Here is a 51,727-nt window from a genome sequence, read left to right as displayed (position 1 = left end):
CTGCCACGGTTTTTCTTGAGGGGGGTCGTCTTTGCGGGCGGCCCCTCTTTTTTTGTGTGTGGTGTGTGGGGGGTCCTGGCGGGCCCCCCTTTTTTGTTGTCTGGGGGCCGTTTGTTGCCCGGGACCGGCGGAGGGACGGGAGGCCTGTCTGCCCTTCCCGCGGTGGCGGGAGGAGCCTCGGCTCCGAGGATGTGGTGCGAGAGCGCCCCAGGCCCCACCCACTCCTCTCTCGGCTCGTCCTGCCTGGGAGAATCCTTCCATGACTACTCCCATCCCCGCCGAGCTTCTCGCCGCCGCGGAAGCCGCCAAGGGCTTCATGCCCACCGACGAGGGGCTCGCCCTCTACGAGGCCGCTCTCGACCATGCCTCCATCGGTCCCGTCGTCGAGATCGGTACCTACTGCGGCAAGTCCACCATCTTCCTCGGAGCCGCGGCCCGGGCCACCGGGGTCCCCGTGGTGACCGTCGACCATCACCGGGGCTCCGAGGAGCACCAGGTGGGTTGGGAGTACCACGACTCCTCCCTCGTCGACGAGGCCACCGGGAAGTTCGACACCCTTCCGCACTTCCGGCGCACCCTCACCGAGGCAGGACTCGACGACGAGGTCATCGCCGTCGTCGGACGGTCCGCCGATGTGGCCTCCGTGTGGGCGAAACCCATCGGACTGCTCTTCATCGACGGGGGACACAGTGAGGAGGCCGCGCAGGCCGACTACGCCGGCTGGAGCCCCCACGTCGCCCCCGGGGGCGCGCTGGTGATCCACGACGTCTTCCCCAACCCCGAGGACGGCGGACGGCCGCCGTACAACATCTACTGCAAGGCCCTCGAATCGGGGCTGTTCAAGGAGGTGCGGGCGGTCGGTTCCATGCGCTTCCTGGAGCGCGTCGCCTGACATCCGTGCGCGGAGGCGCCGGCTTCCGCGCCCCCTCCTTGTCCCATATGCCTCGAAGGTAAGCCCAGGGTAAGAAGTCACTCCCTGGTTATGGGTAAGGCCTTGACATGTTTATGTGCAGGTATCGTGTCGGGAGGGCGGAGCGATGGAGGTGTGGGTTCCCGGGATACCGCTTCAGCCCTGAACTCTACTGAACCCATCTGGGGTACTTGCGCGTCACATACGAGGACGGCAGGGTGCCGAACGTGATTTGCCAGGGAGCTTGGAGCTGAGCGAGAGCACACGCGGCGGAGACGGGGCGGATGGACAGCGCCCTGAGCAGGACACGCCGGAGACGAGAGAGACCTCTGCTGAAGAGCTGTCCAACACATCCACTCCCGAGGTGAACGAGCCCGAGTCGGGAGGGGATGGTGAGGCTTCCCCGAAGGCAGAGGCAGGGGAGCCCGAGTTCATCAGCCCGATCACTTTCAAGACCAGCGGCTCGTTCTTCCGCGAGCGGGTGGCACAGGCTCTCGCGGAGCAGGGCTTCGGAGACGGAGACGAGCCTGCCGACGCCGAGGGGAAGCAACCGGAGGCCGCTGAGACCGCGCGGGAGGAGGGCGGAGACGGCGACCGTACCGAGGCCCTGCCCGCGCAGGAGGACACCGCTGCCGGGACCGGTGGGGCTGCTGGGTCCGCTGCCACGGCTGTGACCGAAACTCCGGAGGAGAAGTCTTCCGAAACCGCCGGGGAAGACGCGTCCTCGGCTGCCGGGGCCTCCGCCGAGTCGGAAGCGGCCGCGGAGACCGAGACCATGTGGCCGCAGGCACGCAAGCTCTCCGAGTACGTGGCGGAGAAGGAGCGGACCACCGCTGTACCCGCGGCCGGCTCCACCGGGCCCCAGGGGCCCGCCGGTACCGGGCCCGGAGGGCCGAAGGGGCCCAAGGGCCCCGGCGGGGGGAAGGCCGAGAAGAAGGGCAAGCGGAAGAAGCCCCTCTGGTGGCGGATCACCAGGGTCTTCCTCGTCGTCACCGGCCTGTTCTTCATCCTCGGCGCGGCCGCCTTCGCCTACTTCTACACCACCGTCGAGGTCCCCGACGCGGCGAAGGCCGACGCCCTCGAACAGGGTTCCACCTTCTACTTCGCGGACGGGGAGACCGAGTTCGCCTACCGGGGCACCGACCGCGATCCCATCTCCTACGAGGAGATGGTGGCCGGCGGCGACCATGTCGTCGAGGCCGTCATCTCCGCTGAGGACCGCGGCTTCTGGACCGAACCGGGCGTCTCCGTCCGGGGCACCACCCGGGCCGTGTGGTCGACCCTGTCCGGCAACCAGGTGCAGGGCGGTTCCACCATCACCCAGCAGATGGTCCGCAACTACTACGAGGGCATCAGCACCGAGCAGACCATCACGCGCAAGGTCCGCGAGATCATCATCGCCCTCAAGGTCGACAAGAGCGAGTCCAAAGAATGGGTGATGGAGCAGTACCTCAACACCATCTACTTCGGGCGCCAGGCCTACGGCATCCAGGCCGCCTCCCAGGCCTACTACCACAAGGACGTGGAGGAGATCACCCCTGAGGAAGCGGCCTTCCTCGCCGCCGCCATCCAGCAGCCGACCCTGTTCGGCCAGGCGGACGTGGAGACGACCCCGGCAATGGAGGAGCGCTGGGAGTATGTCGTCGACGGCCTGGTGACCACGGGTGCGATCACCCGTTCCGAGGCCGACCAGATGGAGTTCCCCGCACCCGAGACGGAGCGGCCCCAGCAGGGCGCCGATCTCAGCGGCTACCGCGGCTACATGTACGAGGCCGCCGTGCGCGAGCTGATCGACCTGGGCTACACCGAGGACCAGATCAACCGGCAGGGCTTCACCATCGTCACGACCTTCGACAAGTCGATGATGGACGCCGCCTACGAGGCGGTGGAGGGCCGGATGGACCCGGACATCCTGCCCGAGGGGGTCAAGGTCGGCCTGACCACGGTCGACCCGGCCACCGGCGAGGTGCTGGCCTTCTACGGCGGCCACGACTACTACGAGAACCAGTACGACTCGGCCCTGCTGGGCGGCTCCCAGGCCGGTTCCGCCTTCAAGCCCTACGTCCTGGCGGCCGCGCTGGAGGAGGGCTACAGCCTCTACAGCTTCGTCGACGGCAGCGGTCCCCGCTACATCCAGGGGTCCCGTATCCAGAACGCGGGCAACGCACCGGGCGGACCGATGAACCTCATCGAGGCGACCCGGGTCTCCAACAACCTCGGCTACATCGACCTGTCGATGGAGGTCGGGTACGAGAACGTGCGTGACACCGCCTACAGCATGGGCCTGCCCGAGGGAAGCATCAAGGACGACCAGCTGGTGCCGACGATGGCGCTGGGCGTGTCCACCGTCAGCACGCTCGACCAGGCCAGCGGGTACGCCACCTTCGCCAACGGCGGTGAGCACGTCGAGGCGCACGTGATCAAGGAGATCGTCAACACCGAGGGGGAGAACGAGCGTCCGGAGGTCCGGCGCAACCAGGCGCTGAGCGAGAGCACCGCCGCCGACGCCACCTACGCACTCCAGCAGGTGGTCACGGGCGGTACCGGCGGCAACGCCAACATCTGGACGCACCCGGTGGCCGGCAAGACCGGTACCACCACGGGGAGCATCGCGAACTGGTTCGTCGGCTACACGCCGCAGCTGTCCACGGCGGTGAGCGTCTACAACGAGAACAACGAGTCCTTCTACATCCCCGGGTTCGGTGCCTCCGGCGGTGACCTGGCCGCACCTCTCTGGCGCGAGTACATGACCGTGGCGATGGAGGGGTACGAACGGAAGGAGTTCCCGCAGCCGGCGTTCGCGGGATCCACCCACTACTGGGCCCCGGATCCGTCGACGCAGGAGCCCGAGGTGCCCGAGGAGCCGGTGGAGGAGGCCCCCGAGACACCGGAGGTACCGGTGGAGCCCGAGGTGCCGGAGGTCCCCGAGACGCCGATGGAGCCGGAGCTCCCGAGGACACCGGGGATTCCCGAGTTCCCGGAGACGACCGAGCCCGGGACCGAGGAGGGGGCCGTGGGCTTCGGCAGCGGCTTCGCGACACCGGGCCGGGAAGAGGGCTGAGCCCGCCCGTGCGGAGGGGCCCCGCGATTTTTTCGCGGGGCCCCTCGCCGTCTTCCGGAGTGTCCCCGGTGTGCCGGTCAGGTGTCCCAGGAGTGCAGGAACACCTGTGAACCCGGTGTGGCGCCCGTGAGGGCGTCCACAGCCAGGATCACCGCGGCCGACGTCCAGGTGCTCCGCTCGACCGGCCAGCGCACCTGTTCGGCGAACTGATAGCCCGTCCAGTACATCCCGTCCTCCTCGTCGCGCAGGTGCTGCACGTCCCGCAGCACCTGCACGCCCGCCTCGATCTCGCCGAGGGAGGCCAGCGCCAGCACCAGCTCCGACGACTCGGCCGCGGTCACCCACGGCTGGTCGCTCACGCAGCGCACACCCAGACCCGGGACCACGAAGCGGTCCCAGCGCTCGGCCAGCCGCTCCTTGGCCGCGGTACCCCGTACGGCGCCCCCCAGGATCGGGTAGAACCAGTCCATCGAGAAGCGGCTGCGGTCGGCGAAGAGCTCCTCCCGCTCGCGGATGAGCACGGCCAGCCTCTCCGCGGCCGCCGTCCACTCCGGCTGCTCCCGGCCCAGCCGGGCCGCGAGGGCGGCGCCGCATCGCAGCGCGTGGTGCACGCTCGCGCACACCGTCAGCAGCGCGTGGTCGCCGGGAGAGCCGTCCTCGGAACGGGCCCACAGGATCTCGCCGTGCTCGCCGCGCAACCCCAGGACGAACTCGATGCCGCTCTCCACGCTCGGCCACATCAGCTCGGCGAACTCGGTGTCGCCGGTGACGAGCAGGTGGTGGAACAGCCCCACCGCCGGATAGGCGGCGTGATTGGCCTCCCGCAGCCGCGTGACGGGCCTGCCCTGCCGGAACTTGGCGGCCCAGCCGCCGTCGGGGTGGCGGCTGGAGTCCAGCCACAAGTAGGCGCGCCGGGCCGCCCGGGCGTGCTCGGGGTCGTGCACGCCCGTCACAGTCAGGGCCATCGCGCACTCCACGTGGTCCCACACGTCGGTGTGGCCGCCGGGGAACCACGGGACGGCGCCGTCCTCCTCCTGACTGCGCACCAGGTGGTCGGCGGCGCGGTGCAGCTGCTCGGCGCTCACCACACCGGGGAGTTCCAGGTCTCGGAAGGCCACGGCCGCGGCGGCTGCCGTACTCATACGGGCTTGCGGACGTACACGACCACGCTCTTGCCGATGAGCGGGTTGAGCAGGCGCTCGGCGACGCGGGTCACCTTGGGGGCCTGGAGCATGTCCCACACGAGCATGTCGTGGTAGGCCTTGGCCACCGGGTGGTCGTCGTTGCCGGTACCCACCGCGCACTTGATCCACCAGTACGGAGCATGCAGGGCGTGCGCGCGGTGGTGCGGGCCGATCTCGAAGCCGGTCGCCTTGAGCTTGGCCTCCAGCTCGGCGCGGGTGTAGATGCGGATGTGCCCGCCCTCGTTGGTGTGGTACTCCTCCGACAGCGCCCAGCACAGGCGCTCGGGGAGGAAGCTGGGCACCGTGACCGCGGCGATGCCGCCGGGCGCCAGGACCCGGTACAGCTCCTTCATGGCGGCGGTGTCGTGGGCGATGTGCTCGAAGATCTCTGCGGCGATCACCCGGTCGAAGCAGGCGTCGTCGAAGGGCATGTCGAGCGCGTCGCCCTTGACCGTCTCGGCGGAGGCCTCGGCGGGTGCCTCGCCCTCCTGGCGCATGGCGGCGAACATGGTCTCGACGGAGGCGAGGTCGTCGACGTTCTGGTCGAAGGCGACGACGTCGGCGCCACGGCGGTAGGCCTCGAAGGCGTGGCGGCCGCCGCCGCATCCCAGGTCGAGAACGCGGTTGCCCGCCCCGACGGGGAACAGGGTGAAGTCGACGGTGATCAGTGGAGGCTCCCTAGGATCTGCGGGTGGAGGTGTGCGCCTGCCGGGTCAGGCGTCGCCCGTCCGCACGGGCGCGGTCCGGGGTCCGCCGTCCGCGGGGCCGCTGCCCCTGACGGCGTCGATGGTGGAGGCGTACCTGCGTGCGGTCAGCTCGGCGACGGCCCGCCAGGTGAAGCGCTCCTGGACGCGCCGCCAGGCGGCCGCGCCCATGCGCTCGCGCTCGTCCGCGTCGTCCAGCAGGGCGGCGATCTCGGCGGCCAGGACCTCGGGATCGCCGGGTGGGACGAGGCGTCCGGCGTCGCCGTCGGTGCCCACGACCTCGGGCAGGGCGCCGGCGCGGCTGGCGACCAGGGGGGTGCCGCAGGCCATGGCCTCGACGGCGGGGAGGGAGAAGCCCTCGTAGAAGGAGGGGACGACCGCCACCTGGGCGCCGGCGATGATCTCGGCCAGGGCGGTGTCGTCGATGCCGCTGACGAACTCGACGCGGTCGCGCAGGCTCAGCTCGTCCACCAGCTGGTCGGTGGGCCCGCCGGGGCGGGGCTTGCTGACGATCGTCAACGTGACGTCGCGTTCGGTGGCGAGCTTGGCTGCGGCGCGCAGCAGGGTGGACACACCCTTGAGGGGGCTGTCGGCGCTGGCGGTGCACACGATGCGGCCGGGGACGCGCGGCGTCTCCGGCCGGGGGTGGAAGTAGCGGGTGTCGACGCCCAGGGGGGTGACCTCCATGGCGGAGGGGTCGACGCCGAACTCCCGGGAGATGTCGTCGGCGGAGGACCGGGAGGGTACGAGGATCGGGTCGAGTTTGCGCGCCACCCTCGCCTGCATCTTGACGAACCCGTACCAGCGGCGCTTGGAGAGCTTCTGCCAGCCCTGGGCCTCGTCGATCTCGATGCGGCGGTCGACGCTGATCGGGTGGTGGATGGTGGTGACCAGGGGGATGCCGGCGGCCTTGATGCGCAGCAGGCCCCAGCCGAGGGTCTGGTTGTCGTGGACGACGTCGAACTCGCCCAGGCGGCGGCGCAGTTCGCGGTCGGCGCGCAGGGAGAAGGTGAGGGGCTCGGGGAAGCCGGCCGTCCACATGGTGGCGACCTCGAGGACGTCGATCCAGTCGCGCCACTCGCGCACGGGCGGGGCGACGAAGGGGTTGGCGTCGTTGTAGAGGTCGAGGGAGGGGATCTTCTCCAGGGTGACGCCCTCGTCCAGGACGGGGTAGGGCTGGCCGGAGAAGACGGTGACCTCGTGGCCCAGGGCGGCGAGTTCGCGGGACAGGTGGCGCACGTACACGCCCTGCCCGCCGACGTGCTGCTTGCTGCGGTAGGACAGCAGGGCGACGCGCAGGGGGCGCTCCGGGTTCGGTCCCGTGCTTTTGCCCGTCTGGGTCAAGGGTCCACCTCTTCGTTGGTCGCGGGGCCGCGGTCGCCGCCGTGCACGGTCCGGCGGGGTGGCCACCGCCGACACGGGCGCGCGTATGTGCCGGTGACGGGCACGGGCGCCTCATATGTTACTCGGCAGTTGCGTCCGGAGGCGCTGCCGGGCCTTGTGGTAGGGGAATCCTATTCGTGCCCCTTCGCGATGCGGACAGCGCCCCAGCGCGGGAGTGTCTCGGGTCCGGTGCGGCGGATGCGGCCGCGCTCCTCCAGGAGCCTCAGGTGGGCTGCCGTCTCGGACGCGGCCATGTGCCGGGAGCGGGGCCGCATGGCGTCCCAGGGGCGGCGCCAGGTGAGCCGGGAGGAGGCCTCCCACAGGGTGAGCGGTCGCTCCGCGAGGAGGGCGAGCAGTTCCTCCAGGCGCTTCTCGTGGTGGTCGGTGATCTCCCGCGCGCGCTCGGTCAGGCCGGAGAAGCGGGTCTCGTGCGAGGGCAGGCACACCAGGGCGTCGGCGCCGGGCAGGTCGGCGATGCCCTTCTGCGAGGCCAGGAAGTCGCCCAGCGGGTCGCCCTCCGGCGAGGTCAGGGGGAACTGTCCCACGTGCGGGGTGATGCGGGGCAGGACGTGGTCGCCGGTGAAGAGGTGGCCGCTGTCGCCCAGGTGGAGGCACAGGTGGCCGGGGGTGTGGCCGGGGGTCCAGACGGCGCGCAGGTCGCGTCCGGGCAGGTCGACGCGGTCCCCGTCGGCCAGGGTGATGTCGGCCGCGGTCGAGGGGACGGGCAGGAGCGGGTCGGCGGAGAGCAGGCCCACCTCCTCCTCGGGAAAGCCGGCGCGGCGGAGCTGGAGGGCGATGTCCTCCCGCCGCCCTGCCGGGTTCCGGGCGGCGAGGGCCTCGACGGCGGCGGTGTCGGCGGGGTGCATGGCGATCCAGGCGCCGGAGGCCTCGCGCAGGCGGTCGGCCAGCCCGAGGTGGTCGGGGTGGAAGTGGGTGACGACGGCGCCGCGGACGTCCCCGACCGAATGGCCGGTGTGCTCGATGCCCTTGGCGAGTGCGTCCCACGCGTCGTCGTGGTTCCAGCCGGTGTCGACGAGGACGGGGCCGGAGGATCCGGCCACGAGGTAGACGAGGGTGGATCCGAGAGGGTTGTCGGGGATGGGCACCGGGAGGCTCCAGATCCCGTCGCCGAGGTTCTCGACCGGGGGAGTGTCGGGCATGGGGGGTGACCTCTCGCCAGAAACAGAACGGGATTCTATTCTAGGTGGGGGTCCTCCCCCGGGGAGTGTCCGGGGTGTGGGGCGAAGGGGCGAAAGTCCCGCTCGAGAGTAAAATAGAACTGATTCTCATCAGTCTGGAAGGATATGCCGGAAGGCTCCTGATTCTCCGTTCGCTGTTGTGCCACGTCAGCAAATGAGGTGAGGATCATGGGCCGATGCGCTGCGTCGCGGGAGGGCTGTTGGATAACGTGTTCTCGCAAAACCGGCGTTCGCTGTGAACTCCGGGCCCGATCCCTGACAATCCCCCAGAGCCGCGGCAGGTGGACGGTACGCGGCCCGACGACGAGTGGGAGAGATCCTGTGGCCGTGCAGGCGCCGACCGGAACGATGTCGCGATCCCAGACCCAGCGCCGCAGGCGCATCGTGCAGACGGCCGCCGCGCTGGCCGTGCGCGGAGGTGTCGAGGCCATGCAGATGCGCTCGGTCGCCGAGCGCGCCGGCGTGGCCCTGGGCACCCTCTACCGCTACTTCCCCTCGAAGATGGACCTGGTCGTGGCCGTGGTCACCGAGGAGCTGGATCTCCTCGAGAGCGGAATCGTCCGACGCCCGCCCACGGCCGACACCGCCGCGGGCCGTGCCGTCGACGTCCTGCTGCGCGCCACCCTGGGCCTCATGCGCGAGCCCGAGCTGGCCGACGCCCTGGTGCGGTCCCTGGTCATGGCGGAGGTCACGATCGAGCTGGACACCCGTATCACCGACCTGGTGTGGCGGGTGGCCACCGACTCCCTGGCCCAGGTCGGGGTCGAGGAGGCCGACGGGAGCGGCATCGACCGCGGGAGCACCGAGTACGTCCTGGCCGGAGCGCTCACCAGCGTGTGGATCTTCGAGCTCACCGAGGTCCTCCGGGGCCGGCGCGACATGGACGAGGTGGAGCGGCGCCTGAGGACGACCGCGGACCGCCTCCTCGCCTCCTTCTGACCGCCCCGCAGGTCTTTCCCCCGGGCGTCAGCCACCGCCCAGGAGCAGGCCCACGAGCCCGCTGAGCAACCCTTTCCTCTCGCCCCCGTCGTCGGACCCCTCGCCGGTTCCGTCCCCGGGGGCGCTGTCGTCCCCGGGGGCACTGCCGTCTCCGGGAACGCCACCGTCTCCGGGAACGCCACCGCCTCCGGGAACGCCACCGCCTCCGGGGGCGCTGCCGCTGCCGGGATCGCCGTCGTTCCCAGGCCGGGGGCCGGCGGGCGCGGGCGGCTCCTCCTCGGCGGGGGCACCCGCCTCCTGGTCCGGGATCTCCCCCGAGGGGGCGGGTTCCTCGGGGACGGGGGCGTCCTCCCGCGTGCCCTCTTCCGCCACCGCTCCCTCCCGGCCGGGGTCGGACTGCGGGGCGAACGGTGCGGCCTCGGCCTCGAGCTCGGGTCCGGAGGAGGAGGTCGGGGCCTCCGGCGCCGCCGTGACGGAGGGGCCTGTGCCGGAGGGGCCCGCACCGACCACGGCGGGAGGGGGCTCCGTGGCCGCAGCCCAGGACCACAGCGCGACCGCGACCGCCGCGGTGGCCAGGCCGGAGGCGGCGGGAAGCAACCTGCGCCTCCGGCCGTCCCGGTCCCGATCCCGGCCGGACCCCGCTCCCGGACCGGGCAGCGGCGCGCGGATCTCCCCCCGGTCGGGGACGTCGCGGGTGGTGACCCGGTCCCGGGGCAGGATCCGGGGCGGTGGCTCGGGACGCCTCTCCGCAGGTGCGGGCCCTTCCGCGCGGACCTGCCTGCCCGGCGCTTCCACACGGTGCTGCGGGTAGCCCTCGGGGGTGAGGGGCTGCATCCCCCGGACGATCCGCTCCCGCTCGGCGGCCGACTCCGGGGCGGTACAGGTGCGCACGACGCGCTCGCGCAGCCCCGGCGGGGGCCCGGGAGGCGTCAGCAGCTCCAGGGCGGCGGAGACCTCACGGGTGCGGACGCGCAGGCTCGGGCCCGCCGGGGGTTCCGTCCCCGGGGCCTCCTCCGCGCCGGAGGGAGCGCGCGGCGCCTCCTCCGCGCCGGGGAGGTTGTCGGCGGCGCGCCGCACGGCCGACCGGACCAGCTCACCGCAGACCCGGGTGTCCAGGCCGAGCACGCGGGAGACGGCGGAGACGGGCAGGGCGTGGCGCAGGCGGAGCTCGAGCAGTTCGCGGTGGCCGGCCGGGACCCGGGAGAGCATGAGTGCGGTCGGCTCCTCGGCGGGAACGACGGCCAGCCGGGTGTAGGGGCAGGAGCGTGCGAGGCCCAGCTGCCGGCACGCCGCGCGGACCATCGCGTACAGCCGGGGGCCCCGGTCCGCGGGATCGGCGGGGAAGCCGGCCAGGGCGACCCCGGCCACCAGCCCGTCGTGCACCGCGTCGGCGGCCCGGTCCCCTTCGTCGCCGAGAAGGGACCAGGCGTACCGGTACAGGGACGGGGCGAAGGCGTCGTAGAGCTCCGCCACGGCCTCCGCGCCGTCCGCCTCGCGTCTTTTGCTACCTCCGGTCATGAAATCTCCCCCCATGTCGTGCCGACGCTAGTGGGGGGAGATCCGGGGGCGCGGAAGATTCCGCCAGCTATGGCTTCAAGGTAAGACTTTTGTTACCCCGAGCTCGCCGGCCGGTCTCACTCACCGCCGCGCGAGGGAGAGCCGATCGCGATCATGCGCTCCACCGACCGGCGCGCGCGATCGGCGGTCTCCCCGGGAACGGTGATCTCGGTGGTGCCGTACCGCAGGGAGTTCAGCAGCTTGTCGGCGTCGATCATCTTCATGTAGTGGCACTCGGCGCGCGAGTTGACCGCCTCGAACACCGTGTCCGGGTTGGCGTTGCGCAGCTGGTGCAGCATGCCGGTCTCGGTCGCGATGAGGACCTTCTTGGCGGAGGTCTGCTCGGCGGCGGTGAGCATGCCGCCGGTGGAGAGGACCTTCACCCGCTCCTCGGGGACCGCGCCGCTGCCCACGAGGTAGAGGGCCGAGGTGGCGCAGCCGCACTCGGGGTGGACGTAGACCTCGGCGTCGGGCTCGGACTCCACCCTCTGGCGCAGGGTGTGGCCGTCGATGCCCGCGTGCACGTGGCACTCGCCCATCCAGACGTGGATGTTGTCGCGGCCGGTGACGCGTCTGACGTGGGCGCCCAGGAACTGGTCGGGGAGGAAGAGGATCTCCCGGTCCTCGGGGATGGAGCGGATGACGTCGGCGGCGTTGGAGGAGGTGCAGCAGATGTCGGTCTCGGCCTTGACCGCCGCGGTGGTGTTCACGTAGGCGACGACGACCGCGTCGGGGTGCTCGGCCTTCCAGGCGCGCAGCTGCTCGGCGGTGATGGTGTCGGCGAGGGAGCAGCCGGCCTCGGGGTCGGGCAGCAGGACGGTCTTCTCGGGGGCCAGGATCTTGGCGGTCTCGGCCATGAAGTGCACACCGCAGAAGACGATGGTGCTCGCGTCCACGTTGGCGGCCAGGCGGGACAGGGCGAGGGAGTCACCGGTGTGGTGCGCCACGTCCTGGATTTCCGGGCGCTGGTAGTTGTGCGCGAGGATGACAGCGTCGCGCTCCTTCGCCAGGCGGCGGACCTCCTCGGCCCATTCCTGCCTGGTCATGGTGTCTGCAGTGGCGGTGACCGGTGCCATGTCCAACTACTTCCTCGAGGCTGTGGGCGCGGCGTATGAGCCGGGCCTGGGTCGGTCGGTGCGGGCCAGCTAGTTTTTGTCTGACAGGCACAAACCTGGTGCAGCTTAACATGTCGGAGAACGGAAGGGACAGGGTGGATATTTCGGAAGCAAACGGACGAGCGGCGCGGGAAGCGGAGGACACCTCGGGCCGGGCGGCCCACGAGGCGCTCGCCGTCGTCCTCCAGATCCGCGACTCCGAACTGTGCGTCCTGCTGTGGAAACGTGCTCTCCCGCCCCACGAGGGGTGCTGGTCCCTGCCGGGCGGACGCCTGCGCGCGGACGAGAGCCTCGGCGCGTCCATCCGGCGCCAACTCGCCCAGAAGGTCGACGTGCGAGATCTGTCACACCTGGAGCAGCTGGAGACCCGCAGCGATCCCGGGCGTGACCCGCGGCGGCGCACCCTGGCCACCGCCTACCTCGGGCTCGTCCCCGCCCACGTCGACCCCGTCGTGCCCGACGACACCGGCTGGCACCCCGCCGCCGACCTGCCGCCGATGGCCTTCGACCACGCCGCCATCGTGCACTCGGGCCGGCAGCGGCTGCGCGCCAAGCTCAGCTACACCAACGTGGGCTTCGCCCTGGCACCGCCCGAGTTCACCATGTCGGAGCTGTCGGGCTACTACCGCGCCGCCCTGGGGCACGACGTCGCCGCCACCAACCTGCGCCGGGTGCTCCTGCGCCGCGGCCAGATCGAGGACACGGGGCGCTGCGTGCCCTCGGGGCGCTCGGGCGGGCGCCCCGCCGCACTTTTCAGCTTCCGCGAGCGCACCCTGCAGATCACCGACGCCTTCGCCGTCCTCCGGCCCCCGAGCACGTCCTTGTAGACTCCCACCCCGTGGCTATTCGTACTGTGGTGTTCGACGTCGGCGAGACGCTCGTCGACGAGACGCGGATCTTCGAGCGCTGGGCGGACCGCTTCGGGATTCCGCACATGGCGTTCTTCGGCACCATCGGCGGTGTCATCGCCTCCGGCGGAACCCTCACCGACGGCTTCCGGCTCCTGGTCCCGGGCTTCGACCTGGAGGCCGAGAGCGCGCGCTGGCTCGAGGAGGAGCCCGACGGCGAACGCGAGCACTTCGGCGAGGCGGACCTGTACCCCGACGTCAGGCCCGCCTTCCGGGCGATGCGCGAGAGTGGCCTGTCCCTGATCATCGCCGGGAACCAGCCGCCCGAGGCCGGGCCCGCCCTGGAGGCCATGGAACTGGGCGTCGACGGCATCGGCATCTCCGACGTCTGGGGCGTGCACAAGCCCCTGCCGGAGTTCTTCGACCGCGTGCTGGAGCTGGCGGGGGAGACCACCCCCGGTATCGGACCCGGCGAGATCCTCTACGTGGGCGACCGCGTCGACAACGACGTCCTGCCCGCGCGCGCCGCCGGGATGCGCGCGGTGCTGCTGCGCCGCGGCATCTACGGCTACCGCCACTCGGCCTCCCCCGAGGCGGCGCGGGCCGACGCGGTCCTGGACGACCTGCTCCAGGTCGCCGAGTGGGCCGCGGCGCGGGCCTGAACCCGGCGCGCGGGCGGGCGCGCCGGGAACCGCGTCAGGGCAGCGAGGAGTAGCGGCCGGCCCAGCGGACCAGGGGCGAGCCCTCGCCGCGCACCTCGGGAAAGCCGGTGACGTCGGCGAAGAACACCGCGTGGTCGCCCACGTCGACGCGCCTGCGCACCGAGCACTCCAGCGCGGCCAGGGCGTCGTCCAGGACGATGGCCCGCGTTCCCTCGCCCCGGTGGTGGGGCTGCCCCGACACCAGCAGGCGCGCGCTCGGCCGGCCCTCGGCGGAGAAGCGGCCCGCCAGGACGCGCTGGCCGCTCCCCAGCACGCTCACCGCGAACGCGCCGACCTCCTCGATCACCTCGGCCATGTAGCCGTCGATCCCCACGCTGACCGAGACGATCGGCGGGTCGGCCGACACCGAGCCGAACGCGCTGACGGTCGCCCCGACGTCGTCGCGGCCGTCGGCGACGGTCACCACGGTCACGCCGGTGGCCACCATCGACATCGCGTCCAGGTACTGCCCTGCCAGGGGGTCGGAGGTCATCGGACCTCCCACGCGCCCGGCATGGACAGCGGGCCGCCCAGGGGCAGGCCCAGGGCCAGTGCCGCACCCTCCAGCGGACCCCAGGCCGACAGCGAGCTCTGCGGCCCCGAGGCGGCCAGGTCCTCGCTCGACTCGTGCGCGCGCAGGCCGTCCAGCGCGCCCCGGCGCGGGAAGGACCGCAGCGGCAGGGCTCCGGCCCCGGCCTTGTCCCGGGCGATGCGCACCGCGGTCTCCAGCCCGCCGAGGGCGTCCACCAGGCCGCGTTCGTGCGCCTCCCGGCCGGTCCACACCCGGCCGCGGGCGACCTCGTGCACCTGCTCGGGGGTCATCGAGCGGGCCCGTGCGACCTTGGCGGTGAAGTCGCCGTAGACCTCGTCCAGCAGGGCGTTGACCCGCTCCCACTCCGACTCGCTGAAGGGGCGCTCGAGGTCGAACATGCCGGCGTGCGGGCCGGTGCTCACCGCGTCGCTGGTCACCCCGTACCGCTCCAGCAGCGGGCCGAGCACCGGCTTGCCCGTGATCACCCCGATGGAGCCGGTCAGCGTGCCCGGCTGGGCCACGATCGCGTCCGCGCCCAAGGTGACGTAGTAGCCGCCGGAGCCGGCGACGTCGCCCATCACCGCGACCACGGGCTTGCCCGCCCTGCTGGTCAGCTCCGCCTCGCGGCGGATGGCGTCGGAGGCGGTCGGGGAACCGCCCCGGCTGTCCACCCGGAACACCACCGCCTTGACGTCCGGGTCCCGCCGGGCGGCCCGGAAGGCGGCGCACACCGTGTCCGAGCCCATGACCGTGCCGCCGCCCAGCGGGGAGCGGCGGGTGCGGCCCGTGCTGATCGTCCCGGTGGCCGAGATCAGCGCGATGCAGCTCGCGCCGCTGCCCGGCAGCGGAAGCTGCGTCGGGGTGTGCCTGCGGTGGTAGCGGGTGACGAACAGCAGTTCCGGTTCGCGGCCGCGCTCGCCGCGGACCTCGGCCAGCAGGTCGGCGTAGATCTCGTCGCGGTAGGCCAACCGGTCCACCAGGCCGTGCTCCACGGCCTCCCCCGCCATGAAAGGCCCCTGCGACACCAGCTCCCGGACCCGCTCCTCGGACAGGCCGCGCGCCTGCGCGACGGCCTCGACCAGCTGGTCGCCCAGGGAGGAGACGATCGACTCGGAGACCTCGCGGTGGGCGTCGGTGAAGCCGGTCTCGGTGACGCCGTTGAGCGCGCTCTTGTACTCGTGGCGGCGGCCGACCTCGTAGCCCACGCCGAGCTTGTCCAGGGCCCCCTTGACGAAGGTCCCCTTGAGCTTCAGGCCCGTCAGGCCGAGCACCCCGGTGGGTGCCATCGCGATCCGGTCGAACGCGCACGCCAGGTAGTGGGAGAGGTTGCCCTCCCCGCTCTCACCGAAGGAGTCGGCCCAGGCCACCGCGGTCTTGCCGGCGGCGCGGAAGTCGGCGACGCAGTCGCGCAGCTCCTGCACCTTGGCGAAACCGAGCGTGCGGGTGTCCACCCGCACCAGGAGAGCGGCCACCCGCGGATCGCGGGCGCCCCGGCGGATGCCCTCCACGAGCTCGAGGTGGTGCTGCTTGCGGCGGTTGACGAGCTGGGCGATCGGGTCTCCCGGAGCCTCGTCGGCGACCCCCTCCGTGAGGTCCAGCTCCAGGACGACGGGCCCCCGGGAGCGTTGGCCGAGGCGGGCGAGGGACAAGGGCTGCGTGATCTTCGCGAGGTCCACCATGGGCCCAGGGTAGTCGCCGGGGCCGCGCCCCGCGGGCCGCCGGGTCCGGGCCCCGCCGCCGTGCGCGCACGGCGGTCAGGGGCGCTAAGGTCTTCTCAGTTCTGAGGCGCACGGTTGAGAGGACACCATGGCGGGCATCCACGGGCGAGGCGGACGGGCGCGCGGAGTGCGCGCCGCGGGGGCGGCGGCCGCGACCGCGTCCCTGTTGGCGCTTGCGGCCTGCTCGGGCGGCGGTTCCGAGGGCGCGGAGATCACACTGGAGCGCGGCGAGAGCGGTGTGATGCCCGGTATCGAGCCCCCCGACCCCGGGGAGTACGCCGCCCAGGAGATCGAGGGCGTGAGCATCGAGGTCCCCGAGGGGTGGCAGGTGCAGAACGAGGGCGGCACCCTGTGCGTCAGCCCGCCCGGTCAGGACGCCTGCGGCTACGGGTCGGTCCAGCTCACGCCCCAGGCCTCGACCCGCAACCCGGGGGAGTGGCCCAAGAAGGGCGACGCCTTCAACAAGGAGGACGGCTGGGGCGCCGACACCGGTAGCTGCCGCAGTCTCAACACCGCGGCCTCCGGCGGCATCGGCGTCTCGGGGGCGGACCTGAAGGTCGCCGACTTCACCCAGCACGCCGACGGCCTCAAGTCGCACCACTCGGTGTGGGAGGTGACGTGCGCCAACGACGACAGGTTCGAGGTGCGCATGTGGTTCCTGCCGATCAGCGACGTCCTGCTCTACGTGTGGTCGGTCGACTCCCAGTACAGCGCCGTCTACGACGAGATCGCCCTCTCCATGGACACCTCGGGTTACGAGAGGTAGGCCCCGCCCCCGCCCCCCGTCTGCCCGTTCGGGTGTACCCGCGGCGCCCTGAGGCCGTAGGGTCGTATCGTCACCGTCCCGAACGGTGACGAGGATCCATGTGACAGCGCGAAACGGGGTGCAGCACTTGACCGGCATCGGAGCGGCGGGGCAGTTGGTTCGGTACACGCTGGAGAACGGGTTGCGCGTGGTGACCGCGCCCGCCTCCACGGGCCAGGTCGCCGCCGTGAATCTGTGGTACGGAGTGGGGTCCCGCCACGAGGTGCCCGGCCGTACGGGCTTCGCGCACCTCTTCGAGCACCTGATGTTCCAGGGCAGCGGCAACGTGGCCAAGGGCGAGCACTTCGAGGAGATCGAGCGGCTGGGCGGCGACATCAACGCCTCCACCTCCACCGACCGCACGAACTACTACGAGACGGTCCCCGAGCACGCCCTGGACCGCGTCCTGTGGCTGGAGGCGGACCGCCTGGCCACCCTGCGCGACGGCATGACCCAGGAGGTGCTGGACAACCAGCGCGACGTGGTCAAGAACGAGCGCCGCCAGCGCTACGACAACCAGCCCTACGGCACGGCCCTGGAGCGCATCCTGCGCCTGGCCTACCCCGAGGGCCACCCCTACCACCACCCGACCATCGGCTCGATGGCCGATCTGGACGCCGCGGACCTGGACTACGTCAAGTCCTTCCACAAGGCCCACTACGGCCCAGACAACTGCGTCCTCACGGTCGTCAGCAACCTCGACCCCGAGGACGTCCGGGCCCGCGTCGACAAGTACTTCGGCCACATCCCGGCCCGCGAGGACGTCCCGGAGGTCCCCGACGCCGCGCTCCCCGAGCCGCTGGGCGGCCCGGTCCGCGACCAGGTCGCCGAGACCGTTCCGGCGCCGGGGGTGTTCATCGGTTTCCGCGTGCCGGCCTACGGCGAGCGCGGCTTCGACGTCATGCACCTGGCCTCGGCGGTTCTGGGCCAGGGCCAGGGCAGCCGCCTGTACCGCGCCCTGGTCGTGGACCGGCCCATCGCGGCCGACGACGGCGGATCGGCCGCCGACATCCTGCCGTTCCGCTACACCGACAGCCTGCTCCTGGTGAACATGCTCGCCCGGGAGGGCGTCGACGGCGACACCCTGGAGGCCGCCGTCCGCGAGGAGATCGCCAAGCTCGCCGACGGCATCGGTGAGGAGGAGCTGGAGCGGGCCCGCGCCGTCCTGGAGCGCGAGCACCTGCAGTCGATCGCCGGCCCGGCCGGCCTGGCCGACGCGATCAGCAGCTGCACGCAGCTGTTCGACGACCCGGAACTGGCCCTGACCTGGCCGCGCCGGTGGGAGGGCATCACCGCGGAGGAGGTGCGCGCCGCCGCCGAGCGCCTGCTCGTCGACGGCAACCTGCTCGTCGTGCGCTTCGACCCGGCCGCCGGGGACCAGGAGACGGCCGGCGCCTGACCCGGCCCGCGCACCGACCAGACTTCCACCGCAAGCCTCAGAAAGAGCCGAGCATGTCGCAGACCCGTCCGGAACTCGGTACCCCGACGTCCTACACCTTTCCCAAGCCCCGGCGGATCACCGTCGGCGGCGGCACCGTCGTCGCCGTCGACGTCCCCGGACAGCACCTCGTCTCCCTCCGCCTCGTGCACCCCTTCGGCGGTGCCGTCGAGCCGCTGGACGCCATGGGCGTCAGCGCGCTGACCAGTGAGGTCCTCGAGGACGGCCCCGGGGGCGGCAGCTCCCTGGCGCCCGCCCTGGAGCGATACGGGGCGGAGTGGGTGTCCCGTGTCAGCTGGGACGGCTTCATCACCGGTCTGGACGCCCCCGCCGGGCGTCTGGGCGAGGCCGTCGGCCTCTTCACCGACGCGGTGCGCCGCCCCGCCCTGAAGCCCGACGACATCGTCGGCCGCCGCAGCCAGCTCCTGGAGCGCTTCTGGCTCGAGGCGGCCTCGGCCGGCACCCTGGCCATGCGCAGTCTGGGCGGCCAGCTGTTCACCGGCCGCTACGCCACGCCGCTCGCGGGCGGACCGGTGCGTCTGGCCGACATCACCCCCGAGACCGTCGCGGCCTTCCACGCTGAGCGCATCGCCTCCGTCGCCGGAACCCTCGTGGTGGTGGGCGACCTGAGCCGCGTCGACCTGGTCGAGCTGGGCAAGACCGTGTTCGGCGACGCCGCGCCCGCGCCCGAGCGCGAGATCTCCGAGCCCGCCCCGCCGCCCGGGGAGCTGCCCCGCGTGCTCATCGTGGACCGGCCGGGATCGGTGCAGTCGGCCCTGGTCATCGCCCACCGCGCCCCCTCCCGCTCGCAGGTCGACCTGCCCCGGGCCGAGGGCATCAGCGAGGTGTTCGGCGGTATGTTCACCTCCCGCCTCAACCTGGAGCTGCGCGAGCGCCTGGGCTACACCTACGGGGCCGGCTCCCGCTTCGACCTGCGCCGGGACAGCGGGGTGTTCTTCATGTCCACCCAGGTCGAGGCGGACACCACGGCGCACTCGGTCACCTCGTCCCTGGAGCAGGCGGCCGAGCTGCGCGACTCCGGGGTGACGGAGGAGGAGCTGGCCGCGGTGCGCGAGGCCAACACGGTGGGCCTGCCGGTCAGCTACTCGACCGCGCGCTCCATCGCGGGGGCCCTGGTCGACATGGTCGTCCACGACCTGCCCGACGACCACGTCGACCGCGTCCGGGCCGGCTACGAGCGGCTCACCAAGGAGGCGCTCGACAGCGCCGCCGTCGAGTACCTGCACCCGGAGGAGGCGGTGGTGGTCGTGGTCGGCGACGCCGGGCGCCTGCGCGGCCCGCTCGCCGACACCGGGGTCGGCCCGGTCGAGGTGCGCACCCCCGACGAGCTCTGGTCGTGAACGAGGAGTGAACCGATGCGCGTGCAGATGCATCACATCTGCACGCGCGTCTCCTCGTCGGAGCTGATGGCAGGGGCGCGTCACCGAGGACACGGGTTCTGACGGACATAACAAAAACGGACCTATGTGTCGGTGTTGTGGCAACCATCAGCTGGAACTCGGCGTCATGCTGATATAACGAGTGATCCGTGCACCTACGTGGTGACAGCGACCGCAATGCTCCGCAGGAGGCCACCATGGCCGGTGAATGGAACCGTGGATAACCGTGTCCTCCCTAGAGAATCCCCATACACAGCGGCCCGAGGCCTCGAGCGCTTCCGCGTCTTCGGAGGTGACCGGTATGGCCGATCCCGCTCCTGAGGGCCGATTGCTGAAAGGGCGGTACCAGCTTGTCTCGGAGATCGCCCGGGGCGGTGTGGGCACCGTCTGGCGCGCCGTCGACCTGGTCATCGGCCGCGAGGTCGCGGTCAAGGAGCTCCGGCTGCCCGCCGATCTGAGCAGTTCCGAGCGTGAGGCCCTGCTGCAGCGCACCACGCGCGAGGCGCGCGTCGCCGGGCGCCTCACCCATCCCGGCCTGGTGGCCGTCCTGGACGTGGTCGACGAGGACGGCCGCCCCTGGATCGTGATGGAGCTGGTGGAGGCCTCCACCCTGGAGGAGATCATCAAGGTCGGCGGCCCGCTGCCCTACCAGCGGGTGGCCGAGATCGGGCTCCAGCTCATCGACGCGCTCAAGGTCGCGCACAACGAGGGCATCGTCCACCGCGACGTCAAGCCCGACAACGTGATGATCAGCCGCAACGGCCGCGTGGTCCTCACCGACTTCGGCCTGGCCGCCTGGAACGGTGAGTCCGCGCTGAGCGCCTCGGGGCGCATCATCGGCTCGCCCGCCTACATCCCGCCGGAGCGGGCCAAGGCCGGGCCGGTCGGGCCAGAGTCGGACCTGTGGTCCCTCGGCGCCACCCTGTACGCGGCGGTGGAGGGCCATCCGCCCTACGACCGCAAGGGCTACATCAAGATCCTGCGCCAGGAGCCGCTGGAGGAGCCGGCGGAGGCCGCCAAGGCCGGACCGCTGGCCCCCGTGCTGGCCGGCCTGCTGCGGGTGGAGCCCACGGAGCGGCTGAGCGCGGAGAACGCCACCAAGATGTTGAGGATCGCCGCGCTGGCCCCGTGGCCGGCGAGTGCCCTGCGGGGCGGGTCCGAGGCCGCGGAGGGGGCCGAGGAGGAATCGGCCGACCCCCTGGAGACGGCCCGCGAGCACTTCAAGGCGGGCGGGCGCGCGCTGGCGGAGAGCATCAGCGACCGGTTGCGCAACAGCCCCGAGGCGATGAACGCGTTCATGAGCTCGCTGCGCGAGTCCACCGACAACCTGGGTCTGACCAGCTCGGGAAAGCACGCGGAGGGGACCAGCACGGCCAAGGTCGCGGTGGCGGCGGCGGTCGCCCTCGGCGTCCTGGTGCTGCTGGCCCTCATGATGTGGGCGCTGCTGGGCAGGTAGCCGACCGGTCGGGGCGTGCCCGCGCCGTGTTCCCGCAGGCACGCGGAAGGCGCGCGGACCTCGGTCCGCGCGCCTTCCGACACGGGTCTCACTGGCCGAGTAGGGCCGGCGGGACTCGAACCCGCACTGTACAGCACCTAAAGCTGGCGTCTCCTGCCGATTGGACTACGGCCCCCGGTACCTCCCGTGGGGACCACTGTACCGGGGGCGCGGGCGGCCCCGCCTCCCCAGGGCGCCGGGCGCTGTCAGACGCCGAGCTCCCTCTTGATCCGGTCGACGTGCCCGGTGGCCTTCACGTTGTAGAAGGCCCGCCGGACCTTCCCGTCGGCGCCGACGATCACGGTGGAGCGGATGACGCCCTGCACGACGCGGCCGTAGTTCTTCTTCTCCCCGAAGGCGCCGTAGGCGCGCAGGGTCTCCTTGCCGGGGTCGCCGAGCAGGGTGAAGGTCAGGCCCTCCTTCTCCCGGAACCGGGCGAGCTTGGCCGGTTCGTCGGGGGAGATGCCGATGACGGTGAACCCGGCGGTGTCGAACTCGCGCAGGTTGTCGCGGAAGTCGCAGGCCTGGGTCGTGCACCCGGGGGTCATCGCGGCAGGGTAGAAGTACAGGACCACGCTCTTGCCGGTGTCGGCGAGGACCTTGCCCAGGGTGACGGGGTTGCCGTCGGCGTCCGCGAGGGTGAAGTCGGGAGCCGTGTCTCCGGGCTCCAGACGGACCGGGTCGCTCACGGGTGTTCCTCTCTGCTGGCGGTAGGGGGTGCGGGCACCCCCGATGGCTTCCTCGGACACACTAACGAGCCCGCGGGGACCGGGTGACGGAGGCGGGCCCCCGGTTGCGATTCCGGTTCGGTTCACCCTGCCGGGATCGACCAGCACTTGTATCACCTATTGTGGACCGCACTCATGACGGCCGGTTGGGAGTATTGGCGCCGATGCCTGGATTCACACTCGACGAGGTACGGACCCGCACACTGAAGGAGCGCGACTCCTGGTGGACGGTCTATCTCGTGGACCCACTCGCGGTCCGGCTCGTGCGCCTTCTGGCGAACCGGACCCGCGTCACGCCCAACCAGCTGACGGTGCTGGCCCTCTTCCTGGGGCTGGGCGCGGCGGTCTGCTTCGCGCTGGGCTACCGACATTTCCTCCTGCTGGGCGCACTGCTGTACTACCTGTGCTTCCTCGTGGACTGCACCGACGGCAAGCTGGCCAGGCTGACCGGTTCGGAGTCGCTGTTCGGCTCGTGGATGGACTACGTCTCCGACCGCTTCCGTGTGCTGGTGTGCGCGGTGACGCTCATGGGCGGCCAGTACGTGGTGGCGCGGGAGGCCGACTCCGGCGCCAACCCGGTGTGGTTCGTGTGGCTGGCCCTGGCCGTGGTGTTCCTGGACATGCTGCGCTACCTCAACGCGCTCCAGGTCTACAAGGTGCGTCGCGAGATGCGCTCGCACCTGGCGGCGGCCCTCGAACGGGCGCGGGCGACGCTGACCATGCTGGAGCCCGAGGAGGACGAGACGCGGGCGGCCACCGGCGGGGGTGGGCGCACGATGAGCGACGGCGGCGAGCAGGCGGTGCTGCGGCACGGCATCGCGGTGCTCGAGCAGATCCTGCGGAGCCAGACCGAGCGGGAGAACCGCAACCAGCGCACGGCCGGCAAGCAGCCGGACCTGACTCTGCCCAAGGTGGACCTGCACCAGGAGTTCCGGACGCGTTTCCCGTGGTACCAGCGGTTCTGGTCGGCGCTCAACGCGCGTCGGGTGCGCACCCACCTGATGAGCGGTATCGAGTTCCAGATGGTGGTGTTCGTGATCGCTCCGCTGGTCGCGGCGGCCCTGGGGGCACCGGCCCTCATTGTCTGGATCACCGCCGGGGCGGGCGTTTTGCTCCTCGCCTTCGAGATCGCCATCATCTATAAACTGTGGTTGTCCACGCGGGACTTCTTCCGTGTGGTCGACGGAATCGACGGCGCTTTGAGGTTCTCCGGTCCGTCCGACGGCGCGGAGGAGGAGAGCCGGGACACCGGCTCGGACACGGGGCCTCGGACAACCTTGCTCTAGTGAGAGAGGCAGCCCTGATGACGGGAAGCGACACCGGACCGCGCCAGACCCCGGCCGAGCTCGAGGCCGAGATCAACGAGGAGCAGCGGCGGCTGGCGGAGACCATCGACCGTCTGCTCGAGGAGGCCAGGCCCGCCAACATCGCCCGGCGCCGGCTGGAGCAGGCCCGCGACCACGGCACCCGTCTGGTCGAGGAGGCCAGGGCCCTGGTGATCGGCGGCAACGCGGTGCGTGTGGAGAGCCACCTGGTCGAGCCCGAGGAGGGCAGCGTCCTCCTCAAGGGCGACGAGGAGGTCGTCAGCACCTACCAGTCGCGCCGCCGCCTTCCCCCCGAGGTGATCGCCCTGGCGGTAGGTCTCGGCATGGCCGTCACCGTGGGCGTGGTGGCCTGGGCCGTACGCCGCAGGCGGAGCTGAGCCGCGAGGGCGGGCGGGGGTCGGGAGCAGCGGGGCCTGTGCGATGCGCACGGGCCCCTTCTCCTTGCGCGGGGCTCAGAGGAACGCCCGGCCCTCGCCGCGGTAGGTGGGGACGGCACCGGCGTACTCGCCGGTGTCGGAGTCGATCAGGTGCAGGGTGGTGAAGCGCTCGCACAGCTCGCCCGCCTTGGCGTGGCGCATCCACACGCGGTCGCCGACCGCCAGTCCGTCGGCGGCGGCGCCCAGGAGCGGGGTCTGCACCTCTCCTGCGCCCTCGTTGGTGCTGTAGGAGAGACCGGAGGGCAGGTGGGGCACGGGGAGGCGCAGGGGGTCGGCCGGACCCGAGGCGGGGTAGCCGCCGCCCAGGGCCGTGGCCACCCCGCGGGCAGGGCGGCGCACGACGGGCAGGGCGAACAGGGCCGCGGGCCGGCCCTCGAAGGCGCGGTAGTCGTCGAACAGGTGCGGGTGGTAGAGCCCCGAACCCGCGGCGAGCTCGGTCACGGCCCTCTCCCGGCCGGTGGTGTGCAGGCTCCCGGTGCCGCCTCCGTTGACGAAGCGCAGGTCGGCGACCTGGCGGACGGCGTCGACGACGGCGGCGCGGCGCCTGGCCAGCTCCAGGGCGGAGCGGTGCTGGACGGTGCGCAGCAGGCGGCCGTAGAGCGGGCGGCCCCGGGGGGCGTCGCCCACACCGGCGATCTGCCCCTCGTAGGCCATGACGCCCTCGAGCCGCAGCTCGGGGCGGGCGGTGACGGCGCGGGCCAGCTCGGCGGCCTGGCGCGGGGTGCGCACGGGGGAGCGGTAGCTGCCGATGCGCAGGCGCGGGCCCAGGGGCTGCCAGCTGGTGTCGATGTCCAGGCACACGCGTACGGGCCGGTCGTGGCCGGTCCCCGCGCGGCGGGCGGCGGCGACGGCCCCGCTGATCATGTCGAGGTGGGCGGTGTCGTCCACCACGAGGGTGACGGTGTCGGCGGCGTCGGGGTCGGAGGCCAGTCGCAGCAGGGCGTCGGTGTCGGCGGTGGGGTAGGCGACGAGGATGTCGTCGCTCAGGGGCCCGGAACCGTCGTCGGCGGCCAGCCACAGTGCCTCGGGCAGGGTGAAGGCCATGATCCCGGCATAGCCCGGCATGGCCAGGACGGTGCGCAGGAGCTCGCGGCAGCGCACGGACTTGCTGGCGACCCGGACGGGTTTGCCGTGCGCGCGCCGGACGAGGTCGGCGGCGTTGGCGCGGAAGGCGGCCAGGTCGACCATGGCGAAGGGGGCCTGGAGTCCGCGCGTGGCGGCCTCGTACGTCTCACGCAGGCGTGTCATGCCCCCGAGGATGCCAGAACATGAATCATTTTCATATTCTGCCGTGCGGCTCTGCTGTGGCGGAGAACGCGGCCGCGGAGGAGTGAAAGCGCCTGTGTCGCCTCTGAGGTGGCGATATCCTGATGGGTCACGGCCTGCACACCCGGGGAGCGGTTTCCTTCATGAGCGAGCGCGAGTACGTCCTGACCCTTTCGTGCCCCGACAGCCGGGGCATCGTCGCGGCGGTGGCCAACCTGCTGTCGGACCACGGTTGCAACATCACCGAGAGTCAGCAGTACGGCGACCACTACACCGGGCGCTTCTTCCTGCGCATGCAGTTCGTCGCCGAGCAGGGCGCCGGCGGCGCCGCCGGCGAGGAGGATCTGCGCGGGGCCTTCGCCGCCCTCGCGGCCGGTGTCGGCAGCGGGGACTCCTACGTGGAGTGGACCCTCAACCCGCGCGACGTGCGCCCGCGCATGCTAGTGATGGTGTCCAAGTTCGGACACTGCCTCAACGACCTGCTCTACCGCCAGCGCAGCGGCCTGCTGGACATCGACATCGCCGCCGTGGTCTCCAACCACCCCGACCTGGAGTTCCTGGCCGACTCCTACGGTGTCGACTTCCACCACCTGCCGGTCACCCCCGAGACGAAGACGGAGCAGGAGGCGCGGCTGCTGGAGCTGGTCGACTCCTACGACGTCGACCTGATCGTCCTGGCGCGCTACATGCAGGTGCTCTCCGAGCAGCTGTGCGCCAAGATGTCCGGGCGGATCATCAACATCCACCACTCCTTCCTGCCGAGCTTCAAGGGTGCGCGCCCCTACCACCAGGCGCACGCGCGCGGCGTCAAGCTCATCGGCGCCACCGCCCACTACGTCACGGCGGACCTCGACGAGGGACCCATCATCGAGCAGGAGGTGTCCCGGGTCGACCACACCCACAGCCCGGAGCAGCTCACCGCGATCGGCCGCGACCTGGAGTCGGTGGCGCTGGCCCGCGCGGTCAACTGGCACGCCCAGCGCCGGGTCCTGCTCAACGGGGGCAAGACGGTGGTCTTCGACTGACAGCCGGGTCCGCGACGGGGGCGCCTTCGGGCGCCCCCTCTGTTTTTGCCCGCCACGAGGGTTTCGGGATGAGACCCGGGGCAGAATCCGGGGTGCCGATACCTTTTTCGGCCTGCGAACAGTCACCTCAGGTGCTTTGTTGATTACCCACTGTATGTATATGGTGTGATCCAGTTCGAAACTTCGTGGGATACGCGACGGGGCGGAAAAGGGGAGGTTTCGGTGTGAGCATTCCGGACCGAACACGCCCTGAGGGGGGAGCGGTGTCGGACATCAGGACCGAGATCCGGGTTCCGGGCGCCCGCGAGGCGGAGCGGAACGGGACGGGCCTTGCCGGGGAGGACGGACACCTCCGCATCGCGGACGGCGTGGTGGCGAAGATCGCCGGGATGGCCGCGGGCGAGATCGGCGGGGTCCACGCACTGGGCAGCGGCGCCGCAGGGTCCGCCGGCGCCGTCAGGGGAGCTCGCCCCGTGCCCGCACGCGGTGTGGGCGTCGAGGTGGGGGAGCGCCAGGCGGCCGTCGACCTCGACCTGGTCGTGGAGTACGGCAGTTCCATCCAGGACGTGGCCGCGGCCGTCCGGCGCAACGTCACCGACGCGGTGGAACGTATGACCGGCCTCGAGGTCACCGAGATCAACATCAGGGTGTGCGACATCCACCTGCCCGGCGACGGCACCGCCGAGGACCCCGGCCCCGACCCCGGGGTGCGGTAGCGGTGTCCGCCGAGGACACGGAGGAGGTCGCCCGCAGGCTGGCGCGCGAGGCCGTCCGGTTCCCCGACGTGGTGTCGCTCTCGTCGGGGAGTTTCGGGACGCTCGCCACGCCGGTGCCCGGGGGCCGGGTCGACGGCGTCGCGGTGCGCGGCGACAGCGTCGAGGTCGGCGTCGTCGTCCGCTTCGGCCGGCCGCTGCCGAGGATCGCCGCCGAGGTGAGGCAGGGACTGCTGCCCCTGGCGGGAGGACGCACCGTCCACGTGTCGGTGGAGGACGTGATCGCCGGTCTCGGCTGACGGGGGCCGGACCGGGAGGAGGGAGGAATCGTGTGGCCCGTCGTGGGACTGGCTTTCGGAACGGTACTGGGGCTCGCGGGCGCCTTCGGCGGGTTCGTGGCCTTCGGTCTCGTCCTCTTCCTGGGCCTGGCCGGTTTCGTCGCGGGCCGGGCGATGGAGGGCGAGCTGGACCTGGGCGCGATGTTCTCGCGGCGCTCGGTCTGAGGCGGGTGCGGGTGAGGACGCGGACGGTTCCCCGGCAGGGTGGAACACCACTTCCCGAGGAGCACGCGGTACGCGACCCGGGCGGGCGCACCGAGATCGGGGCCCGCGTGGTCGAGAGGACCGCGGCCCGGGCGGTGTGCGAGGTCCCCGGCGCGGGCGCGGTGCGTTCGCGCGCCGTACGCGCCAAGGTGAGCGGCGACGCGGTCCTGCTGAGGCTGAGGATCGCCGTCCGCTACCCGCAGCCGGTGCGCGAGACCGCACGGCGCGTCCGCGGGCACGTCAGGGACCGGGTGGAGCGGACGACGGGGAAGAGGGTCCACCACATCGACATCGAGATCGTGGAGTTGGTGCGCTGATGACCACTGTGGAAGAGGCACTCGGACGCCCGGACACGGGGGCGGACCGCAGGGCAAGGCGGGTGGCGGTCCACACCTTCCGGCCCCGCCGGTCCTGGCCCGCCGTGATCACCGGGTTCACGGTCCTGGTCGTGGCGGTCGTCGCCGCGGCGGAGGTCGTCTCGGCGCTGGCCGGCAGCCCGCTCGGGCTGATCCCGGTCCGCCCCGCCGCCGCCTACGCGCAGAGCACGACCTGGTCGCAGCCCTCGGTGCGGATCGCGTCGGCGGTACTGGCGCTGATCGGGCTGGCGCTGATCGCGGTGGCACTCACACCGGGGCAGAGCCGCTGGATCCCGCTGCGCACCGACGATCCCGCCCTGGTGGTGGGTCTGACCCGACCGGCCCTGCGCCGGGCGGTGGCCACCGCGGCGCGGGAGATCAGCGGGGTCGACGGCGTGGCCGTGGCGGTGCGGGGCAACCGGATCCGGCTGCACGTCCGCACCTGCCTGCGCGAGGCGGAGGGCCTGCCCGCCGAGGTGACCGCGGCCGTCGAGCGCCGCCTGACCGAACTGGCCCCGCTGCGCAGCCTGCGCATCTCCACCCACGTCCGGTACGCGGAGGACTGACCGTGGCGCGCGGCAGGGCGCGCCGGGCGGCCCGCGTCAACCGGGTCGGCCTCACGGCCGTGGGGACACTGCTGCTCGCGGCCGGTCTGGCGGCGCTCGCCGCCGGGGCGGGCCTGCTCGGCCCGGGGACGGCCGGTACACCGCTCCTGTCCGACGCGGCCGCCGAGGTGCTCGCGCGCCGCTGGGTGCCCTATGCGGCGATGGCCGCGTTCCTCCTCGCCGGGTTCCTCTCCCTGCGCTGGCTCCTGGTCCAGGGGACCGGCGACGCCCTCGGCGGCCTCGTGCTGGAGCGCTCCCCCTCCGGCCGGGTGGAGATCGCCGAGAGCGTCGCGCGCAGCGCCCTGGAGCGGCAGGTCGCCGCCTACCCGGGTGTGCGCCGGGTGGGCGCACGCCTGACCGAGTCCTGCGAGGAGCCGCACCTGCGGATGGCCCTGCTCCTGGACGGCGACGCCGACGTCGCCGCCGTGTGGCGCCGGATCCGCTCCGAGGCGCTGGCCGATCTGGGCCGGGCCCTGGAGACCGACCGGATCCCCGCGGTGGTGCGGATGTCCATGGCGGCCCGCACCGGCCCTCCGCGACGCACGCTGCTCTGAGCACGGTGCCGACCGCCCTTCTCCGCCCGCGCGGGCCTCGGCGCCGGACGGCCCTGCGCGCCTTCCGCACGGCCACCTGGGCGCGGGCCTCGGGGCCGGACGGTGTTCGCTGCGAGGCCGCAGCGGCCGCGGGGGCCTCACTCCCAGGTGTCGTCGTCCTTCTCGGAGCGGGTGATGCGCTCGGCCTCCATGACGACCTCGTCCCTGAGCGTGCGCATGTAGTGGTGCGTGCCGGTCATCAGGGCCAGGCCGTAGAAGAGCTGGGCCAGCACCGGGTCGCCCTCGAGTTCGTCGGGGATGCGGCAGGAATGGCCGGAGAGTTCGACCTCGAACTCCCGGAGGGTGCTCTCGTACTCCCCGTTCTCGGACCGGGTGCTGCCGTGGACGCAGAACTTCCACCGGTGCGTACCGTTCCTCCGGAGGACGTAGTACGCGGAGTTCCCGTGGTGAACACCCAGCGGAAGCCTGACCGCAAGCCGTCTGTTGACCTGCCGCCACGGGGGTTCGGGGCCGAAATGATGGAGGTCGGAGAACAGGTTCTTGCGCAGTTCCTTGTACGACCGGGCCAGTTCCGTGAGGCCGCTGGTCACCTGGAGCAGGTCCCGCCTGTTGTCGCACCAGTCGATGTTGTGGCGTGCTTCCTCCCATCTGGAGAGCACCCATTCCTGGAGCTCCTGGCGCAAAGGGCGCGGGAGGGGGTACGCATCGTCGATGGTGTCGATGGCGAACCGGATCCCGCTGTGGAGCTGTGCGTAGCGCTCGTGCAATTCCACGTGACACGCCTCCCGGGCGGAGAATGTTCTCCTCCGTACGACGCGGCGGACACGGTCCCGGTTCGGCCCCGGAACCGGCTCAGCACTCGATGACGTTGACGGCGAGGCCGCCGCGGCTGGTCTCCTTGTACTTGTCGTGCATGTCGCGCCCGGTGTCCCTCATGGTCCTGATGACCTCGTCCAGGGACACGAAGTGGCTGCCGTCGCCGCGCAGGGCGATGCGGACGGCGCTGATGGCCTTGACCGAGGCCAGGGCGTTGCGCTCGATGCACGGCACCTGGACCAGGCCGCCGATCGGGTCGCAGGTCAGCCCCAGGTTGTGCTCCATGGCGATCTCGGCGGCGTTCTCCACCTGGGCGGGGGTGCCGCCCAGCACCTCGGCCAGGCCGGCGGCGGCCATCGAGGAGGCCGAGCCCACCTCGCCCTGGCAGCCCACCTCGGCGCCCGAGATCGACGCGTTCTGCTTGAAGAGCATGCCGATCGCGCCTGCGGTCAGCAGGAAGCGGACCACGCCCTCGTCGCCCGCGCCCGGGCTGAAGTGCAGGTAGTAGTGCAGCACGGCGGGCACGATGCCGGCGGCGCCGTTGGTCGGAGCGGTCACCACGCGGCCGCCCGCGGCGTTCTCCTCGTTCACGGCCAGTGCGTACAGGGTGATCCAGTCGCTGCCGCGCATCGGGTCGGGATCGGGGGCGGTCGGTGCGAGCAGGCCCGACTCGTCGCAGTTGCCGCCCAGCTGCCGGTACAGGCGGTGCGCCCGCCGGGGCACCTTCAGACCGCCGGGCAGCGTGCCCTCGGTGGTGACGCCGCGGCGCACGCACAGGCGCATCGCCGACCAGATCTCCAGCAGGCCCGCGCGGATCTGCTCGGGGGAGCGGCCGAAGGCCTGCTCGTTGGCGAACATCAGCGCGCTGATCGACATCCCCGTCCGCGAGCACAGCTCCAGCAGCTCCTCGGCGGAACCGAAGGGGTGGGGCAGCTCGGTGTCGTCGGCCTTGACGCGGTCGCTGCCGGCGGCCTTCTCGTCGACGACGAACCCGCCTCCGACGGAGTAGTACACCTTCGCCGCCAGTTCATGGCCGGAGGCGTCCAGGGCGGTGAAGCGCATGCCGTTGGGGTGGCCCGGAAGGCTCTCCTTGCGGCGGAAGTCCACGTCCTCGGCCGGATCGAAGGCCACCCAGGGCCCCTCCGGCCCGCCCAGGCGCAGACGGCGCTCCTCGCGCACCCGGTCGACCAGCGCGGGTACCGCGTCCACGTCGACGTGCTCGGGTGTGTGCCCCATCAGCCCCAGGATCACGGCGCGGTCGCTCCCGTGCCCCTTGCCGGTGAGCGCCAGGGATCCGTACAGCTCGGCCCGTACCCGGGCCGCGGCGCCGATCCGGCCCTCCTCGCGCAGTCCGGCCGCGAACGTGCGCGCGGCCTTCATGGGGCCGACGGTGTGCGAGCTGGAAGGTCCGATGCCGATCTTGAACAGGTCGAACACGCTGATGGCCATGGCTGTCCTCCTCGTTGAGCACAGGGCCGGGAAAAGCGGGCCGTGCGGGGCGCGGTGCCCCGCACGGCCCCGGTCTCTACAGGCCGGTGTAGAGCGGGTACTTCTCGGTCAGCACCCGGACGCGGCCGCGCAGCGACTCGGCGTCGAACTCGGGCTTGAGCGCGGCGGCGATGATGTCGGCGACCTCGGCGAAGTCCTCGTCGCCGAACCCGCGGGTGGCCAGCGCCGGCGTGCCGATCCGCAGACCCGACGTCACCATCGGCGGACGCGGGTCGTTGGGCACCGCGTTGCGGTTGACCGTGATGCCGATGGAGTGCAGGCGGTCCTCGGCGTCCTGGCCGTTGAGCTCGGAGTTCACCAGGTCGACCAGGACCAGGTGCACGTCCGTCCCGCCGGAGAGCACCTTGACACCCACCTCGGTCATGTCCGGGCGGGTCAGGCGCTCGGCGAGCAGTTTGGCGCCGGACAGGGTGCGGCGCTGGCGGTCGGCGAACTCCTCGCCCGCCGCCACCTTCAGCGCCACGGCCTTGGCCGCGATCACGTGCTCCAGCGGGCCGCCCTGCATGCCGGGGAACACCGCGGAGTTGATCTTCTTGGCCAGGGCGGCCTTGGTGAGGATCAGGCCGCCGCGGGGGCCGCCCAGGGTCTTGTGCGTGGTGGTGGTGACCACGTCGGCGAACGGCACGGGGTTCGGGTGCAGCCCCGCCGCGACCAGACCCGCGAAATGCGCCATGTCGACCATGAGCAGGGCGTCGACGGAGTCGGCGATCTCGCGGAACCGCGCGAAGTCCAGCTGCCGCGGGTAGGCCGACCAGCCCGCGATGATCAGCTTGGGCCGGTGCTCCTTGGCCAGGGCCTCGGCCTCGTCGTAGTCGACGGTGCCGTCCTCGTCGCGCACGTGGTAGGAGACCGCGTTGAGGACCTTGCCCGAGTAGTTGATCCGCATGCCGTGGGTCAGGTGGCCGCCGTGGGCCAGGTCCAGGCCGAGGATCGTGTCGCCGGGCTTCAGCAGCGCGAAGTACACGGCCGTGTTGGCCTGCGCACCGGAGTGCGGCTGCACGTTCGCGTGCTCGGCGCCGAACAGCGCCTTGGCGCGGTCGATGGCGAGCTGCTCGACGACGTCGACGTGCTCGCAGCCGCCGTAGTAGCGGCGGCCCGGGTAGCCCTCCGCGTACTTGTTGGTCAGGACGGTGCCCTGCGCCTCGATGACCGCCCGGGGGGCGAAGTTCTCCGAGGCGATCATCTCCAGGGTGTCGCGCTGGCGGGCCAGCTCCGCGTCGACCGCGGCCGACACCTCCGGGTCCAGCTCGCTCAGACTCCGGTCGAGCGTGTTGTCAGTGGTAGCCATAGGGGGCCTAGTCCTCGCCTTCGGTCAGCTTGGTGTACTCCTGGGCGGAGAGAAGACCGGAGGGCTCCCCGGAGACGCGCACCCGGAACAGCCAGCCCAGGCCGTAGGGGTCGGAGTTGATGGTCTCGGGGGCGCTCTCGAGCACCTCGTTGACCTCGACGACCTCTCCGGTGACCGGGGAGTAGAGGTCGCTGACCGACTTGGTCGACTCGATCTCGCCGCACGGTTGGCCCGAGGTCACCTCGGTGCCGGCCTGCGGCGCCTCGACGTACACGATGTCGCCGAGCGACTCGGCGGCGAACGCGGTGACGCCTACGGTGGCGACCCCGTCCTCGACCGAGACCCACTCGTGTTCGGCGGTGTAACCCAGCTCCGTGGGAACGCTCACTTCGACTCTCCTTTGTGTTTCCTGCCGCGCGCCTGTGGCAGCCGCCCGGCCCGACCTACGCCCGGTCGCACCCCGGCCGTGCCGTCCCCGTTCCGGGGTCCGGCCGTGCGGAGCGCGGAGGCCTCCCGTCGTGGGGGATGCCCGTACTGCTACGACTGCCGCTTGTAGAACGGCAGCTCGACCACGTCGACGTCCTCGCTGCGGCCGCGCACGTCCACGGAGAACGCGCCGGTCGCGGTGTCGAGTTCGCCGTCCACGTAGGCCATGGCGATGGGGCGGCCCAGGGTGGGGGAGGGCGCGCCGCTGGTGATGGTTCCGACGACCTCGCCGTCGCGCAGGACGTCCTGGCCCCTGCGCAGCGGGCGGCGCCCGCGCGCGAGGAGGCCGATGAGGCGGCGGGGACGGGCGGTGCGGGCTGCTTCTTCCAGGGCGTCGCGGCCCACGAAGCCGCCCTCCTTGTCGAACTTCACCACCCGGCCGAGGCCGGCGTCGAAGGGCGTGAGGTCGGAGGTCAGCTCCTGCCCGTACAGGGGCATGCCGGCCTCCAGGCGGAGGGTGTCGCGGGCCGCGAGCCCGACGGGGACCAGCCCGTGCGGGTCGCCCGCGGCCATCAGGGCCTCCCAGAGGGCGGGGGCCGCCTCCGCGGGGCGGAGAAAGATCTCGAAGCCGTCCTCACCGGTGTAGCCGGTGCGGGCGAGCAGGACAGGGTGTCCCGCGACGGTGCACTCGTGCCCCGAGTAGTAGCCGATGCCGTCCAGGTCGGTGTCGGTGAGGGGCGCGAGGATCTCTGCGGCGCGCGGTCCCTGGAGCGCCAGGAGGGCGTGTTCGGCGGACTCGTCGCGCACCTCGGTGTCGAAGCCGGCGGCGCGTTCGGCCAGGGTCGCGGCGACGACGGCCGTGTTGGCCGCGTTGGACACGACGAGGAACTCCTCCTCGCCCAGCCGGTAGACGATGAGGTCGTCGAGGACGCCGCCCTTGTCGTCGGTGAGCATGGTGTAGCGGGCCCGGCCGGTCCTCACCTTGGACATGTGGCCCACCACCGCGTGATCGAGGGCGGCGGCGGCCTGCGGGCCGGTGAGGCGGATCTCGCCCATGTGGGAGAGGTCGAACAGGCCGGCGGCCTCGCGGACGGCCTTGTGCTCGGCGGTCTCGCTGCCGTATCGCAGGGGCATGAGCCACCCGGCGAAGTCGACCAGGGAGGCTCCGGCTCTTTCGTGGACGTCGCGCAGGGCTGTGGGCCGCGGGTCGGCTGCGGACTCTGACATGGGCACTCCCGAGAGGATGGGCGTCGTGTCGTGCGTAGGCGTTGCCATCCTCCCCCTCTGTCATCTGTGCCTGAGAGCTTCGCCACGCCGCTGCGCGGTTTGCACCTTCGGCGAGGGACGCCGGTCCCTGCTTTCCAGAGTGGTCTCGCCCGTACGGTCCACTGTGCCTGAGAGGTTGTTTCGGGGAGGGATTGCTCCTTCGGCGGCCCACGCGTTCGCACGGGCGCTCTCCCGTACGGGGTCAGCAACGTGTTCAGCCTAGCAGTGGCCCTTGCCGCCGCCCAAAGGTGTTGACGGGCAAGGGAGGACGAAAGGCATCTCCGCGGCGCGGTCCGAGAGCTAGCGTTGTACAAGGCGTCGTGCGGAGAGTGGGAGGACAGATGCTGTTCGACACGGAGGACCTCCGGGGCCGGGCCGGGGAGGTGCTGCGGGGCGGAGCCGCGCTGGTGTGCGCCGCCGCCCTGGCGGGATGCGCGGACCCGGGCGGAACCGGGTCCGCCGACGGGACCGCCGAGACGGTCGTGTCCCGGGGGGACGTCTCGGCCACCGAGCGGGCCGACCTGGAACCGGTGTTCTCCGAGGCGGGCGTCACCGGGGCCTTCGTGCTCCACGACACCCGGGCGCACACGTCGACCGTGGTGAACCCGCAGGAGGCGTCGGAGCGCGCGGTTCCCGCCGCGACCTTCGAGATCCCCGCCGCGCTGATCGGACTGGAGGCCGGCGGCTTCGGGAGCGTCGACGCGATCCTTGCCGCCGGCCCCGAGAACGCCGGGGCGTTCACGGAACCGAACGGTCCCGCCTTCCAGGAGGCGGTCCGGCGCGTGGGGCACGAGCAGATGGCCGCCTGGGTGGACCGGTTCGACTACGGCAGCCGCGACATCGGCGGCGCCGACGCCGGGGACAGCTTCTGGCTGGAGGGGCCGCTGGAGGTCTCGGCCGTGGAGCAGACCGAGTTCCTCTCGGCACTGACCCGCTCGGCGCTGCCGGTGGACAGGGAGCACCAGGCCGCCGTGCGCGAGGCCGCGCTGATGGAGGAGGGCGAGGGCTACGCCCTGCACGGCAAGACCGGCGGGGACGGGGCGGACGCGCCGGGGTGGTGGGTCGGCTGGGTGGACTCCGAGGCGGGCCTGTACACGTTCGCGCTGCGCCTCGACGCGCAGGAGGGGGCCGGTGCCGAGGCGGCCGTGCCCCTGGGGCGGCAGCTGCTGGTGGAGCTGGAGGTCCTGCCGCCCGAGGCTTCCGGCGGCTGAGGCGCGAGGGCCCCGGCGCGCGTGCGCCGGGGCCCTGGGGCGGCGTCGGTCAGGACTCCTTGCGGCGCAGGCGGACGGCCTCGGCGAGGTCCTCCAGGACGGTGACGGTGGTGTCCCAGCCCATGCACTTGTCGGTGATGGACTGCCCGTAGACGAGGTCGGCCGGGTCGGCGAGCTTCTGGGCGCCCTCGGCGATGAAGCTCTCCAGCATCACGCCGATGATGCCCCGCTGCCCCTCGGCGACCTGGGCGCCGATCGCCTCGGCCACGCCCCGCTGGCGCTTGTGGTCCTTGCCGCTGTTGGCGTGGCTGGCGTCGATCATGAGGCGGCGCGGCAGTCCGGCCTTCTCGATGGTGTCGAGGGCGGCGTTCACCGGTTCGGCGCCGTAGTTGGGGCCGGAGCGGCCGCCGCGCAGGATCACGTGGCAGTCCGGGTTGCCCTCGGTGACCACGACCGAGCCCGCCCCGGTGGGGTCCACACCGAAGAACGTGTGGGAGGCGGCAGCGGCACCCACGGCGTCCACGGCCACCTGGACGTCGCCGTCGGTGCCGTTCTTGAAGCCCACGGGCGTGCTCAGGCCGCTGCTCAGCTGGCGGTGCACCTGGCTCTCGGTGGTGCGGGCGCCGATCGCACCCCAGGAGACCACGTCGGCGATGTACTGCGGGGTGATCGGGTCGAGGAACTCGGTGCCGGCGGGCAGCCCCAGCGAGTTGATGTCCAGCAGCAGCTGGCGGGCGGTGCGCAGGCCGCGGTGGACGTCGAAGGTCTCGTCCAGGCCGGGGTCGTTGATCAGACCCTTCCAGCCGACGGTGGTGCGGGGCTTCTCGAAGTAGACCCGCATCACCACGCACAGGTCCTCGCGCAGCGACGGGACCAGGTCGGCCAGGCGGCGGGCGTAGTCCATGGCGGACTCGGGGTCGTGCACAGAGCAGGGGCCGACGACGACCAGGAGGCGGTCGTCCTCGCCGTCCAGCACGCGCTTGACCTCGGCACGGGCGTCCTCCACGAGGGCGCTGCGCTCGGGGCCCAGCGGGAGCTCGGCGAGCAGGTCCCCGGGGGCGATGAGCGGCTTGTAGCTGGACACGCGTGTGTCGTTGGTGCTCGGCATGCTGTTTCCCTCAGGTCCGTCTGTCCGTGGCTCGGGTCCTTCTCCGCGGCTCCGCCTCGGGGACACACCTGCGGGGTGTGCTCCGCGGACCGCCTCGGCCGCGCGGCCGGCGAACCGCCCTCCGCCGCGCAGGGGGGAACCCGTGCGGTCGGCCGGGCCCCCGGCAAGGGGCCGCCCGGACGGCGGCTCGCAGGTGTCCGGCACCGCCGGGGGACGCGATGGCGTCCCTCGGTTCCACACTAGCGCGGCCCCGCCTCCGGGACGAGGGAGAGTCCGCATCGTGGTCGCTCCTCGGGGATGGGAAAGGCCACATGGAACCGAGGATGAAAACCGGCGTCTCATCGTATGAGACGCCGGGGCGGAACGTGTGCCGGCTCCTGCGGTCGGGCGGGATCAGGCACCCAGGCCCGGCAGGTCCTCCTCCCAGTACTCGTGCGGGTGGCGCTCCCCCTCGGGAATGGTGCCGCGCGCGGCCTCGGTCCGGCGCATCTGCACCCTGCGGATCTTGCCGGCCACGGACTTGGGCAGAGCGGCGAACTCCAGGCGGCGGACCCTCTTGTAGGGCGACAGCCGGCCGCGGGCGTGGGCGAGGACGGCCCGCGCGGCCTCCTCCCCGGGCTCCACCCCCTCGCGGAGCGACACGTAGGCCTTGACCACGGAGCCGCGCAGCGGGTCGGGCGAGGGGACGACGGCCGCCTCGGCCACGTACTCGTGCTCGACGAGGACGCTCTCGATCTCGAACGGCGAGATGCGGTAGTCCGAGGCCTTGAAGACGTCGTCGAACCGTCCGACGTAGGTGATCTGGCCGTCCGGCCCCCGGGTGACCATGTCCCTGGTGTGGTAGAGCTTCCTGCGGGTCACCTGGCGGGTCAGGTCGCCGTCGTCGGTGTATCCCCTCATGACCCCGACCGGCGCCTCGGCCAGGTCCACGCAGAGCTCCCCCGTCTCCGCGGGGTCGTCCGTGTCGGGTGAGACGATCTCGACCCTGAACCCGGGCAGCTCCCGTCCCATCGAGCCGGGCACGATCGGCTGCCCGGGGCCGTTACCGACGATCATGGTCGTCTCGGTCTGGCCGAACCCGTCCCGCACGGGGATCCCCCACGCCTCGTGCACGCGTTCGAGCACATCGGGGGCGAGCGGCTCGCCGGCCGACAGGGCCTCGCGCAGCCCGACCTCCCACGACGCCAGGTCGTTTCGGAGGAGCATGCGCCACACCGTCGGCGGCATGCACAGCGTGTCCACCCCGCAGCGCACGACCTCGTCCAGCAGCCGTTCCACGCGAAAGCGCAGCTGGTTGACCACCAGCACGGTCGCCTCGGCGTTCCAGGGGCCGAAGACGCTGCCGTAGGCGTGTTTGCCCCAGCCGGGGGGCGACACGTTCAGGTGCACGTCGCCCGGCTGCACCCCCAGCCAGTACATGGTCGACAGATGTCCCACGGGATAGGAGTGCTGGGTGTGGGTGACGAGCTTGGGCTTGGCCGTGGTGCCCGAGGTGAAGTACATCAGCAGAGGGTCGTCGGGCGCGGTCGGGCGCGGCGGGTAGAACTCCAGCGCGGTGTGCTCCGAGTCGGGATAGGCGAGCCAGCCGTCCATGTAGCCCACGCAGATCCGGGTCCAGTGGCCCTGCATCCCGACGAACTTCTCGGTCTCGGTCGGTGCGCACACCACGTGCCGGACCCCGCCGCGGTCCATCCGGTCCATCAGGTCGGCCTCGGAGAGGGCGACCGCCGTGGGCAGGACCACCGCGCCGAGCTTGACCGCGGCCAGGACGACCTCCCACAGCTCGACCTGGCTGCCGAGCATCACCAGGATCCGGTCGCTCGGGCGCACACCCTGGGCGTGCAGCCAGTTCGCCACCTGGTTGGAGCGCTCCGACAGGTGCCGGTAGCTGTATCTGGCCTCCGAACCGTTCTCCTCGACGATCCACAGCGCGGTCCGGTCCGGCCTGCGCCGGGCCACTTCGTCGAAGTGGTCCAGGGCCCAGTTGAACGCTGCCGGCCGGGGCCAGGTGAACTCCCGGCGCGCCGCCTCCTGGTCCTCGCGGAGCTCCAGGAGCAGATCGCGTGCCGCTCGGAACTCCGCGGCGCCCTCCGCCGCCTTTTCTTTCGGCATCGCCGTCGACCTCCGGATCGCTGTCGACCTGCGTGAGTGGTGTGATGCGTGTTCTACCCCCAACGGGAGAGGCCGACGCCTGGCCGGAGACCGCCTGTTCCCGTCCTCTTCCCCTGGCTCTAGGATTGGGGCCATGGAGGAGCTGCGCGGCCATTACGGGACCTGGAAGTTCGACGACGAGGCCGTGCGCATGCGCTTCGACGCGGGGCGCAAGGCGCCCGCGCTCCTGCGGGCGCTCTCCGGATGCACGCTTCCCCTGGCCGCGGTGCGCGAGGTCTCCTTCGACCCGGGCGACCGCAAGCGCGGATGGCGGCTGCGGCTGCACCTGGCCGAGGGCGCGGACCCCTACGCCTCCGTCGGCGCCTACCAGGACGACTACTTCACGCCCCTGCTGCTCACCGGGCCGCACGACAAGGAGCTCGTCGCCGAGTACTTCGCCCAGAAGCTGGAGTCCTCGACCGCCTACGCCAGGGAGGCCGAGGGGGAGCCGGCCCCGGGCGCCGTCGCACTCGCACTCGTGGCGCGGCCGCCGCTGCTGGTGCGCACGGCCGAGGGCTCGGCGTCCTTCGACGGGACGCGGGTGCGCCTGCAGTGGGACGGCTGGCTCGCCAGCACCGCCAAGGGCAAGGAGAAGTCCCGCGAGTACCGGCTCGCGGACATCGAGGCCGCCCGGTGGTATCCGCCCGTCGACCTCTCCGAGGGCTATCTGCGCATCGTGCTGCGCGGTGTCAGCATCCCCGAGGCCAGCAGCCGGGAGAACGACTTCTTCACCCTGGCCTCCCACGGCAGGAAGGGCAGCGAGGAGACGCTGCTGATGGCCGCAACCCTCAACGCCCATGTCGCGGGAGAGGCCGCAGGCGAACCCGGTGCCGAGCCCGCGGCGCTCGAGAGCGGACCGGGGCAGGGCGGGTCCGAGGAGATCTTCGCCAAGATCCGGGAGCTGGGCCTCCTGCACGCGGAGGGCCTGCTCACCGACGACGAGTTCAGCGCGAAGAAGGCCGAGCTGCTGGCCCGGCTCTGAAGCGTCCGGCCCCCCGGACACCCCTCTCTCCCGCCCCTCCCCGGGACACCGCCCGGGGAGGCAGTCCTGTTTCTCCGAGAAAGGCCACACGCTGTGCGTACTCTCTACCCGCCCATCGAGCCCTACGACTCGGGCATGCTCGACGTCGGCGACGGGAACCGCGTCTACTGGGAGCTGTGCGGCAACCCCACGGGCAAGCCGGTGGTGTTCCTGCACGGCGGCCCCGGCGGCGGCTGCACGCCCGAGCACCGCCGGCTCTTCGACCCGGAGCGGTACCGGATCCTGCTGTTCGACCAGCGCAACTGCGGCAGGTCGACCCCGCACGCGGGGAGGATGGACACCGACCTGTCCGCGAACACCACGTGGACGCTGGTCGAGGACATGGAGCGGCTGCGCGAGATGATCGGGGCCCGGACCTGGCAGGTCTTCGGCGGGTCCTGGGGCAGCTGCCTGGCACTGGCCTACGCCCAGACCCACCCCGACCGGGTCAGCGAGCTCGTCCTGCGCGGCATCTTCACCCTGCGCGACGAGGAGCTGCGCTGGTTCTACCAGGAAGGCGCCTCCATGCTCTTCCCCGACCTGTGGGAGGGCTACCTGGCGCCGATCCCGGAGGAGGAGCGCGGCGACCTCATCGCCGCCTACGCCCGCCGGCTCAACTCCCCCGACCGCGAGGTGCGCCTGGCGGCGGCCCGCGCCTGGAGCGTGTGGGAGGGGTCGACGGTGACCCTGCTGCCCGACGAGAAGCTGCGCGAGCACCACGCCGAGGACGAGTACGCGCTGGCGTTCGCGCGGATCGAGAACCACTTCTTCGCCAACAAGGGGTTCCTCACGCCGGGTCAGCTCATCGGGGGCGCGGAGCGGATCCGGCACATCCCCGGTGTGATCGTGCAGGGCCGCTACGACGTGTGCACCCCGGTCCGCACCGCCTACGACCTGCACAAGGCGTGGCCGGAGGCCGAGTTCCACGTCGTCGGCGACGCCGGCCACGCGTTCAACGAGCCCGGTATCCTCCACCACCTGATCGAGGCCACGGACCGCTTCGCGCGGTAGAGGGAGATCCCGCCGCCCTCGGCCGAGGGCGGCCTCCCGGCTCGGGCGCGGACGTCCGCGCCCGAGCCGCCGCTCAGTACAGGAGGCGGTCGTGGTGGCCGCAGCGGCCGTACGCCTCGTACGGAGCCGCTCCGAGAACGCCCTCCTCCTCGAGCAGGGCACGGGCCCGCTCCCGGGACAGGTTCCACCCGGCCAGGCCGTCGTCGTCCCAGGACAGCCTCTCCCGCAGGCGGAGGAGGGAGCACTCGCTGCCCGGACCCTCCAGTTCCAGCAGGCCGGGCACCGCGTCGGCGGACAGACCGATCAGGTACTCGGTGTCCAGCTCCGACGCCTCCAGTCCCCGCATGCTCTCCGCGATGCGCAGGTCGGGGTTGCCGTAGGCGAACACCGCCAGGGACACCCCGGCCAGGGCGACCACCGCTCGGGGCAGCCATTCGGAGCTGCGGCCCAGGGTGTTGAGGAGACCCGCCAGGAGGAGCAGCACGAACACCCCCGCGCTCAGCGCGATCCACGCCTCGGAGGTGGCCCGCAGCCGGGTCAGGCCGAAGGCGTCGATGTACAGCTGCAGGCGCGTCCACGCCGAGGACAGGATCACCAGGGTCAGGGCGCACAGCAGTCCGAGCAGGGCGTTGCGCAGAAGGAGGGAACCGGGCCTCGGCAGGATCCACACGCACAGGGCGACGACGCCGAGGACCAGCAGGCTGATGAACACCAGCTGGAAGAAGCCCTGCCGGGCGTACTCGGCGTAGGTCACCCCGGCGACCTGCTGCACGTACTCGTCGCCGCCGAACAGGGTGGCGGCCTGTACCCCGACGAAGGCGGTGAACAGCAGGAGCAGGGAGACGAGCGGGACGGCCCAGGTCCACACGGGGAGCACGGGGGGTTCGGACGGGTCCAGGATCCTCTTCCTCACGCGGCGGCGCCGCGCGGACAGGACCGCGGAGACGGTGAGCAGGGTGAACAGCACCAGCGCGAACACCCGGCCGAGGGCGGAGGTGAAGGAGAGCTCCCCGAAGGCGGAGGTGAAGCCCTGCTCCAGGTAGCCGGCGAACACCGCGTCGGCGGAGGCGAACAGCAGACCGAAGACGAACAGCAGCAGGGCCGTGACCACGGCGGTGACCAGGGCGGGCAGGGCCACCGCGCGTGTCTTGGAGCCGCTGAGCGGCCGCAGCGCGAACCCCGGCGCGGCGGGGATGTTGGCCGGCAGCGCCAGGACACCGGAGAGCACACCGAGGGTACCCCGGTGGAAGGCGGGCCCCCGGACCGCGAAGGCCAGCGAGGTGAGGAGGAAGGCGCCGGTGAGGGTCCAGAAGAGCACCCAGCCGGCGTCGAGCAGGGCGGCGGTGAGCAGCAGCGCGGCGGCGAGCCCCCCGAAGACCGCCGACCAGGCGGCGGAGCCCTTGCCCGGCGTGGCGGGATCCTCCTCCCACACGTACCGGTGGCCCGACCAGAAGTCGGGGCCGTGGACCTCCTGTGCGGGTGCCCCGGACGGCGGTGCGGCGCCGGCCGGGGCCGCACCGGGCCGACCGCCGGAGGAGGAGGCGTCCTCCCCCGGAACGTTCTTCCCTTCCGCCTCCTCGGCGGCCCGGGGGGAGTCCGGTGTCTCCTCGGGCGGGCCCGGTGCCTCTTCGGGGGTGTCCTTTCCGTCAGCCTTCTCGGTGGCCGCAGCCGCCTCGGCCACGGGGGAGTCCTGCCGCCTCGGCTCCCTCGGGCCGGTCAGCAGCGCGGCGAGGGCGGTGAGGCCGGCGGCCAGGCCGGTGATCACCAGGCCGAGCCCCGGCCGGATCAGAGTGGCCAGGAGCAGGGCGAGGACGCCGACCCCCAGCGCCGCGGGGAGCAGCCAGGCCGGTGCCGGCGGCAGTGGCGGAGACGGCGGCACCGGCGCGTGGGGGCGGGGCGGGTAGGGGCCGGGGCGGTGCGGGGCTCCGGGGGCGTGGGTGGGCGGGTGCGCCTGTGCTCCCGGCTGTCCGGGACCTCCGGGAGGGTAAGGACCCCTCGGGGCACGGGCGGGCGGGTGCGCCTGCGCTCCCGGCTGTCCGGGACCCTCGGGAGGGGTGGGTGAGGGCGGTCCTGTATCGGTCATGAATGTCCCGTCTTGCCATACGGCGGGGGGTTCCTCCGTCGACAGTGGGACAGCGCGACACGCCTTTCGGTTCACGCCGATACGGGGGCCGCCGCGGTTGCCCTTCCCCTCAGGGGGCCGATCCGGCCGCGGCCAGGGCGTCCTCCCAGGTGGTGGTCCTCTCCAGCAGGGCGCGGTAGCGCATCGTACGCGGAGTGGAACGCAGGCCCAGAATTCCGGTGAGCATGCCGCCGCGACCCAGGAACGCCACGAATTTCCGGTCCTCGGGGGACCCGTGGACGAAGGCGACCTCATCTGCCGGTGCGCCCTGCCCCAGCAGCTGCACCTTCATTCCGTACTGGTCGGACCAGAAGTAGGGCACCGGGGTGAAGGGCCGCCGTCCTTCCTCCCCCGCGAGCAGGTTGTGGGCGGCGGCCTCCGCCTGCTCGGCCGCGTTGGTCCAGTGCTCCAGGCGGATACGGCCGCCGTAGCGCGGGTGCGGCCAGTTCGCCAGGTCCCCCACCGCGTACACGCCGGGCACGGTGGTGGCCGAGTACTCGTCGCACACGACCGACCCGTCGGGTGCCAGCTCCACGCCCGAGCCGCGCAGCCACTCGGTGTTCGGATCCGCCCCGAGCCCCGCCACCACGAGCGGGGCCGCCACGGCGGTGCCGTCGGCCAGGCGCACCCGCTCCACGCGCCCCGGGCCCTCGTATCCGGTCACGGCCGCGCCCGTGCGCACGTCCACGCCGTGGTCGCGGTGCAGATCGGTGAGGACCCGGCCGATGCGCGGATCCACCACCCGCGCCAGCGGGGTCGGGGAGGCCTCCAGCAGGACCACCTCCAGCCCCAGCGCGCGGGCGCTCGCGGCCACCTCGGCACCGACGAACCCGGCGCCGACCACGACCAGGCGAGTGGCCCGGGCCAGCTCCGCCTGCAGCGCCTCGGCGTCGTCCAGGGTGCGCAGCACGTGCACCCCCGCCAGGTCGGTGCCGGGGCGGCGGGCCCGCGTCCCCGTGGCGACGACCAGTCCGTCGTAGGCGATCGCGTCGGGCCCCTGCGGGCCCTCCACGAGGACCTTGCGGGAGGCGGTGTCCAGCTCCACGGCCCGGGTCCGCGGGCGGAAGTCCAGGTCCAGCCCGGCCACGGCCTCCTCGTCCAGCAGGCGCAGCGCCCGGTGGCCGGCCAGCCAGCCGGGGGCGCCCGCGGCGGGGTCCAGCCCGGTGCCGGTCAGCACCTCCTTCGACAGCGGCGGCCGGGAGTAGGGCCCGTGCGCCTCCTCTCCCACCAGGGTGAGCCGGCCCTCGAAGCCGCGCTCGCGCAGCGCCCGGGCCGTGTGCAGACCGGCCATTCCCGCGCCGACGACGACGATGTCCTCGGGGGTGCTCGGCACAGTTCCTCCTCGGGGTCGGTGCGGCCCGCGGCCGCGGTTCAGAGCGGACGGACCTCACCGACGGGGACGCCGCCGCCGTGGACGTCGACGCGCAGCCGGTCCTCGACGGCGGAGATGTCCACACCCAGGGTCCTCAGGGCGTCCAGACCGACCAGCGTACGCGCTCTCTCCTCGGCGTCGCCGTCGCTGATCTTGACCGCCGCGGTCTCGCCGCCGGGGGCGCCGAGCAGCAGGACGCCGTCGGCGCCGATCTTGGAGACCAGTCCGGGCATCCTCGTCATCAGCTCGGTGTCGATGCGGCCGCTGCCCGACACGTACTCGGGGTGGGCGGTCATCGCGTCGAGGACCGCGCGCTCGGGACTGCCCTCGGGTGCGGTACGCATCCGCCACAGGCCCCGGGCCAGGCCCGCGAGGGACACGGCGAGCTGGGGTGCTCCGCAGCCGTCCACGGCGGTGTGCGCGACCTCCTCCTCGCACAGGTCCTCGACGGTCTCGCGGACGAGGACCTGGAAGGGATGGCCGGGGTCGAGGTAGTCGCCGGTGCTCCACCCCGCGGCGACACACGCGGCGAGCATGCCCGCGTGCTTGCCCGAGCAGTTCATCAGCAGGCGGTCGGGCTCGCGCCCCGCGAGCACGAACTCCCGGCGGGCGGTGCCGCCGGCGGGGACGGCGGGCGGGCACCGCAGGGCGTCGGGGGAGAGCCCCGCGCCGGCGAGGACGGCACGGGCCTGCTCCTCGTGGCGGGGCTCGCCGCCGTGGCTGCCCGCCGCGATCGCCAGCGACGGGCCGCTCAGCGGGGCGCCCGCGCGCAGCATCGCCAGGGCCTGGAAGGGCTTGGCGGAGGAGCGCGGGAACATCGGCTGGTGGACCGGTCCGCGCGCGTGGGCGATCCGCCCGTCGGCGGCCAGTCCCACGACGGCGCCGTAGTGCACGCTCTCGCGCATTCCGGAGCGGACGACCTCGGCGAGGGGGACGTACTCGGGCAGCGGGGTTCGGATCACGGTCGGTCTCCAGACGGTCACGGTTTCCGGCATCGGGTGCAAACGTTACCCAGGGCCTCTTTCTTCCTGTTCAGGGGGCACGGTACGGCATTCTCCACCGCGCTCCGGGGAACGGGCCGTCCTGTCCGAGGCGGGGAGTAGGGTCGTGCCGGTACGCAACCGGTACCGGTGGGGCCGGCAGTGACGAGGAAGCAGGGCGGAGCGATGGGAACGCTGCGGACGGGCGGGCTGACCCGGCGCGGGTCCGGCAGGCGGGCGGCGGACCTGGAGTACGCGGTCCTGGACATTGAGACGACCGGACTGGACCCGCGTGAGGGTGCGCGCATCGTGGAGATCGCGGTCGTGCGGGTGCGCGGGGACGGCAAGGTCGTCGAGGAGTTCAGCACCCTGGTGGACCCGCGCGCCCCCGTGTCGGGCCAGGAGTTCCACGGGATCGGCGAGAGCGACACGGTCGGTGCGCCCACGGTCGGACAGATCGTGCCCCGGCTGGCCCGGATCCTCTCGGGGGCGGTCGTGGTCAGCCACAACCTGGATTTCGAGGAGCGCTTCCTGGCCTCGGAGCTGGTGCCGGCCGGGCTGCCCGCAGGGCAGTCGGGGCTGTGCACGCTGCGGGCCCTGCGCTCCCAGGTCGACCTGGCCCGCTACTCGCTGCCCAAGGCCTCCTACGTGCTCAGCGGGGACTGGCCCACCGGGCAGCACACGGCGCTGGGCGACGCGCGTGCCTGCGCCAAGCTGCTCGTGGAGATGATCGCCAACGCCCCGGGGGAGCTGCGCTACCGAGGCCCCGCCCCGCGCACCCTGCCCGTTCCGGGGAACGGCGCGGAGGAGGTTCGCCCGAAGCGGCGGACCGCGTCGGTGGGGGAGCTTCCCCCGCCCGGCGTCTGGGAGGCCAGATGGCGCCCCCTGGAGCTCGACCCGCTGCTGTGCGGAGGCCTGTTCGGCCCCCACGACCGGGCCGTCGCCGAGATGAGCGCCTCCCGGGACGCCCGCACGCGCCGCAGGGCGGCCGCGGCCGCCGCGATGGTCGGCGGGATCGCCGCGGGCGGTCTGCTGGCGGGCATCGGCCGCCTGCTCGACCGCGGGGTCAGTGGCCGAGCAGGGTGAGCAGGAGCGAGACGAGGAGTGCGCTGCCGCCCAGTGCGGTGAGCAGCGCCCGGCCCTGTTCGGTGAGCCGGGCGGGGACCAGGTGCACGCGCGGCGGGGCCGCCCTCCGGGCCGCCGTGGCCTGCGCGCCGGGCCCCGAGCGGGGCGGAGGGAGTCGTCCGGGGACGTAGCGGGGCACCTTGTTGAACATCGCGATCGGTACCAGTGCGGCGCCGACGAGGAAGAGCACGAGGGACACGGGAGGACACCTTCACGGCTCGGCCGGGGGAGGGGTTGTCCTCGATTCTCGCGAAACCGGTGCCGGAAATTCGAGTCGGTACCGCCTGGTCGGCGACGGGTCGGCGGGTAACGGCCGACCCTTATGGCTCTGCGCTCACGCTCCCGTGCTCTCCGTGTCGGCCTGTCGGGGGTTGAGGAGCACCGTGTCGATGGTTTCGGTCGCCGTCCCCAGGGCCCGCAGGACGAACCGCGTGACCAGGGTGTGGGTCTCGTCCAGGCCGACCTCCCCGCTGACGAGCGGGATGCGCCGGGAGCCGATCATCGACAGCGTCAGCTGCGCGGTCGGCCCGGTCGGCAGCGGGTCGAACTCGCCCGCGGCCGTGCCCTCCTCCAAGATCTCGGTGAGCAGGCGCTGCATCGGCGCCACGTGGGCGGCGAGCGCCTTGTAGGCCTCCGGCCCCAGGCTGGCGCCGAGTTCGGCGGCGGGCGGGTGCGGGTGCGCCACGATGCCTTCGAGCTGGAGGCGGACGAAGGCCGAGAGGCGTCGGGCCGCCGACACCCCCGCGGGCAGTTCGCGCCGGTAGCGCTCCACGAACGCGCTGTTCACCTGCTCTGTGAAGGCCAGCAGCAGGGTGGGCTTGTCCGGGAAGTAGTTGTACAGCGCGGTGCGGGTGATGCCTGCGGCACCGGCCACGTCGGTCATGGAGATGCGGTCGATCCCCTGCGACCTGGTCAACTCGTCGACGGCCTCCATGATGCGCTCCCGTGTGCGGGCACGGTGGGCGGCGATGGTGGGAGCCGTGATCTTGGGCATGACCCTATGGTGGCACGCTGCGCGGAGCGGGCCGGTCCGGCCCGGTCCCTGGGACCGGGGAAGGGGCCGGAGCCTCAGGAGGCGGGTGTGTACAGCTTGCCGAGGTCGGCGAGCACCTCGGTGTTGAGCTGGTAGGCCAGCCGGGTCTCGGCGACGACCCGGTCGGCGGCGGCCGCGTCCAGTTCCAGGGAGTCGAGCCGCGCGCGGTAGCCCTCCCGGAACCTCGGCAGGCTGCCCAGCGCGTCGAAGACGTAGAAGGCCACGCCCGCCTCGTCGGTGATCCCGTAGGTTCTGGCGGCCACGCGGCGGATGAACTGGCCGCCGGACACGTCGCCCATGTAGCGGGTGTAGTGGTGGGCCACGAACCCCTCGGGGCGGTCGGCCATCTGCTCGATGCGCGCCGTGTAGGTGCGGGTGGCGGGGGTGGGCGAGATCCGGTCGCGCCAGTCCGGTCCGACCAGGTGCTCCAGGTCGCGCACCAGTGCGGGGACCCGTTCGAGTGCGGGGAGCAGGAAGCGGTCGGCCAGCGGGTCGCCGGCCAGGGTGCGGCCGACCTCCTCCAGTGCGGTGTAGGCGAAGTAGTGCTGGGCGACCATGTCGGTGTAGCCCTCTCGGGAGAGGGTGCCGCCGAGGAGCGCCTGGGTGAAGCCGTGGGCCTCGGCGGCTTGGTGGTGGGTCCAGGTCGACGCCTTGAGGCGTTCGGAGAACGGTTCGGGACCGGGGGAGACCGGCGCGGGGGTCTCGGCTGTCACGCCCATGGCGTTCTCCGCCCTTTCGTGTGGAGATCTATATGACATGATGTCATTTAGCTGCGGTTGGGTGTCAAGATGGAAATGACGCTCTGTCGAAAAAACTTCACATGCCATGTGAGCTGCCTCACAATGAGGGGTACGTCCCGGCCTGTGCCCGAGCACCTGCACGGGCATCCGGGCCGTGCGCACGACTCCCCCGACCGGCTGTCCGTCCCTTGCCGGGGCCGGGTTCCCGCCCGGGCACGGCCCGCGACGGGTGCGGACGGAGACCGGTTCCCGCCGGGAACGTCGGATGTCTCTCTCCTCCGCGTGCTGGTCAACACGTCGCTGTGGCGTTTATCGTTTTGGGAGTCATGCGGTCCGAACCGCCCGGAGGCGCTCGTCCCGGACGCGCAGACGCGGTGGTGCACACCGCGGACCGGTAGACCGAAGGCGATGAGTGGATACCAGGAGAACAGGGCACGATCCCGTGACGGTGGTCGGCGGGGAGGCGGTCCGTGCCGCCTCCGGCCAGGGCGTTGCCGACAGCGCCCCCCTGGGCGACGACACCGTTCTGCACGAGCGGCTGGAGGCTGCCGTCGAATCGGTTGACGTCCTGCTGATCGAGGACGACGCGGGCGACGCCTTCCTCGCCGAGGAACTGCTCGCCGAGACCGCGCTGACCACGCACATCACCTGGGTGGCCACGCTGAAGGACGCCCGCGAGCACCTCAAGGACTTCCGGGGCTGCGTCCTGCTCGACCTCAACCTGCCCGACGCGCAGGGGCTGGACCTGCTGCGCGAGGTCCTGGCGGCCGCCCCCCACGCCGCGGTCGTCGTCTTCACCGGCCTCGACGACGAGCACGAGGGCGTCGCCGCCGTTGCCGCGGGAGCCCAGGACTACCTGGTCAAGGGCCAGGTCGACGGCTCCCTGCTCGGTCGCAGCCTGCGCTACTCCCTCGAGCGCCGCCGCGCCGACGAGAACGCCCTCCAGCTCCGCGAGGCCCGCCTGAGCGCCCGCGAGAACATGCGCCTCGAACGCGGACTGCTCCCCCAGGTCCTCCTCGGGCGCTCCCCCCTCAACCACCGCTCCTACTACCGGCCGGGGCGCAAGCGCGCCGTCGTCGGCGGCGACTTCTACGACGCGGTCGAGAAGGACGGCACCACCCACGTGCTCATCGGCGACGTCAGCGGCCACGGGGCCGACGAGGCCGCCCTCGGGGTGAGCCTGCGCATCGCCTGGCGCACCCTCGTCATGGCCGGCGTTCCCGAGAACGACGTGCTGCCCAACCTGGAGGCCATCCTCGTCAGCGAGCGCGCCAGGGAGGAGATGTACGCCACCCTGTGCATGGCCAGCCTGGACACCGGTGACGAGCGCATGCGCCTGCGCGTCCTCGGACACCCGCCGCCCATGGTCGTGCACGGCACGTCCGTCGAGGAGACCGTGGCCAACCCCCAGCCGCCCCTGGGGGTCGCGCCGGTCGAGCAGGTCGACGTGGACGAGATCGTGCTGCCGCGCGGGGCGAGCATCCTCTTCTACACCGACGGCCTCGTCGACGCCTACGACGGGGCCCCGCCCGCACGCCTGGAGGTCGCGGGACTGCGGCGCCTGGTCACCGGCATCCTGGAGCAGGGCGTGTCCCTGCACGCGCTGCCCGAGCACGTGGTGGACGGGGCCGAACGCCGCAACGGCGGGCCGCTCCAGGACGACGTGGCGATGCTGCTCATCACACACGGGGAACACGGAGAGCGGGAGTGACTCCTCCCGAGGAGGGGACGGCCATGGAGACCGACGCAGAGGGAACCGGGCCGGCCCCGGGAACCGGCATGCCCGGAGGCGTGTCCGTCGGCGGCACCCATTTCGTCAACGGCGACCGGGGGCGCCCCGAGGCCTCGGCGAGGTCGTGGAGCCTGCGCCGCCGGGTCACCGTCCTCCTGGCCGCGGTCGCCGTCATTCTCGTCGCGGCGGTGTCGACCATAACGCTGTCGGCGATCAGCGCCCGCAACTCCCTGGACCTCCAGGTGGACTCCCTCACGCCCGCGGTCAGCTCCGTCGAGCAGACCCGCTCCGCCTACCTCACCCAGGACCACGCCCTGCGCGGCTACATCCTCACCGAGGACCGCGAGTTTCTCCAGCCCTACATCGAGGCGCGGCTCAACCTCACCGACCAGCGCGCCGCCCTGGCGGAACTGACGGAGGAACCCGAGCAGGACGGGGCCGTGACCGAGGCGCTCCAGGCCTTCCTCGACGCCGGGCAGGTCTGGACCGACGAGTTCGCCGAGCCCGCCCTGGAACAGGTGAGCAACGGACAGGAACCCAGCCAGGAGGACCTGCGCCGCGGCCGCGTGCTGTACATGAACCTGACCCAGGCCGGTGACGAGGCCGTGCAGCAGCTGAACAGCGAGATCAGCGAGGCTCGCAGCGGCCTGGCCCTCGCCACCCAGCAGGTCGTCGCCCTTCTCGTCCTGGTCGGTCTGGTCGTGGTGTTCCTGTCGGTGTTCCTGTGGGTGATGCTCCAGCAATGGGTCCTGCGCCCCCTCGAGGAGCTCGCGGGACACATGCGCCAGGTCTCGGAGGGCTACTACGCGCACCGGATCTCCCTGCACGGCCCTCCCGAGATCGTCCGGCTCGGCCGGGACGTGGACGCCATGCGCGAGCGCATCGTGCAGGACCTGGACGAGGTCGCCTCCGCACGGCGCAAGCTCCAGGAGCAGTCCGCGCTCCTGGAGGAGCAGGCCGAGGAGCTGCGCCGCTCCAACCTGGAGCTGGAGCAGTTCGCCTACGTCGCCTCGCACGACCTCCAGGAGCCGCTGCGCAAGGTCGCCAGCTTCTGCCAGCTTCTCCAGCGGCGCTACCACGGACAGCTGGACGAGCGTGCCGACTCCTACATCGACTTCGCGGTGGAGGGTGCCAAGCGCATGCAGACCCTCATCAACGACCTGCTGGCCTTCTCCCGGGTCGGCAGGACCAAGAACTTCTCGTCGGTCGGTCTGGAGCAGCCCCTCGACGACGCCCTGAGCAACCTGTCCACCCGCCTGGAGGAGACGGGCGCCGAGGTCACGTGGGACGACCTGCCGACCGTGCAGGGCGACCGCACCCTGCTCACCCAGCTGTTCTTCAACCTGGTGGGCAACGCCGTGAAGTTCCGGGGCGAGGAGGACCCGCGGGTGCACATCGACGTGCACCGGGAGGGCGACGAGTGGGTCTTCTGCTGCGAGGACAACGGAATCGGGATCGAACCGCAGTACGCCGAGCGCATCTTCGTGATCTTCCAGCGGTTGCATACCCGTGAGAAGTACTCGGGAACCGGTATCGGGTTGGCGATGTGCAAGAAGATCGTCGAGTTCCACGGCGGCCGGATCTGGCTCGACACCTCACGGACCGCTGCCGAAGGGGACTCCGCACGGACCGGAACCCGCATATGCTGGGCCCTGCCAGTGGATTTCGGGCAGGAGTCCGCCCCGGGCGGGCGAACCGCCGAAGCCGTTCCCGGCGTTGTTACCGGTGACGGGGTCCAGGGCACCGAGGACGCCGAGTCCGCCCCCGCGGGCCCGGCTCCGACAGCCGGTTCCACGGATCGGGGAGACCGGGGAGAAGAGACTGCCGCGGAGGGGGAGAGCCCCGCCGGACAGCCTCCCTCCCTGCCCGGATCCGGTGGCAGTACGGCTTCCTCCGACGACGGGGCGGAGCCCTGACAGGGGTCTGGAGCTTGAGCGAGGTCATGTTGGTGCATCCCATCGAGGTGCTGCTGGTCGAGGACGATCCCGGTGACGTCCTGATGACCAAGGAGGCGTTCGAGGAACACAAGCTGGGCAACCGCCTGCACGTGGTCTCCGACGGCGTCGAGGCCCTGCGCTTCCTGCGCCGTGAGGGCGAGTACGCCGACGCCCCCCGGCCCCACCTGGTCCTCCTCGACCTCAACCTGCCCCGCAAGGACGGGCGCGAGGTCCTGGAGGAGGTCAAGAACGACGAGGAGCTCGCGCACATCCCCGTCGTGGTGCTCACCACCTCCGAGGCGGAGGAGGACGTGCTGCGCAGCTACCGCCTGCACGCCA

The 51,727-nt window shown here is 72.1% G+C and carries 48 protein-coding genes, 1 tRNA gene and 1 riboswitch (1 of these 50 running past the window's edge); of the genes, 25 read left to right on the top strand and 24 right to left on the bottom strand.

The annotated features are described in order from the left end of the window. Positions 1-259 precede the first annotated feature (259 nt). Both FHS13_RS13525 and FHS13_RS13520 read left to right on the top strand, forming a co-directional pair. Positions 260-892, top strand: a complete 633-nt coding sequence (locus FHS13_RS13525; RefSeq protein ID WP_184292125.1) for a class I SAM-dependent methyltransferase — start codon at positions 260-262, stop codon at positions 890-892. 382 nt (positions 893-1,274) lie between these two features. After that, on the top strand, positions 1,275-3,971 hold the full coding sequence (locus FHS13_RS13520) for a transglycosylase domain-containing protein (RefSeq protein WP_343065020.1): 2,697 nt from the start codon (positions 1,275-1,277) through the stop codon (positions 3,969-3,971). Between the two features lie 77 nt (positions 3,972-4,048). On the opposite strand, the gene FHS13_RS13515 is transcribed toward FHS13_RS13520, so the two are convergent. The 4 genes from FHS13_RS13515 to FHS13_RS13500 form a co-directional block, all read right to left on the bottom strand. Further along, positions 4,049-5,113, bottom strand: coding sequence for a glucosidase family protein (locus FHS13_RS13515; protein WP_184292123.1), 1,065 nt, complete (start codon positions 5,111-5,113; stop codon positions 4,049-4,051). After that, the gene (locus FHS13_RS13510; RefSeq protein WP_246405289.1) at positions 5,110-5,766 is read right to left on the bottom strand and encodes a class I SAM-dependent methyltransferase; all 657 of its coding nucleotides are present in this window, start codon (positions 5,764-5,766) and stop codon (positions 5,110-5,112) included. The genes FHS13_RS13515 and FHS13_RS13510 overlap by 4 nt, the downstream gene beginning before the upstream one ends. Positions 5,767-5,868: 102 nt before the next feature. Then, the gene (locus FHS13_RS13505) at positions 5,869-7,203 is read right to left on the bottom strand and encodes a glycosyltransferase family 4 protein (protein ID WP_184292121.1); all 1,335 of its coding nucleotides are present in this window, start codon (positions 7,201-7,203) and stop codon (positions 5,869-5,871) included. A 170-nt stretch (positions 7,204-7,373) separates the two neighbouring features. After that, complete coding sequence (locus FHS13_RS13500; RefSeq protein ID WP_184292120.1) at positions 7,374-8,402, bottom strand: MBL fold metallo-hydrolase; 1,029 nt, start codon at positions 8,400-8,402, stop codon at positions 7,374-7,376. Positions 8,403-8,762: 360 nt separating this feature from the next. Here FHS13_RS13500 and FHS13_RS13495 point away from each other — a divergent pair, with 360 nt between their 5' ends. Then, positions 8,763-9,380: a TetR family transcriptional regulator gene (locus FHS13_RS13495; RefSeq protein ID WP_184292117.1), complete on the top strand. Its 618-nt coding sequence runs from the start codon at positions 8,763-8,765 to the stop codon at positions 9,378-9,380. Between the two features lie 27 nt (positions 9,381-9,407). Here FHS13_RS13495 and FHS13_RS13490 read toward each other — a convergent pair whose 3' ends face one another. Both FHS13_RS13490 and nadA read right to left on the bottom strand, forming a co-directional pair. Then, the gene (locus FHS13_RS13490; RefSeq protein ID WP_184292115.1) at positions 9,408-10,898 is read right to left on the bottom strand and encodes an RNA polymerase sigma factor; all 1,491 of its coding nucleotides are present in this window, start codon (positions 10,896-10,898) and stop codon (positions 9,408-9,410) included. Between the two features lie 116 nt (positions 10,899-11,014). After that, on the bottom strand, positions 11,015-12,013 hold the full coding sequence (nadA, locus tag FHS13_RS13485; protein WP_184292114.1) for a quinolinate synthase NadA: 999 nt from the start codon (positions 12,011-12,013) through the stop codon (positions 11,015-11,017). Positions 12,014-12,147: 134 nt separating this feature from the next. On the opposite strand from nadA, the gene FHS13_RS13480 reads away from it, so the two are divergent. Both FHS13_RS13480 and FHS13_RS13475 read left to right on the top strand, forming a co-directional pair. Beyond that, complete coding sequence (locus FHS13_RS13480; protein ID WP_420221026.1) at positions 12,148-12,879, top strand: NUDIX hydrolase; 732 nt, start codon at positions 12,148-12,150, stop codon at positions 12,877-12,879. 11 nt (positions 12,880-12,890) lie between these two features. Continuing rightward, positions 12,891-13,562, top strand: a complete 672-nt coding sequence (locus tag FHS13_RS13475; protein WP_343065019.1) for an HAD family hydrolase — start codon at positions 12,891-12,893, stop codon at positions 13,560-13,562. A gap of 34 nt (positions 13,563-13,596) precedes the next feature. Here the strand turns inward: FHS13_RS13475 and FHS13_RS13470 are convergent, their stop codons facing one another. Together FHS13_RS13470 and sppA are read right to left on the bottom strand one after the other, a co-directional pair. Next, the gene (locus FHS13_RS13470) at positions 13,597-14,094 is read right to left on the bottom strand and encodes a flavin reductase family protein (protein WP_184292110.1); all 498 of its coding nucleotides are present in this window, start codon (positions 14,092-14,094) and stop codon (positions 13,597-13,599) included. Beyond that, positions 14,091-15,812, bottom strand: a complete 1,722-nt coding sequence (sppA, locus tag FHS13_RS13465; RefSeq protein ID WP_184292108.1) for a signal peptide peptidase SppA — start codon at positions 15,810-15,812, stop codon at positions 14,091-14,093. Before sppA ends, FHS13_RS13470 begins: the two co-directional genes overlap by 4 nt. A 127-nt stretch (positions 15,813-15,939) precedes the next feature. Here sppA and FHS13_RS13460 point away from each other — a divergent pair, with 127 nt between their 5' ends. The 4 genes from FHS13_RS13460 to FHS13_RS13445 all read left to right on the top strand — a co-directional run bounded on the left by FHS13_RS13460 (position 15,940) and on the right by FHS13_RS13445 (position 20,950). Then, positions 15,940-16,617 (top strand): hypothetical protein, encoded by a 678-nt coding sequence (locus FHS13_RS13460; protein ID WP_184292106.1) that lies wholly within the window; start codon positions 15,940-15,942, stop codon positions 16,615-16,617. A 127-nt stretch (positions 16,618-16,744) separates the two neighbouring features. Beyond that, positions 16,745-18,055 carry a M16 family metallopeptidase gene (locus FHS13_RS13455; protein WP_184292104.1) on the top strand — a complete coding sequence of 437 codons (1,311 nt, stop codon included), beginning with the start codon at positions 16,745-16,747 and terminating at the stop codon, positions 18,053-18,055. A 53-nt stretch (positions 18,056-18,108) separates the two neighbouring features. Beyond that, positions 18,109-19,455: a M16 family metallopeptidase gene (locus FHS13_RS13450; RefSeq protein ID WP_184292102.1), complete on the top strand. Its 1,347-nt coding sequence runs from the start codon at positions 18,109-18,111 to the stop codon at positions 19,453-19,455. 340 nt (positions 19,456-19,795) lie between these two features. Beyond that, positions 19,796-20,950, top strand: coding sequence for a serine/threonine-protein kinase (locus FHS13_RS13445; protein WP_184292100.1), 1,155 nt, complete (start codon positions 19,796-19,798; stop codon positions 20,948-20,950). Between the two features lie 100 nt (positions 20,951-21,050). On the opposite strand, the gene FHS13_RS13440 is transcribed toward FHS13_RS13445, so the two are convergent. After that, positions 21,051-21,125: transfer RNA gene (locus FHS13_RS13440), tRNA-Leu, on the bottom strand. Between the two features lie 70 nt (positions 21,126-21,195). Beyond that, on the bottom strand, positions 21,196-21,678 hold the full coding sequence (gene bcp / locus FHS13_RS13435) for a thioredoxin-dependent thiol peroxidase (RefSeq protein ID WP_184292098.1): 483 nt from the start codon (positions 21,676-21,678) through the stop codon (positions 21,196-21,198). Between the two features lie 203 nt (positions 21,679-21,881). Here bcp and FHS13_RS13430 point away from each other — a divergent pair, with 203 nt between their 5' ends. Both FHS13_RS13430 and FHS13_RS13425 read left to right on the top strand, forming a co-directional pair. Continuing rightward, on the top strand, positions 21,882-23,003 hold the full coding sequence (locus FHS13_RS13430; RefSeq protein ID WP_184292096.1) for a CDP-alcohol phosphatidyltransferase family protein: 1,122 nt from the start codon (positions 21,882-21,884) through the stop codon (positions 23,001-23,003). Between the two features lie 17 nt (positions 23,004-23,020). Then, the gene (locus tag FHS13_RS13425) at positions 23,021-23,419 is read left to right on the top strand and encodes a DUF3618 domain-containing protein (protein WP_184292160.1); all 399 of its coding nucleotides are present in this window, start codon (positions 23,021-23,023) and stop codon (positions 23,417-23,419) included. 75 nt (positions 23,420-23,494) lie between these two features. On the opposite strand, the gene FHS13_RS13420 is transcribed toward FHS13_RS13425, so the two are convergent. Next, the gene (locus tag FHS13_RS13420) at positions 23,495-24,727 is read right to left on the bottom strand and encodes an amino acid deaminase/aldolase (protein WP_184292094.1); all 1,233 of its coding nucleotides are present in this window, start codon (positions 24,725-24,727) and stop codon (positions 23,495-23,497) included. A gap of 161 nt (positions 24,728-24,888) precedes the next feature. Here FHS13_RS13420 and purU point away from each other — a divergent pair, with 161 nt between their 5' ends. The 7 genes from purU (at position 24,889) to FHS13_RS13385 (ending at position 28,540) form a co-directional block, all read left to right on the top strand. Then, positions 24,889-25,770, top strand: coding sequence for a formyltetrahydrofolate deformylase (gene purU / locus FHS13_RS13415; RefSeq protein WP_184292092.1), 882 nt, complete (start codon positions 24,889-24,891; stop codon positions 25,768-25,770). 263 nt (positions 25,771-26,033) lie between these two features. Further along, positions 26,034-26,486 (top strand): Asp23/Gls24 family envelope stress response protein, encoded by a 453-nt coding sequence (locus FHS13_RS13410; protein ID WP_184292090.1) that lies wholly within the window; start codon positions 26,034-26,036, stop codon positions 26,484-26,486. Between the two features lie 2 nt (positions 26,487-26,488). Continuing rightward, entirely contained in the window at positions 26,489-26,782 is a 294-nt protein-coding gene (locus FHS13_RS13405; protein WP_184292088.1) for a hypothetical protein, read from the top strand. Positions 26,783-26,812: 30 nt separating this feature from the next. Beyond that, positions 26,813-26,986, top strand: coding sequence for a hypothetical protein (locus tag FHS13_RS13400; RefSeq protein WP_221442930.1), 174 nt, complete (start codon positions 26,813-26,815; stop codon positions 26,984-26,986). Between the two features lie 11 nt (positions 26,987-26,997). Then, a complete protein-coding gene (locus tag FHS13_RS13395; protein WP_184292086.1) occupies positions 26,998-27,342 on the top strand; it encodes an Asp23/Gls24 family envelope stress response protein in 345 nt (114 codons plus the stop codon). Continuing rightward, positions 27,342-27,947: a DUF6286 domain-containing protein gene (locus tag FHS13_RS13390; RefSeq protein WP_184292084.1), complete on the top strand. Its 606-nt coding sequence runs from the start codon at positions 27,342-27,344 to the stop codon at positions 27,945-27,947. Before FHS13_RS13395 ends, FHS13_RS13390 begins: the two co-directional genes overlap by 1 nt. A 2-nt stretch (positions 27,948-27,949) precedes the next feature. Then, on the top strand, positions 27,950-28,540 hold the full coding sequence (locus tag FHS13_RS13385) for an Asp23/Gls24 family envelope stress response protein (protein WP_184292082.1): 591 nt from the start codon (positions 27,950-27,952) through the stop codon (positions 28,538-28,540). A 137-nt stretch (positions 28,541-28,677) separates the two neighbouring features. Here FHS13_RS13385 and FHS13_RS13380 read toward each other — a convergent pair whose 3' ends face one another. The 5 genes from FHS13_RS13380 to gcvT form a co-directional block, all read right to left on the bottom strand. Further along, positions 28,678-29,313, bottom strand: a complete 636-nt coding sequence (locus FHS13_RS13380) for a hypothetical protein (RefSeq protein ID WP_184292080.1) — start codon at positions 29,311-29,313, stop codon at positions 28,678-28,680. Between the two features lie 79 nt (positions 29,314-29,392). Further along, the gene (locus tag FHS13_RS13375) at positions 29,393-30,805 is read right to left on the bottom strand and encodes an L-serine ammonia-lyase (protein ID WP_184292078.1); all 1,413 of its coding nucleotides are present in this window, start codon (positions 30,803-30,805) and stop codon (positions 29,393-29,395) included. 76 nt (positions 30,806-30,881) lie between these two features. Beyond that, positions 30,882-32,153 carry a serine hydroxymethyltransferase gene (locus FHS13_RS13370; protein ID WP_184292076.1) on the bottom strand — a complete coding sequence of 424 codons (1,272 nt, stop codon included), beginning with the start codon at positions 32,151-32,153 and terminating at the stop codon, positions 30,882-30,884. 7 nt (positions 32,154-32,160) lie between these two features. Continuing rightward, positions 32,161-32,541 carry a glycine cleavage system protein GcvH gene (gene gcvH, locus FHS13_RS13365; protein WP_184292073.1) on the bottom strand — a complete coding sequence of 127 codons (381 nt, stop codon included), beginning with the start codon at positions 32,539-32,541 and terminating at the stop codon, positions 32,161-32,163. A gap of 149 nt (positions 32,542-32,690) precedes the next feature. Continuing rightward, positions 32,691-33,806: a glycine cleavage system aminomethyltransferase GcvT gene (gcvT, locus tag FHS13_RS13360; protein ID WP_184292071.1), complete on the bottom strand. Its 1,116-nt coding sequence runs from the start codon at positions 33,804-33,806 to the stop codon at positions 32,691-32,693. A 144-nt stretch (positions 33,807-33,950) separates the two neighbouring features. Then, a riboswitch (glycine riboswitch) is annotated at positions 33,951-34,050 on the bottom strand. Positions 34,051-34,186: 136 nt separating this feature from the next. Between gcvT and FHS13_RS13355 the strand changes: the two genes are divergently transcribed. Then, entirely contained in the window at positions 34,187-35,056 is an 870-nt protein-coding gene (locus tag FHS13_RS13355) for a class D beta-lactamase (protein ID WP_184292069.1), read from the top strand. Positions 35,057-35,105: 49 nt separating this feature from the next. On the opposite strand, the gene FHS13_RS13350 is transcribed toward FHS13_RS13355, so the two are convergent. Together FHS13_RS13350 and FHS13_RS13345 are read right to left on the bottom strand one after the other, a co-directional pair. Beyond that, positions 35,106-36,164 carry a 3-deoxy-7-phosphoheptulonate synthase gene (locus tag FHS13_RS13350; RefSeq protein WP_184292067.1) on the bottom strand — a complete coding sequence of 353 codons (1,059 nt, stop codon included), beginning with the start codon at positions 36,162-36,164 and terminating at the stop codon, positions 35,106-35,108. A 393-nt stretch (positions 36,165-36,557) separates the two neighbouring features. Next, positions 36,558-38,276 (bottom strand): AMP-binding protein, encoded by a 1,719-nt coding sequence (locus FHS13_RS13345; RefSeq protein ID WP_184292065.1) that lies wholly within the window; start codon positions 38,274-38,276, stop codon positions 36,558-36,560. 133 nt (positions 38,277-38,409) lie between these two features. On the opposite strand from FHS13_RS13345, the gene FHS13_RS13340 reads away from it, so the two are divergent. Both FHS13_RS13340 and pip read left to right on the top strand, forming a co-directional pair. Beyond that, positions 38,410-39,297 carry a DUF4429 domain-containing protein gene (locus FHS13_RS13340; RefSeq protein WP_184292063.1) on the top strand — a complete coding sequence of 296 codons (888 nt, stop codon included), beginning with the start codon at positions 38,410-38,412 and terminating at the stop codon, positions 39,295-39,297. A 93-nt stretch (positions 39,298-39,390) separates the two neighbouring features. After that, positions 39,391-40,347, top strand: a complete 957-nt coding sequence (gene pip, locus FHS13_RS13335) for a prolyl aminopeptidase (protein WP_184292061.1) — start codon at positions 39,391-39,393, stop codon at positions 40,345-40,347. A gap of 73 nt (positions 40,348-40,420) precedes the next feature. Here the strand turns inward: pip and FHS13_RS13330 are convergent, their stop codons facing one another. From FHS13_RS13330 to FHS13_RS13320, 3 genes are all read right to left on the bottom strand, one after another. Beyond that, a complete protein-coding gene (locus tag FHS13_RS13330) occupies positions 40,421-42,226 on the bottom strand; it encodes a DUF4153 domain-containing protein (protein ID WP_343065018.1) in 1,806 nt (601 codons plus the stop codon). 313 nt (positions 42,227-42,539) lie between these two features. Further along, on the bottom strand, positions 42,540-43,760 hold the full coding sequence (locus tag FHS13_RS13325; RefSeq protein WP_221442911.1) for an NAD(P)/FAD-dependent oxidoreductase: 1,221 nt from the start codon (positions 43,758-43,760) through the stop codon (positions 42,540-42,542). Positions 43,761-43,840: 80 nt separating this feature from the next. Continuing rightward, a complete protein-coding gene (locus FHS13_RS13320; RefSeq protein ID WP_184292057.1) occupies positions 43,841-44,803 on the bottom strand; it encodes an asparaginase in 963 nt (320 codons plus the stop codon). A gap of 204 nt (positions 44,804-45,007) precedes the next feature. On the opposite strand from FHS13_RS13320, the gene FHS13_RS13315 reads away from it, so the two are divergent. Further along, positions 45,008-45,907, top strand: a complete 900-nt coding sequence (locus FHS13_RS13315; protein WP_184292156.1) for a 3'-5' exonuclease — start codon at positions 45,008-45,010, stop codon at positions 45,905-45,907. On the opposite strand, the gene FHS13_RS13310 is transcribed toward FHS13_RS13315, so the two are convergent. The 3 genes from FHS13_RS13310 to FHS13_RS13300 all read right to left on the bottom strand — a co-directional run bounded on the left by FHS13_RS13310 (position 45,888) and on the right by FHS13_RS13300 (position 47,698). Further along, positions 45,888-46,145 carry a hypothetical protein gene (locus FHS13_RS13310; RefSeq protein ID WP_184292055.1) on the bottom strand — a complete coding sequence of 86 codons (258 nt, stop codon included), beginning with the start codon at positions 46,143-46,145 and terminating at the stop codon, positions 45,888-45,890. The genes FHS13_RS13315 and FHS13_RS13310 overlap by 20 nt on opposite strands. Positions 46,146-46,280: 135 nt before the next feature. Next, the gene (locus FHS13_RS13305) at positions 46,281-46,940 is read right to left on the bottom strand and encodes a TetR/AcrR family transcriptional regulator (protein WP_184292053.1); all 660 of its coding nucleotides are present in this window, start codon (positions 46,938-46,940) and stop codon (positions 46,281-46,283) included. A 74-nt stretch (positions 46,941-47,014) separates the two neighbouring features. Beyond that, on the bottom strand, positions 47,015-47,698 hold the full coding sequence (locus FHS13_RS13300) for a biliverdin-producing heme oxygenase (RefSeq protein WP_184292051.1): 684 nt from the start codon (positions 47,696-47,698) through the stop codon (positions 47,015-47,017). A gap of 463 nt (positions 47,699-48,161) precedes the next feature. Here FHS13_RS13300 and FHS13_RS13295 point away from each other — a divergent pair, with 463 nt between their 5' ends. The 3 genes in view from FHS13_RS13295 to FHS13_RS13285 are tightly spaced (at most 26 nt apart) and all read left to right on the top strand, a layout consistent with a single transcriptional unit that may run on beyond the window. Next, positions 48,162-49,430, top strand: a complete 1,269-nt coding sequence (locus FHS13_RS13295) for a SpoIIE family protein phosphatase (RefSeq protein ID WP_184292154.1) — start codon at positions 48,162-48,164, stop codon at positions 49,428-49,430. A 23-nt stretch (positions 49,431-49,453) separates the two neighbouring features. Then, positions 49,454-51,367, top strand: coding sequence for a sensor histidine kinase (locus FHS13_RS13290; RefSeq protein ID WP_184292049.1), 1,914 nt, complete (start codon positions 49,454-49,456; stop codon positions 51,365-51,367). 26 nt (positions 51,368-51,393) lie between these two features. Then, positions 51,394-51,727 carry the 5' portion of a response regulator gene (locus FHS13_RS13285; RefSeq protein WP_184292152.1) on the top strand. Its footprint extends 101 nt past the window's final position, so the window shows 334 of its 435 coding nt (coding positions 1-334); the start codon lies at positions 51,394-51,396; its stop codon lies beyond the right edge, outside the window.

It is taken from the genome of Nocardiopsis algeriensis, assembly GCF_014203695.1.
Classification (GTDB): domain Bacteria; phylum Actinomycetota; class Actinomycetes; order Streptosporangiales; family Streptosporangiaceae; genus Nocardiopsis; species Nocardiopsis algeriensis.
This window is presented reverse-complemented; position numbering and strand designations above follow the sequence as displayed.

Excerpts from the sequence above, each read along its gene's own strand:
- FHS13_RS13315 (WP_184292156.1), top strand. The coding sequence starts at position 45,008 with ATGGGAACGCTGCGGACGGGCGGGCTGACCCGGCGCGGGTCCGGCAGG.
- sppA (WP_184292108.1), bottom strand. The coding sequence starts at position 15,812 with ATGGTGGACCTCGCGAAGATCACGCAGCCCTTGTCCCTCGCCCGCCTC.
- FHS13_RS13355 (WP_184292069.1), top strand. The coding sequence starts at position 34,187 with ATGCTGTTCGACACGGAGGACCTCCGGGGCCGGGCCGGGGAGGTGCTG.
- FHS13_RS13300 (WP_184292051.1), bottom strand. The coding sequence starts at position 47,698 with ATGGGCGTGACAGCCGAGACCCCCGCGCCGGTCTCCCCCGGTCCCGAA.
- FHS13_RS13500 (WP_184292120.1), bottom strand. The coding sequence starts at position 8,402 with ATGCCCGACACTCCCCCGGTCGAGAACCTCGGCGACGGGATCTGGAGC.
- FHS13_RS13350 (WP_184292067.1), bottom strand. The coding sequence starts at position 36,164 with ATGCCGAGCACCAACGACACACGCGTGTCCAGCTACAAGCCGCTCATC.
- FHS13_RS13340 (WP_184292063.1), top strand. The coding sequence starts at position 38,410 with ATGGAGGAGCTGCGCGGCCATTACGGGACCTGGAAGTTCGACGACGAG.
- gcvT (WP_184292071.1), bottom strand. The coding sequence starts at position 33,806 with ATGTCAGAGTCCGCAGCCGACCCGCGGCCCACAGCCCTGCGCGACGTC.
- FHS13_RS13490 (WP_184292115.1), bottom strand. The coding sequence starts at position 10,898 with ATGACCGGAGGTAGCAAAAGACGCGAGGCGGACGGCGCGGAGGCCGTG.
- FHS13_RS13445 (WP_184292100.1), top strand. The coding sequence starts at position 19,796 with ATGGCCGATCCCGCTCCTGAGGGCCGATTGCTGAAAGGGCGGTACCAG.
- FHS13_RS13460 (WP_184292106.1), top strand. The coding sequence starts at position 15,940 with ATGGCGGGCATCCACGGGCGAGGCGGACGGGCGCGCGGAGTGCGCGCC.
- FHS13_RS13375 (WP_184292078.1), bottom strand. The coding sequence starts at position 30,805 with ATGGCCATCAGCGTGTTCGACCTGTTCAAGATCGGCATCGGACCTTCC.
- FHS13_RS13290 (WP_184292049.1), top strand. The coding sequence starts at position 49,454 with ATGGAGACCGACGCAGAGGGAACCGGGCCGGCCCCGGGAACCGGCATG.
- FHS13_RS13370 (WP_184292076.1), bottom strand. The coding sequence starts at position 32,153 with ATGGCTACCACTGACAACACGCTCGACCGGAGTCTGAGCGAGCTGGAC.
- FHS13_RS13470 (WP_184292110.1), bottom strand. The coding sequence starts at position 14,094 with ATGACCTCCGACCCCCTGGCAGGGCAGTACCTGGACGCGATGTCGATG.
- FHS13_RS13525 (WP_184292125.1), top strand. The coding sequence starts at position 260 with ATGACTACTCCCATCCCCGCCGAGCTTCTCGCCGCCGCGGAAGCCGCC.
- FHS13_RS13450 (WP_184292102.1), top strand. The coding sequence starts at position 18,109 with ATGTCGCAGACCCGTCCGGAACTCGGTACCCCGACGTCCTACACCTTT.
- FHS13_RS13325 (WP_221442911.1), bottom strand. The coding sequence starts at position 43,760 with ATGGCCGGTCTGCACACGGCCCGGGCGCTGCGCGAGCGCGGCTTCGAG.
- FHS13_RS13345 (WP_184292065.1), bottom strand. The coding sequence starts at position 38,276 with ATGCCGAAAGAAAAGGCGGCGGAGGGCGCCGCGGAGTTCCGAGCGGCA.
- FHS13_RS13430 (WP_184292096.1), top strand. The coding sequence starts at position 21,882 with ATGCCTGGATTCACACTCGACGAGGTACGGACCCGCACACTGAAGGAG.
- FHS13_RS13425 (WP_184292160.1), top strand. The coding sequence starts at position 23,021 with ATGACGGGAAGCGACACCGGACCGCGCCAGACCCCGGCCGAGCTCGAG.
- nadA (WP_184292114.1), bottom strand. The coding sequence starts at position 12,013 with ATGGCACCGGTCACCGCCACTGCAGACACCATGACCAGGCAGGAATGG.
- FHS13_RS13305 (WP_184292053.1), bottom strand. The coding sequence starts at position 46,940 with ATGCCCAAGATCACGGCTCCCACCATCGCCGCCCACCGTGCCCGCACA.
- FHS13_RS13390 (WP_184292084.1), top strand. The coding sequence starts at position 27,342 with ATGACCACTGTGGAAGAGGCACTCGGACGCCCGGACACGGGGGCGGAC.
- FHS13_RS13515 (WP_184292123.1), bottom strand. The coding sequence starts at position 5,113 with ATGAGTACGGCAGCCGCCGCGGCCGTGGCCTTCCGAGACCTGGAACTC.
- purU (WP_184292092.1), top strand. The coding sequence starts at position 24,889 with ATGAGCGAGCGCGAGTACGTCCTGACCCTTTCGTGCCCCGACAGCCGG.
- FHS13_RS13420 (WP_184292094.1), bottom strand. The coding sequence starts at position 24,727 with ATGACACGCCTGCGTGAGACGTACGAGGCCGCCACGCGCGGACTCCAG.